The following is a 55326-nucleotide window of genomic DNA, read 5'->3' on the forward strand; positions in this document are numbered from 1 at the left end:
CCGAGAACAGCACCATCTGGTCGATATGCTCGGCGAGCTCCATGGCGTCGACGGCAAGCTCGATGTCCATGTTGCCCTTGACCTTGCGGCGGCCGGAGGCGTCGATGAATTCCTTGGTCGCCTTGGTGACGACGGTGTAGCCGTTGTAGTCCAGCCAGTCGATCAGCGGGCGGATCGAGGAGTATTCCTGATCCTCGATGATGGCGGTGTAGTAGAACGCCCGAAGCAGCGTTCCGCGGCTCTGAAACTCCTTCAGCAGGCGCTTGTAATCGATGTCGAAGCCCAGAGTTTTCGCCGTCGCGTAGAGATTGGCCCCGTCGATGAAGAGCGCGATCTTGTTGGTAGGAGAAAGTGACATTCAGTTTGCTCGCGTAGTGCTCGTGATTGATCGTTTATTGTTGGCGCGGCGGCAGCGAGCCGCGCAGGTCTTAAGGCGCCGTCGAAACCCGTCGAAACCGCAAATCCGGAGAAGTCGGGGCAATCAAGGTATAGTTATGGCGGTCCACACGCCCGGCGCTAACTTCGATGGCAGCCCGGCAAATCACCCATCCCAGCCCTAATGTGGGGGTATCAGAGCCGTTTGGCGAGGCCAAATCACAAATTGGCCTTGCGAAATCGGCCCGGTCCCTATAACTAGCCCCGATCATCCACATATTTCGTCCCACCCACAACGGAGCGACAGGCCATGGCTCGCGTCACCGTAGAAGATTGTATCGACAAGGTCGACAACCGCTTTGACCTGGTCCTGCTGGCCGCCCACCGTGCCCGCATGATTTCGTCCGGTTCACAACTAACGGTTGACCGCGATAACGACAAGAACCCCGTTGTGTCTTTGCGCGAAATTGCCGAGACCACCATTTCGCCGGAGGACCTCCGCGAGGAGCTGGTGCACTCGCTCCAGAAGTTCGTCGAGGTCGACGAGCCCGAGCCCGATACGGTGCCGCTGATCGGTTCCGCGGGGGCGAGCGTCGATGCGGACGACACCGAGGTCGCCGTCGAACGCATGACCGAAGAGGAGCTCCTGAAGGGTCTCGAAGGCCTCGCGCCGCCCGAGGAACAGCCGGAGGAGGACGAGTAGATCGTCCCGTCGTAATCATCGACCTCTTGTGATCTTATCAAGGCCCGAACCGTTGTTCGGGCCTTTGCTTTTGTTGGTGTTTTCGTGGTTACCATAGCGTTGTCGGTTCGCGCCGCGCCCTGTCACCGAATTGATCGGACGCGCCCGGGATCAGCGTTAAGATGTATACAACGGGCCGCCTCCGGGTCCGTTTGAAGGCAGGACGGCATGGTGTATCGGCGCTGGAAACCAATGCAGATGCAGGCCGCAACCGAATCGGTTGCCGTGGCCCCGACTGCGCCGGTGCCGCGCCCGGCGAAGCCACGCGCACGCATGATGCGTCAATATGACCTCGTCGAGCGCGTCAGGTCCTACAACCCCAACACCAACGAAGACCTGCTCAACCGCGCCTATGTCTATGCGATGAAGGCGCATGGCTCGCAGACCCGCGCCTCGGGCGACCCCTATTTCTCGCACCCGCTCGAAGTGGCAGCGATTCTCACCGACCTCAAGCTCGACGACGCCACCATCGTGGCTGCGCTGCTGCACGACACGATCGAGGACACCGAAGCGACGCGGGCCGAGATCGACCAGATCTTCGGGCCCGAGATCGGCGCGCTGGTCGAGGGCCTGACCAAGCTGAAGCGGCTGGAGCTGGTGTCGCGGGAGGCCAAGCAGGCCGAGAACCTGCGCAAATTGCTGCTGGCCATTGCCGACGATGTCCGCGTGCTTCTGGTCAAGCTCGCCGACCGCCTGCACAACATGCGCACGCTGGACTTCGTGCCGACGGAATCGCGCAGGCGCATTGCCGAGGAGACGCTCGACATCTATGCGCCGCTGGCCGGACGCATGGGCATGCAGGAAATGCGCGAGGAGCTGGAAGATTTGTCCTTCCGCACCCTCGATCCCGAGGCCTATTCGGTGGTGATGCAGCGGCTCGACGCGCTCGCCGAGCGTAACCGCAATCTGATCGGCGAGATCGAGGACCAGCTCTCCAACAATCTGCGCCACCGCGGGCTGGGCGCGCGGGTCTATGGCCGGCGCAAGAAGCCGTTCTCGATCTGGACCAAGATGGAGCGTAAGTCGGTCGGCTTCGAGCAATTGTCCGACATCTTCGGCTTTCGCCTCGTCGTGAGTGACATCGAAGCCTGCTATCGCGCGCTCGGCATCGTCCACACCACCTGGCCGGTCGTGCCGGGGCGTTTCAAGGACTACATCTCGACGCCGAAGCAGAACGACTACCGCTCGATCCACACCACCGTGATCGGCCCCGGGAACCAGCGCGTCGAGCTCCAGATCCGTACCGAGGCGATGGACCAGATCGCCGAGCGCGGCATCGCCGCGCACGTCTTCTACAAGGAAGGCGTCGGCTCGCCGACTGAGTTCCTCAAGCGCGAGTCCAACGCGTTCGCCTGGCTGCGCCACACCATCGGCATCCTCTCCGAGAGCGCCAATCCCGAGGAATTCCTCGAGCACACCAAGCTCGAGCTGTTCCACGACCAGGTGTTCTGCTTCACCCCGAAGGGCAAGCTGATCGCGCTGCCGCGCCATGCCAACGTGATCGACTTCGCTTATGCGGTGCATACCGACGTCGGCAACAGCGCGGTCGGCTGCAAGATTAACGGCAAGTTTGCGCCGCTGTCTTCGGAGCTCCAGAACGGCGACGAGGTCGAGGTGCTGACCTCGGAAGCGCAGTCGGCGCCGCCATCTGCCTGGGAGACGCTCGCGGTCACCGGCAAGGCGCGCGCCGCGATCCGCCGCGCCACGCGCACCGCCGTGCGCGATCAATATGTTGGCCTTGGCCGGCGCATCGTCGAGCGCCTGTTCGAGCGGGCCAAGATCGAATACGCCGACGACAAGCTCAAGGGCGCGCTGCCGCGGCTGGCGCGGACCTCGATCGAGGACGTCATGGCGGCGGTCGGCCGCGGCGAGATCAAGGCCTCCCACGTCGCGCGCGCGATGTATCCCGACTACAAGGAGGAGCGCATCGCGCGCTATGGCGCCAAGAAGGGGCTGGCCGCCAAGCTCAAGGAGAAGTCGTCGGAGTCGCCGCGCAGCCCGGTCGCGATCCCGATCCGCGGCATCAATTCCGACCTGCCGGTGAAGTTCGCGCCGAACGGCGGCGCCGTGCCCGGCGACCGTATCGTCGGTATCGTCACGCCGGGCGAGGGCATCACGATCTATCCGATCCAGGCGCCGGCCCTGAAGGATTTCGAGGAGGAGCCGGAGCGCTGGCTCGACGTGCGCTGGGACATCGAGGACTCCGCGCCGCAGCGCTTCCCGGCCCGCATCAAGGTCGAGAACGTCAATGAGCCCGGCGCGCTGGCACAGATCGCGACGGTGATCGCCGAGCACGACGGCAATATCGACAACATCAGCATGCAGCGCCGCTCACCTGATTTCACGGAGACGACGATCGACCTCGAAGTCTACGATCTGAAGCATTTGAGCGCGATCCTCGCCCAGTTGCGCGCCAAGGCGGTCGTCGCCCGCGTCGAACGTGTTAATGGATAGACGCTTAGCGTCTGCGTCTATCGCCCTGATTTCGTGAGTCCTGCAAATGCCCACACTTCCGCTCCGCCTCGGCGTCAATGTCGACCATGTCGCAACCCTGCGTAACGCGCGCGGTGGGCGCAATCCTGATCCGGTCCGCGCCGCACTGCTGGCGATCGAGGCCGGCGCCGACGGCATCACGGCGCATTTGCGCGAGGACCGTCGGCACATCCGCGACGAGGACATGGCGCGGCTGAAGGCCGAGATCTCCAAGCCGCTCAATTTCGAGATGGCGGCGACCGACGACATGATGCGCATCTCGCTCGCCACCAAGCCGCATGCGGTGTGCCTCGTGCCGGAGCGGCGGCAGGAGGTGACGACCGAGGGCGGGTTGGATGTCGTCGGCCAGCACAATGCGCTCGCGCCCTATATCGCGCGGCTCAACGATGCCGGCATCCGGGTGTCGCTGTTCATCGCCGCCGACCCCGCGCAGATCGAGATGGCGGCACAGCTGCGCGCGCCTGTCATCGAGATCCACACCGGCGCCTGGTGCGACGCCGTCGTCGATGGCCACACCGACAAGGCCGAAGCCGAATGGCAGCGGATCGTGGCGGGGGCGAAGCTGGCCAAGGCTGCCGGGCTGGAGGTTCATGCCGGCCACGGGCTCGACTATGCGACGGCGGAGACCATCGCGGCCCTGCCGGAGATCATGGAGCTCAATATCGGCTATTACATGATCGGCGAGGCGCTGTTCGTGGGGCTGGCCGAGACCGTGCGCAGCATGCGCGCGGCGATGGACCGCGGCCGGAGCCGGGCATGATCATCGGCGTCGGCTCGGATCTGATCGACATCACCCGCGTGGCCAAGGTGATCGAGCGCCACGGCGAGCGCTTCCTCGACCGCATCTTCACCGTCGCCGAGCGGGCCAAGGCGGAGCGGCGGGCCAAGAACGAGAAGATGGTGGTGGCGACCTATGCCAAGCGCTTTGCCGCCAAGGAAGCCTGCTCCAAGGCGCTCGGTACCGGCATCAGGCGCGGCGTCTGGTGGCGCGACATGGGGGTGGTCAACCTGCCGGGGGGACGGCCGACCATGCAACTGACCGGCGGCGCCTTGGCCCGGCTTCAGGCCCTGACGCCGGAGGGGTTCGAGGCGCGGATCGATGTGTCGATCACCGACGACTGGCCGCTCGCGCAGGCCTTCGTCATCATTTCCGCCGTTCCGCCGGCCAAGCCCTGACAGGATCCGGTAAATCTCATAATTCGTTTGAAATACCAACGTCTTATGCAATTTTGATGCGATCCTTGATTGCGTGGTCTCCGACAACGGTCTAAAAGTCCGCCGACGCAAATCAGGCTGGGTGAATTCGGCTTTACGTCGGAATTGGCCCTCACTATCAGAATCAGGACAATCTCCTTGGGCCGCGAACCGATGGGCTGTTCGCGGGAGGAGGGCGCTCTGTGATCGCCGGCCGGAATTGAGAGAGCAATGAGCGTGACTTCGGGAACGAAAACTGAGAGCGGCGTCGGCGAAACGATCCGGGTCGTGATCCACGCTCTGCTGATCGCGCTGGTGATCCGTACGTTCCTGTTCCAGCCGTTCAACATCCCGTCCGGCTCGATGAAGGCGACGCTGCTGGTCGGCGACTATCTGTTCGTCTCGAAATATTCCTACGGCTATAGCCACTATTCGATCCCGTTCTCACCGCCGCTGTTCTCCGGGCGGATCTGGAGCTCGGACCCGAACCGCGGCGACATCGTCGTGTTTCGCCTGCCCAAGGACGATTCCACCGACTACATCAAGCGCGTGATCGGTCTTCCCGGCGACCGCATCCAGATGCGGGACGGTCTGCTCTACATCAACGACACCCCGGTCGAGCGGCAGCGCATGAGCGAGTTCGTTGGCGAGGATCCCTGCGGCTCCGAAGGTGGCGGCATCTCCCGGGTGAAGCGCTGGAAGGAGACGCTGCCGAACGGCGTGTCCTACGAGACGCTGGACTGCGCCGATAACGGCTACATGGACAACACCAACGTCTACACGGTGCCGCAGGGCCACTTCTTCATGATGGGCGACAACCGCGACAACTCGACCGACAGCCGCTTCCTCGGCCAAGTCGGTTATGTGCCGCAGGAGAATTTGATCGGCCGCGCCCAGATGATCTTCTTCTCCATCGCCGAAGGCGAGCATGCCTGGATGTTCTGGCGCTGGCCGTGGGCGGTGCGCTGGAATCGTTTCTTCAAAATCGTTCGATGAAAGACGAAGCCAAGGACATCGCGACCCCACCGACGGAGGCGCAAGGCGCCCCCGATGGCGAAGCTGCGATCAAAACGCCCGCGAAGAAGAAGCGGACGCGAAGCAGCAAGGCCAAAGGCACTGATGCGAACGCGGCGCTCGAGGCGCGCATCGGCCACAGCTTCACTGATCCGAACCTCCTGATGCAGGCGATCACGCATGTCTCGGCGCTGAAGTCCGGGCGCAAGCGCGGCGACAGCTATCAGCGACTGGAATTCCTCGGCGACCACGTGCTCGGCCTGGTCGTCTCCGACATGCTCTACCACGCCTTCCCGAACGCCGACGAAGGCGAGCTGTCCAAGCGGCTTGCCGAGCTCGTGCGCAAGGAGAGCTGCGCCGACGTTGCAAAATCGCTCGGCCTCGTCGACGACATCAAGCTCGGCTCGGTCGGCCCCAGCGCCGACGCCCGTCTACGCAAGAGCGTGCTCGGGGACATCTGCGAGGCCGTGATCGGCGCCATCTTCCTCGACGGCGGCCATGCGGCGGCAGCCGAGTTCGTCAGGCGCAACTGGACCGAGCGCATGCACAAGCCGCGCCGTCCCTTGCGCGACCCCAAGACCGTGCTCCAGGAATGGGCGCAGGGGAAGGGGCTGCCGACCCCGGTCTACCGCGAGGTCGAGCGCACCGGCCCGCACCACGATCCGCAGTTCCGCGTCGCGGTGGACCTGCCGGGATTGGCCCCGGCCGAAGGCATCGGCGGCAGCAAGCGCGCGGCAGAGAAGGTGGCAGCTTCAGTGATGATCGAACGCGAAGGCGTCGGCGGCGGCAATGACGGCTGAAGCAAGGGGCGAGGCGCCCACCGCAACGCGCTGCGGCTTCGTTGCGCTGATCGGTGCGCCGAATGTTGGCAAGTCCACCCTGGTCAACGCGCTGGTCGGCGCCAAGGTCACGATCGTCTCGCGCAAGGTGCAGACCACGCGCGCGCTGATCCGCGGCATCGTGATCGAGAACAACGCGCAAATCATCCTGGTCGACACGCCCGGCATCTTTCTGCCCAAGCGTCGGCTCGACCGCGCCATGGTCTCGACCGCCTGGAGCGGGGCGCATGATGCCGATCTCGTCTGCGTGCTGCTCGATGCCAAGACAGGTATCGACGAGGAGGCCGAGGCGATCCTCGCCAAGGCGGCCAGCGTCAACCACGAGAAGATTTTGGTGATCAACAAGGTCGATCTGGTCCAGCGCGAGAAGCTGCTAGCGCTGGCGCAGGCCGCCAACGAGCGCATGAAGTTCGCGAAGACCTTCATGATTGCGGCAATCTCGGGCGACGGCGTCGACGACATCCGCACGACGCTGGCCGAGATGGTGCCGCCAGGCCCATTCCTCTATCCCGAGGACCAGATGTCGGACGCGCCGATGCGGCAGCTGGCGGCCGAAATCACGCGCGAGAAAATCTATCAGAAGCTGCACCAGGAATTGCCCTACCAGTCCACGGTCGAGACCGACAAGTGGGAGGAGCGCAAGGACAAGTCGGTGCGCATCGAGCAGACGATCTTCGTCGAGCGCGAAAGCCAGCGCAAGATCGTGCTCGGCAAGGGCGGCGCCACCATCAAGTCGATCGGTGCGGACTCGCGCAAGGAGCTGATGCAGATCCTGGATGTGCCGGTGCATCTGTTCCTGTTCGTCAAGGTGCGCGAGAACTGGGGCGATGATCCCGATCGCTATCGCGAGATGGGGCTGGATTTCCCCAAGGAATAGCCAAGAAAAGATCGGTATCCGATGAGCGTGCCCAGCAACGTCCGGCGCTTCGAAGCGCTGCTCTATGCATCGTTGATGCTGGATGCACTGTCGGTCGCGGTGCAGGATCGCACGCCCAATGCCGAGATGACCGAGCAGATGATCACGACGGCGACGCTGCTCGCCGGCGGCATGATCCTGCTGCTGGTCTATTTCGTTTGGCTCGCTGCGCATTGGCGCAAGAACTGGCCGCGCTGGGTGCTCGCGGCAGCCCTCGTGCTGTCGGTGATCTCGCTCGGCCAGATCATCGGCGAGAAGGGCATGCAGCTCGACAGCGCCATCGAGGTCGTCTCCTGCGTGCTGACCACGATGGGACTGTATTTCTCCTTCACCGGGGATGCGCAGGGCTGGTTCAACGCGTGAAGTTTCACGCGGTGCCGCAGGGTGGGCAAAGGCGCACCCTTGCGCGCCGTGCCCACCAAGTTTGGCCATGGATCAAAATCGGTGGGCACGCTTCGCTTTGCCCACCCTACGGCCCCTCGAATGGGCTACACTTCCTTCCCATGGAATGGACCGACGAAGGCATCGTGCTGGGCGTGCGGCGGCATGGCGAGTCGAGCGCCATCGTCGAGCTGCTGACGCGCGCGCATGGCCGCCATCTCGGTCTCGTCCGCGGCGGCGCCGGCTCGCGGATGCGGCCGCTTTTGCAGCCGGGGAACAGCGTCAGTGCGGTGTGGCGGGCGCGGCTCGACGAGCATCTCGGCACCTATGCGATCGAGGGATTGAAGCTGCGCGCAGCGACGCTGCTGGCATCGTCGCACGGGGTCTACGGCGTCACCCATCTGGCCTCGATTGCGCGGCTGCTGCCCGAGCGCGATCCGCATGAGGCGATCTTTGCGCTGCTCGAACATTCGCTCGACGATTTCGACGATATCGGCGGCGCCGGCGTGCATGTCATTCATTTCGAGCTGGCGATGCTCGCCGAGCTCGGCTTTGGGCTCGCGCTGGAAAACTGTGCGGTGACTGGGGAGACCACGGACCTGATCTATGTCTCGCCCAAATCCGGCGGCGCGGTGTCGCGCGGCGCGGGCGAGCCGTGGCGCGACCGGTTGCTGCGCCTGCCGCCATTCCTGCGCCAGGGCGAGGTGCAGACCGATCTCACGGAGCAGGATCTCCTGGACGGTTTTCGGCTCACCGGTCTGTTCCTGCTGCGCCACGTGCTCGAGCCGCGCGGCCAGGGCCATTCCGACGCGCGCGCCGGCTTCATCAACGCCTTGATGCGGCAACAGGCGAGGGCGGCAATCCCGGCGCCATGATGAAATCGCCTTTCTGCCTTGCCAACCAGCATAGATTTTCCGGGAACCAAATCAGGCCGGCCGGAATTGGCTCGCGGGTTCCACAATGGGGACAGCCTAAATGTTGATCAGGGGATTCGCCTTATCCGCGGCGCTGCTCGCGTTTGCGCCTGATGCAATGGCCGGCGAGCCGCAACCTGGCGTATTTCGCCGGGCGTCCTGCACGGTCGTCCGGTACTATGTGGCCAAATATTCTGCTGCGGCCGCAGAGGCATGGGCGCGGTCTCACGGAGCGACCGAGGCCGAAATCGACGCCGCCCGCCGCTGTGTGACCAACGCGCCGCCGGCCCAAGCCCCTGGCCAAGCCAAGACACAGCCTGTCACAGCCGGCTGGGCCGGCCAGTAGGCCGCCCACAGGGAACCAATCGATCCTTGCCCGATTCGCTTCCACGGTTTAACCGGGCGGCATGGGAAAACGAATCGTTCCGCCGGAAGAACCGGCCGAAATTCACGAGGTGCCGCTGCGTGACGCGCTGGAAGAGCGCTATCTCGCCTATGCGCTCTCCACCATCATGCACCGTGCGCTGCCGGACGCACGCGACGGCCTGAAGCCGGTGCACCGGCGCATCCTCTACGGCATGCGCCTGCTTCGGCTCGACCCCGGCACGGCCTTCAAGAAATCCGCAAAAATCGTCGGCGACGTGATGGGCTCGTTCCATCCGCATGGCGACCAGGCGATCTACGACGCCATGGTCCGCCTCGCGCAGGATTTCTCCTCGCGTTACCCGCTGGTCGACGGCCAGGGCAATTTTGGCAATATCGACGGCGATAACCCGGCCGCCTATCGCTACACCGAAGCGCGCATGACCGACGTCGCGCGGCTTCTGCTCGAGGGCATCGACGAGGACGGCGTCGAATTCCGCGCCAATTACGACGGCCAGTCGAAAGAGCCGATCGTGCTGCCGGGCGGCTTCCCGAATCTGCTCGCCAACGGCGCGCAAGGAATCGCGGTCGGCATGGCGACCTCGATCCCGCCGCACAACGCCGCCGAGCTTTGCGATGCCGCGCTGCACCTGATCGAGAAGCCCGACGCGAAATCCAAGGCGCTGCTGAAATGGGTCAAGGGCCCGGACTTCCCGACCGGCGGCATCTGCGTCGATTCCAAGCAGGCGATTGCGGAGGCTTACACTACGGGCCGCGGCTCGTTCCGTGTCCGTGCCAAGTGGCAACAGGAAGAGGGTGCGCGCGGCACCTGGGTCGTCGTCGTCACCGAGATTCCGTATCTGGTGCAGAAGTCGCGGATGGTCGAGAAGATCGCCGAGCTGCTCGACCAGAAGAAGCTGCCGCTGGTCGGCGACATCAGGGACGAGTCCGCTGAAGACGTTCGCCTCGTCATCGAGCCGAAGTCGAAGAACGTCGATCCCGCCTTGATGATGGAATCGCTGTTCCGGCTGACCGAGCTCGAAAGCAAGATTCCGCTGAACCTCAACGTGCTGATCAAGGGCCGCATTCCCAAGGTCGTGGGGCTCGCGGAGTGCTTGCGCGAATGGCTCGATCATCTGCGCGACGTGCTGATCCGCCGTAGCAACTACCGCAAGGCGCAGATCGAGCACCGGCTGGAAGTCCTTGGCGGTCATCTCGTCGCCTATCTGAACCTCGACAAGGTGATCAAGATCATCCGCACCGAGGACGAGCCGAAGCCGGCCCTGATCAAGGCGTTCAAGCTCACCGAGATCCAGGCGGAGGCCATCCTCAATATGCGTTTGCGCAATCTGCGCAGGCTCGAGGAAATGGAGATCCGCAACGAGGACAGGGATCTCCGCAAGGAGCTAAAGGGCATCGAAGGCGTGCTCGCCTCCGAAGCCGAGCAGTGGAAGAAGGTCGGCGAGCAGGTCGGCAAGGTCCGTGACATGTTCGGACCGAAGACGCCGCTCGGCAAGCGCCGTACCACCTTCGCCGACGCGCCCGAGCACGATCTCGCCGCGATCGAGGAGGCCTTCGTCGAGCGCGAGCCGGTCACCGTCGTCGTCTCCGACAAGGGCTGGATCCGCACCATGAAGGGCCATGTCGAGGATCTCTCCGGGCTTGCCTTCAAGCAGGACGACAAGCTCGGCTTCGCCTTCTTCGCCGAGACGACGTCGAAGCTGCTGCTGTTCGCTACCAACGGCAAGTTCTACTCGCTCGATGTTGCCAAGCTGCCGGGCGGCCGCGGTCATGGCGAGCCGATCCGCCTGTTCATCGACCTCGAGCAGGAGGCGGCGCCCGTTGCGCTGTTCGTCAACAAGGGCGGACGCAAATTCCTGGTCGCGAGCCACGAGGGCCAGGGTTTTGTCGTCAACGAGGACGATTGCGTCGGCACCACCAAGAAGGGCAAGCAGGTGCTCAACGTCGACATGCCGAACGAGGCGCGTGCGATCACCGAGGTGCTTGGCGACACCGTCGCGGTCATCGGCGACAACCGCAAGATGCTGATCTTCCCGCTCGACCAGGTCCCGGAGATGGCCCGCGGCCGCGGCGTGCGCCTGCAGAAATACAAGGACGGCGGCCTCTCCGACGTTGCGGTCTTCGACGCCAAGGCCGGCCTGACCTGGAAGGACTCCGCGGGTCGCGAATTCTCCGCGACCATGAAGGAGCTCGCCGAATGGCAAGGCACCCGCGCCGATGCCGGCCGCCTGCCGCCGAAGGGTTTTCCGAAGTCGAACAAGTTCGGCCGGGTGATCGGGTAGGGCGGTCCCGTGTCCCGGACGCGCTGCAGCGTGCAACGCTGCTGCGCAGAGCCGGGACCCACGCTGCACGGATTGCTCGGAGACATGGGCCCCGGCTCTGCAGCGCACCGCACCGCACGATGCTTCGCATCGCCGGGGGCGCTGCACTGCGTCCGGGGCAAGAGAGAGTATTGTGCGCACCTTTCTCCACACCGTCATTGCGAGCGTAGCGAAGCAATCCAGGATCTTTCCGCGGAGGGACTCTGGATTGCTTCGTCGCAAGGGCTCCTCGCAATGACGGAGCAAGCGGTGAGGCCATCGCTCTGCAATTCACATTTCAAATAGCGCGCGAGCGTTCGCGTTCTCGCGGCGCGTCTCGCCCGAGTTTTGCTGCATGTGACGCCCTCGAAAAAGACAAGGGCGCAGGGAAGGCCGGGCGCCGGCTGGCACCCGCAGGTCCGTGCGCTCTAGAAATGCACACGGGGTGGACCACAGGTGTAGCCGGTCGCCCGGCCTTCCCTGCGCGAATGGTTTTAACGGTGTCCTTCGTGCTCTCCCCGGGGAGCGATGCACTATTGCCCCCGTCGCACTGCAGATGGCTGATGTGCCGACCCGGTTGGGCCGCGGGCATCACCGCAGGGCTTGACGCACAGACCCCGGGCGTCAGGACCACACGACTTCTCCGTCCGCGCACGTCTTCGCTGGGAATCCGAGGGGTGGCGTGTGCTCGCCCCCGAAACCATGCGAAGACGCTGTCAGCGTCGTGTCGTCGGCGCGAAGCGATTGCTCACAGCCGAAGCCGCCCTGCAGTGCCTGTTACGCCCGACGCCGTCGCGTCCATCGCTGCCCGGCCTGCGGTTCGCGACGATCGCGATCCGCCCCTTGTCTCAAGCCAGGGTGTTTCGCTTGTACGTCAAATCCGAATTTCGGTAAAGTGGAATATTTTGCAAGGTGAGGCTTGACAGGCGGATGGTGGGTGTGTCGCGGCTGTTTTGCCGGACGGGCAACGGCCAACGGGGGCGTGGTGACGAGCTTTGCCTTGAGGACGGGTACTCCACGCCGCACTTAGTTCGTCAATATTTCTTACAGTAGTTCCCCGGAGTTGCTGTTTCGTCAAACACGGTCTGGGATGCGGCATTGCATGCTCTGTGGAGCAACAGCCGCGCTGCATCCGAATCGTACATTGAGTTGGAGACGATCATGCGCAACATCGTACTGGTGATGGTATTCGTGATCTCGCTGGTGGCTCCGGCTTTGGCTCAGAAGCCCGAGATTGAAGCGATCAACAACAAATTTATCGAATTTTTCAACAAAGGCGATTTCCCCGGCATTGCGTCGCTTTATAGCGCTGATGCGATCGCTTTGCCGCCCGGTTCTTCGATGGTGCAGGGCCGAGTAGCCATCGAAGTCATGTGGAAAAACATGGCGGAACAAGTCGGCGACCCGAAGCTCACAACTGTTGATGTGAAGGCGCTCGGTCCTTTGGCGGCACGCGAGATCGGCACGTTTGCTCTAAAGACCAAAGGGGCGACACCGCAGGAAGTGACTGGGAAGTACGTCGTTGTTTGGGAAAAGGTCGGAAATGACTGGAAGCTCGCCACCGACATATGGAACGAGGGCAAGTAGGCCGGCGGCGTACATGTCTGTTGTTGACTCATCAGCGCAGTGGCGACGGTTCTCATTGAGCTCCGTTTGGTGGGGCATAGCGGACGAGATTTGCTCACGCTGACATAACGGATCAATGGGCGTCACCTGTGACATCTGGCTCCGAAGGCAGGCCGAGGAGAGCTTTGAACCTCCCGTTCGCTACATCGACCTATATCTTGAAGAACCATGCGCATATGAGGCTCGTCGTCGTTTCGCCGGGAGGAGACGATGACGATTCAGCGCGACTTCCGCGGTCGGCCGAACTCTAGGGGGAGAACGGATGAGCAAAATCCTAATTTGCGGCGGAGGCGTGATTGGATTGTGCACAGCGATGATGCTTGGTCGCGATGGCCACCGAGTCACAGTCCTAGAGGCTGACCCGGCGGATCAACCTACAGCGCCCGCCGAGGGATGGAATTCGTGGGAACGTCCGGGAGTTGCCCAATTCAGGCAACCTCATAACCTCAGTTCGCGATTTCGGATGATCAGCGATCAGGAATTGCCGGGGTTGACAGATGGTCTGCTTCGAGCCGGTTGCGTTTGGGTGGACTATCTGGACAGTCGATCTCTTCCCCCAACCATAACGGATCGGACGCCGCGTCCGGGTGACGAGGCCATACGCTTCGTCACCGGTCGGAGGCCCATTATTGAATGCGCCGTAGCTGCAATGGCGCAAGTGGCACCTAACGTGACCATTCGTCGGGGCACCAAGGTTCGCGAACTGATCACGGGCGCTTCGGCGGTCCGTGGTGTGCCGCACGTTGCGGGGTACGCACGACATCTGGCGAAGAGATTCGCGCTGATCTGGTAATCGACGCCATGGGACGACGAAGTGCGGCCTGCGATTGGATCACCAGCGCGGGTGCCCCTAGCCCGATCGAAGAATCCGAAGATAGCAACTTCGCTTATTTTACGCGGTATTTCTCGGGGCAACAGCGGCCTCGCAGGACGGGGCGTGCACTCACGCCGATGGGCTTGTTTTCGATCCTTACCCTGGACGGGGACAATGACACCTGGTCGATCACCTTGTATACCTCGTCGAAGAACAAGGCGATGCGAGCCTTGCGCGATACGGCGACATTCCATCGCGTCGTCTCCGCATGTCCGCGGCAAGCCCATTGGCTCGACGGCGAGCCGGTAACGCCCGTCCTTCTGATGACGGGAGTTGTCGACCGATACCGACGGTTTGTCGTCGATGGTCGGCCGGTCGTCACGGGATTCGCCGCTGTAGGTGATGCATGGGCGTGCACCAATCCGTCCGCCGGACGCGGCTTGAGCGTCGGCCTTCTGCACGCGCAGGTGCTCCGTAATGTTGCGCGCCGACACATCGACGATCCCGGAGCTTTCTCCCGGGAATACGACGCTGACACCGAAAGCCAGGTCGGTCCTTTTTATCGAAATCAGATCGCCGCGGACCGCGTTCGGATCGCCGAAATGACGGCTCTGGAAGAGGGCATGCCAATGCCCCCGCCCAACCCAGTCATGGCCAAGCTTCTGGTTGCATCATCCCAAGACGCAGACGTGCTCCGTGGCCTGATCGAAATCGCAATGTGCCTTGCGCTGCCTCAGGACGTCATCGCTAGACCGCACGTAGCCGCAAAACTGGCCGAGTTGGACGGCTGTCAATTGCCGCAAGACCCCAACATCGTCGATCGACAACGGATGGCAGCGCTACTGGATGGCTGATCCTAGCGAAGCCAGCCACACTTCCGCGCGTGGTCATGGGGAGCATCGCTCGTCGCGAAACAATTCGTTTCTCTTGCTAACCGCGCCCTAGATCACCCCCGCCAGCCGCAGCGCCACGCCGGCGGCGCTGCTGCCCGCAAGCACCGTGAGCATGCCGAGCTTGAAGCGGAAGATCGCAGTGGCGGCCGCGATCGACAGCACCAGCGCCGGAACATCGACGCTCGTCAGCACCGGCCTGTCGAAGTCGAATGGAAACGCGTGCACCGGCACGGTCTCGCGGAACAGCGTGTGTAGCGCGAACCAGATCGAGAGGTTGAGGATCACGCCGACGACCGCGGCGGTGATCGCGCTGAGTGCGCCGGCCAATCCCGTATTGCCGCGCAGGCGCTCGATATAGGGCGCGCCGACGAAGATCCAGAGAAAGCAGGGCGTGAAGGTGACCCAGGTCGCGAGCAGTCCGCCGAACGTTGCCGCCAGCATCGGCGACAGGCCGCTGGCGTCGCGATAGGCCGCCATGAAGCCGACGAACTGGAGCACCATGATCAGCGGGCCGGGCGTGGTCTCGGCCATGCCGAGGCCGTCCAGCATCTCGTGCGGCTTCAGCCAGTGATAATGCTCGACCGCCTGCTGCGCGACATAGGCCAGCACGGCATATGCGCCGCCGAAGGTGACCAGCGACATTTTTGAGAAGAACAGCGCGATCTGGCTGAAGACGTTGTCCTGACCGAAGGCCGCGAGCAGCGCCACGACTGGCACGAGCCAGAGCGCAAGCCACAACGCACCGACACGGATCGCGCGCCCGGTGTTGGCACGCACATGCTCGGGCACGGCTTCGCCGAGCATGCTGTCGATCGCAGCGTTGTTGCCGCCATGGCCGTGACCGGCCGGCGCGAATTCCGGACGGCCACTTCTGGCGCCGGCATAGCCGATGATGCCGGCAGCGATGATGATGATCGGGAAAGGCACCGCGAGGAAGAAGATCGCGATGAAGGCCGCGGCCGCGAGCGCGATCATGATGCGGTTCTTCAGCGCGCGCTTGCCGACGCGCACCACGGCCTCGACGACGATGGCGAGCACGGCGGCTTTCAGCCCGAAGAACAGCGCCTCGACGAAGCTGACATTGCCGTAGGCGGCGTAGACGTAGCTGAGGCCCATGATGGCGATGATGCCGGGCAGGATGAACAGCCCGCCCGCCATCAGCCCGCCGGCGGTGCGATGCATCAGCCAGCCCACATAGGTCGCCAGCTGCTGCGCCTCCGGTCCCGGCAGCAGCATGCAGTAGTTCAGCGCATGCAGGAAACGGCCTTCGGAGATCCACTTCTTCTCCTCGACCAGGATACGATGCATCACCGCGATCTGGCCCGCGGGCCCACCGAAGCTCAAGGACGCGACACGGAGCCAGACGCGAAAGGCCTCATTGAAGCTGACGCCGTGACCGGCGTCAGCTCCTGCTTGAAGGTTACGGGTATCCATTACGCCTTCACCTTGTTGGTCGGCCAATTGTGGGTCTCGGCCGTTGCGTCGCGGCACCAGCGGTAGAAGGCGTCGTAGAGCACCATGCCGGCCTCGAGCTGTTCGAGGTCATCGTCATACATGCGCGACAGTCCGAGCGAGGCCGCGAGCAGGCCCGGCGCCTCTGGCGCGAGATCGGGCCGCGCGGTGTCGGCGCCGCGCACCAGCGTCGCGAGCCGGAGTAGGGCCGGCAAGGCGATCCCGAATTCCTCGATCATGACGTCGAAGGTGCAGAGCTCGCCGCGGTGGCTCCAGAACACGTTCTCGATGTCGAAGGGAGCTGCGTTGAACCGCTCGCCGACGCCGACCACCTCGGACGGTGTCACATACAGGAACACCGCGTTGGGATCGACAAAGCGGCGGATCAGCCAGGGGCAGGCGATGCGGTCGATCTTCGGCCGCGCCCGCGTGACCCAGACGGTGCGGCCCCTGGCATCGCGCGGCGGCAGCTTGCGCGTATCCAGCAGCGGCAGCTTGGCTGCCTTCCAGCCCTCGAAGCCGCCGTCCAGCGTCTCGGCCTGGACGCCGAGCTGGCGCAGCCAGGCCGCCGTGCCCTGTGCGAGCTTTTCACCGCGCAGGCAGGTGACGATCGCCCGGCGGCCGGCGAAGTCGCGGCCCCAGTCCTGGACCTTGTCGTGGTTGAGCTTGATCGAGCCGGGGATCAGCCGCTGATCAGCGGCAAAATCCTCCTCGGTCCTGACGTCGATGAGCGCAGGGGCATTGGCCGTGCCAATCAGGCGCGCCAATTTGTCGGATGATATGGTCGTGAAAGTAGACATGATGCGTCCTCGCAAAAACCGAACGGGACGCGATACTTGGGCATGTCGCCTCGTGGGGAGATCGCTCAAATCCCCATGGCGCGGATTACAGCGAAACTAAGCGGGACTGTCAATCCACTGGACGATTGGGCCTTAGAAAATCGGACCCCGGCGGTCTATACTGCGCGCCGACAGACCTGAATTTTCTGGAGAATTCGATGCACTCGCACTCCATCGAGCAATGGACCCACGATCACGCCTTCCTCGGCGACAAGCACGAGGAGAACGAGCGGCGCACCTGGCTCGTGGTCGTCCTGACGCTGGTCATGATGGTCGGCGAGATCGTCGCCGGCTCGCTGTTCGGTTCCATGGCGCTGCTCGCCGACGGCTGGCACATGGGAACGCATGCCGCCGCGCTTGGCATTGCGGCGTTCGCGTATCGCTTCGCGCGCCGGCACCTGGGAAATGCGCATTTCACCTTCGGCACCGGCAAGTTCGGCGATCTCGCCGCCTTCTCCAGCGCGATCATCCTGGGCCTGATCGCAGTCGAGATCGCCTATGAGAGCGTGCTGCGGCTGATCACGCCGGTGCCGATCGTCTTTGGCGAGGCGATCGCGGTTGCCGCGCTCGGCCTGTGCGTCAACCTCGCCAGCGCGTGGCTTTTGCGCGGCAGCCACGATCACCACCATCACGGCCACGATCACGGCCATAGCCACGCGCATGATCATCACGATGATCATGACAACGACCATGATCATCATGGCCATCACCACCATCATCATCACGACAACAATCTTCGTGCTGCCTATGTGCACGTCATGGCAGATGCGGCGACCTCGGTGCTGGCGATCGCAGCGCTCGTCGTCGCGATGTATTCAGGCTGGGTCTGGGCCGATCCGGCCGTCGGCCTGATCGGCAGCGTCGTGATCGCGAGCTGGGCGTTCGGCCTGATCAAGACATCAGGCGCGGTGCTGCTCGACGTGCGCGCCGACGAGAAGCTGGAGCGGGTGATCCGGGCGCGCATGGAGATCGGCGACGACCGCGTCACCGATCTGCACCTGTGGCAGGTCGGCCCCGGCCATTGTGCCGTGCTGCTCTCGGTGGTGTCGGACCAGCCGAAGCAGCCGGCCGTCTACAAACGGCGACTGGCCGGGCTGAAGGGCCTCAGCCACGTCACGGTCGAGGTCGAGACCTGCCCGCATTGACGGGCTTTACGGGAATTCCGCGAACGGGCCGGGGTTGATCCTCGGTCGTGGCCTGCATGGCTGTACGGGAGGAACAACAATGATGCCCAGGATGAAGTTCGCGCTCGCCATTGCTGCACTCGCTCTGTCCAGCCCTTCAGCGCTGGCACAATCGGAAAAGACCGGCGTCGAAAAGCTCTACGTCCTCAATTGCGGCGAGGGCACCGCGGGCGACGTCTCGCGTTGGACGCCCGGCCTGAACGAAGGCAAGACGATGGACTTCGTCGACACCTGCTATCTCATTAAGCATAGCAGGGGCTGGTTCCTGTGGGACACCGGCATTGCCGATTCCGTCGCCGCGATGCCGAATGGTCTCGTGCCCGCCGATCCCAAAGCCGTCACCTGGCGCCGGCCGAAGACGCTTGCCGCGCAGCTCGAACAGCTCGGCGTCAAGCCCGCCGACAGCAAGGCGATGGCGGTTTCGCACACGCATCCCGATCACACCGGCAATGTCGAACTGTTCCCGCAGGCGACGCTCTACGTGCAGAAGGTCGAATATGATTGGCCCGCCGCCAACAACGAGCCGCGCTTCAAGCCGTCGCACCCGGTCGAGCTGCTGGCGGGCGACAAGGACGTGTTCGGCGACGGCAGCGTGACGATCCTGTCGACGCCCGGCCACACGCCGGGACACCAGTCGCTGCTGGTGAAACTGCCAAAGACCGGCGCGGTGATCCTGTCGGGCGATGCCGTGCACTTCAAGGACAATTGGGACAACCGCCGCGTGCCCAGCATGAACGTGAGCAAGGACCAGACCGCGGCCTCGATGCAGAAGATCGCCGACACGCTCGCCAAGGAAAAAGCCCAGCTCTGGATCAACCACGACAAAGCCCAGCGCGACAGCCAGAAGATGGCGCCGGAGTTTTACGACTGAGATCCGGATCTGGTGTCTTCGGTCATCGCCGCTTGCGCGAGAAGCTGTGGCGCGGTCAATCCGGGCGTCGCTCCGGGCGGATCAGGAACAGGGCCGCCAACGCCGAGAGGCTGAGCGCGGAGGAGACGATCAGCACCTTGGCGCCCATGATTTCGATCAGCAGGCCGAAGGCGAGCGGCGCCACCGCCTGCGCCATTCGCGCCGGCGCGCCGATGATGCCGAGACGGTAGCCAAAGTCCTTCGGCCCGAAGATCGCGAGCGGCAGCGTGCCGCGCGCGATCGTCAGGATGCCATTGCCCGAGCCGTGGAACAGCGCAAACGCGCTCGCCGCAGCGCCGCCGAAGATCGCCACGACCACCGCGCCGATCGGATGGGTGAGGCAGGCGAGCCGCGTCGACCACAGCGGATGGAATCGGCTGAGAACGCCCGCTTCGAGGATACGTGCGCCGACCTGGGCCGGGCCGATCAGCGCGCCGGCTGCGATCGCCTCGACCGGCGTTGCGCCCGTCGTCTCCAGGATGCGCGGGAAATGCGCGGCCATCGCGCCGGTGACGGTCCAGACCGCGGCGAAGATGAAGGCGAGCAGGATCATGGTGCGGTCGAGCGGCAGGTGCGGCTTCTCGGCGGTCGCCGCCGCCTGCCTGGCGCCCTTGATCGCCGGGAGCATGAAGAAGTTGAGAGGCAGGCCGATCAGGATATTGGCAGCGGCCCAGGCAAAGCAGGTCTCGCGCCAGCCGATATGGGACAAGCCCCAGGCGGTGAGCGGCCAGCCGACCGTGGAGGCGAAGCCCGCCATCAGCGCGATGCCGGTGATGGGCCTGCGCGCCTCGGTGCCGTAGATGCGGCCGAGCGCGGCGAAGGCGGCGTCATAGAGGCCCATCGCCATGCCGATGCCGAGCACGAGCCAGGCGATCGCCATCACCGCCACCGACTGCGAGAGGCCGAGCAGGACGAGGCCGGCGGCGATGGTCAGGTTCGAGGCCGACAGCACCTGCCGTCCGCCGACGAGATCGATCTGCCGCCCGATGCGCGGGCCGAGCATCGCCGCGATCACGAGCGAAGCCGAGAACGCGCCGAAGATCCAGTTGGAGGAGACACTGAGGTCGTGCGCCATGGGATCGGCAAGCAGCGCCGGCAGATAATAGCTGGAAGCCCAGGCCAGGGTCTGCGTGGTGCCGAGCGCCAGGATGATCGGAAGCTGGCGCTGGGTCATTTGCGCGTGGGTCCGATTCTGGCCGACAAAGTCATCATCGCCGGCATTTGCAGCCCGCGCGGCGGACGCGTCAACCGCGGCGGCGGCATATTCGACCTGCAAGGGACGGGAGCCTGGCGTCACGTCGGCCCTCGCGCCTTTCGCTCGTCACGAATGCGCGTCATAATGGCATATGCAAGTAAGTTCGCGCCTTTCACTGATGAACTGGGTCGCCGGCCAGGGGCTTACGGGCCTCCCTGAACCCGAACTGCTCCGCGGCTTCTGCGAGCGCTGCTGCGCCGAAGGGCTCGACCTGTCGCGCGGGCTCGTGGTCATCGACACGCTGCATCCGATCTACGAGGGCCGCGCGTTTCGCTGGAGCGATACGCCAACCAACGAGAGCGACGTCATCGAATACGGTTCGACCGCGGAGGGCGACGCCGCCAAGAACTGGCGCCGGTCGGTGTTCTATCATCTGCTCGAGCACGGGCACGACGAGATGGTGATCGATCTTGCCGATGCCCCGTCGCTCGATTTCTCGCAGATCGGCGACCTCGCCGAAAAGGGCCATCGGCATTTTCTTGCTTTCGTGCATCGATTCGGCGAGACCGGCGCGCTCGGACAGATGGACTGTCTCTACTCCTACTGGACGACGCGGCGCGAGCACGGCTTTACGGAATCCGAGCTGGTCGCGCTGCGCGACCTCGTCCCCGTTCTTGGTCTCGCGATCAAGTCGGCGCAGCAGGTCGACATCGTGCGCACGCTCGGCCGCGTCTATCTCGGCCGCGACGCTTCCGAGCAAGTGCTCCGCGGGCGCATCTCGCGCGGCGTTACCGAGCGCATCAACGCCGTGCTCTGGTATTCGGACCTGCGCGGCTCGACCGGGATTAGCGAAAGCATCGGTCCCGACGAGATCATTCCGTTCCTCAACGACTATGCGCAGGCCGTGATCGACGCCATCCACGATGCCGGCGGTGACGTCCTCAAGCTGATCGGCGACGGTGTGCTCGCGATGTTCTGGGGCGAGGATATGGCGGATGCGCGTCGGGCCGCGCTGCGCGCCGAGCATCTGTTTCGCAAGAACATCACTGCCTTGAACAAGCGCCGCGCGGCCGACGGCCGTCCCACCACGTCGGCCTATATCGGCCTGCATGTCGGCGAGGTCTTGTACGGCAATATCGGCAGCGAGGACCGGCTCGATTTCACCGTGGTCGGCCCGACCGTCAACGAAGTCAGCCGCATCGCCTCGATGAGCCGCTCGGTCGATCGCGAACTGCTGGCGTCATCGGAGTTTTACAAGGGTCTCGACGCCACTGGGCGCCGCTATCTCGTCTCCACCGGCCGCTACGCGCTGCGTGGCATCGGCCGCGCGCAGGATCTCTACACGCTCGATCCCGACGTCGAAGCCAGCGAGCCGGTGACGGGGAGCTACGAGCGGTATCTGGCGGGTTAGGCAAGGTGCTTCCCCAACGTCGTCCTGGCGAAAGCCAGGACCCATAACCACCGTCCGTAGTTTTGCGAAGATTGGTCATGGCCACCGCGCAACACGTCTACTCCCTGGGGTAATGGGTCCTGGCTTTCGCCAGGACGACGCCAGGAAATGGTTCAACACCGCGCCGGCGCCTCATCGCCCACCATGTCCGGCTGCCGGTCCAGCGCCACCGCCGGTGACAGCAGGATCACCAGCGCCTGCACGCCGAACACGGCGGCGGCGAGATAGAGGCAGGCTTCCGCGCTCCAGATGCCGCCGACGACTGCACCCAGCGCCGAGCCGAGCGGGCGGGCGCCATAGCTCATGATGTTGATGGCGGAGACGCGCCCCAAGAGGCGCGGCGGTGTCACCGACTGGCGCAGTGTCGTGGTCGAGATCACCCACAGGATCGGCCCGACGCCGAGCAGGAAGAAGCTCAAGGCCGCAAGCCAGGGCGAGGGGACCAGCACCGTCAGTGCCATCACGAGCGCGGCGACGAAGCCGGTGACGGGCCCGAGCCCGACCACGGTGCCGAACGCGACGCGCTGCATCACGCGCGTGGCGACCAGCGCGCCGATCACCATGCCGACGCCGTACATCGTCAGCACGGTGCCGACGCCTGCGGCGGTCAGGCCGAGATGGCGCACGGCGTAGGGCACGAACACCGCGATCTGCACGAACCATCCGGTGTTGAAGATGAACTGGGTGATGAACACCGGCCGCAGCAGCGGGTGGTGAAACACGAAGGCTGCGCCTTCGCGGATGTCCTGGAACGGGTGGCGCTGCGGCGCCGGCGCGCGCGCAGGCTCGTAGATGCCGGCGAGCAGCACCACCGCGACGGCCGAGAGCGCCGCGGCAAAGCCGAAGGCCGGGCTCGCGCCCCACCATCCCACCAGCGCGCCGCCGAGCGCAGGGCCGCTCGCAAAGGCGATGGTGCGCGCGAGCTCGATCCGCGCATTCGCCGCCGGCAACAGGTCCGAGCTCACCAGCGACGGCACCAGCGCCGGTGCGGCCACGCTGTAGACGACGGTGCCGCACACCGCAGCGAAGCCGAGCAACGCCAGCAGCGGCAGATTGAGCGCGCCCAGCGCCAGCAACAGCACGATGGCCGCGAGTGCGGCGGCCCGCAACGCCTCGGCTCCCGCCATCAGCCAGCGGCGGGAGATGCGGTCGGCAAGCACGCCGGCGGGAATGGCGAACAGGACGAAGGGCAGGGTGAGGGCGGTCTGCAGCAGGCCGGTCCGCCCCTCGGCGACCCCCAGCGTCAGCACGGCGACGATGGGCGCTGCGGCCAGCGCGATCTGCTCGGCCGATTGCGCCGCAAGGTTCGACCAGGCGAGGCGGTTGAAGGTGTCAGGGAGGCGAGGAGGCGTTGACATGGCTCATATCCTGCAGCGGCGAATTTGCGCCAATGTTCGCCCGTGAGGACCACCGAACCCACCCGCTTCCCGACAAGAGGCGAGATTGCCACGGCCACGCCAGGAACCGGTGTGGCTAGATGCAGTTGCAAATGAGTTGCAATAAGAACCAAGTCGGATATTCTGCCAGCATGGATGCCCGATCACCCCACCTGACCCCCGACGCAGCCGGCTGGCGTGCCGACGCGCCGATCACCAAGAGCCTCGCCGAGGTCAATTCCACCGTCGCCATTCCGGCCGCCGGCCGCTGGTGGCGGCGGCTGCTGGCCTTCGTCGGTCCGGGCTACCTCGTCTCGGTCGGCTACATGGATCCCGGCAATTGGGCGACCGACCTCGCCGGTGGATCGAAGTTCGGTTACACGCTGCTCTCGGTCATCCTGCTCTCCAACCTGATGGCGATCCTGCTGCAGTCGCTGGCGGCGCGGCTCGGCATCGTCACCGACCGCGACCTCGCGCAGGCCTGCCGCGCCACCTATTCGCCGGCGGTGAACTTCCTGCTCTGGCTCGCCTGCGAGGCGGCGATCATCGCCTGCGATCTCGCCGAGGTCATCGGCACCGCGATCGCGCTCAAGCTCCTGTTTGGCATTCCCCTGATCGGCGGCGCGCTGCTCGCAGCGCTCGACGCCTTCCTGCTGCTGCTCCTGATGAACCGCGGCTTCCGCTTCCTCGAAGCCTTCGTCATCGCGCTGCTGGTGGTGATCGCGGTCTGCTTCGTGGTCCAGATCGCGGCTGCGGCTCCGCCGGTCGCGGAGGTGCTGCACGGCTTCGTGCCGAAGACCGAGATCTTCACCAATTCCGACATGCTCTACATCGCGATCGGCATCATCGGTGCGACCGTGATGCCGCATAATCTCTACCTGCACTCCTCGATCGTGCAGACGCGCGCTTACGAGCGCAACGACACTGGCCGGCGCGAAGCGATCAAATGGGCGACGACGGACTCGACCATTGCCCTGATGCTGGCGCTGTTCATCAACGCTGCGATCCTCGTGGTGGCAGCTGCGACATTCCACAAGAGCGGCCATTCCGACGTCGCCGAGATTGGCCAGGCCTTCGAGCTCTTGTCGCCGCTGCTCGGCCTCGGCATCGCCTCGACGCTGTTCGCAGTGGCGCTGCTTGCCTCGGGCCTCAACTCGACGGTGACGGCGACGCTCGCCGGCCAGATCGTGATGGAGGGCTTTCTCAACCTACGTCTGCCGAGCTGGGCGCGCCGCCTGCTCACGCGCGGCATCGCCATCATTCCGGTGATCATCGTCACCGCGATCTATGGCGAGCGCGGCACGGCGGATTTGCTGGTGTTCAGCCAGGTCGTGCTGTCGATGCAGCTCCCCTTCGCCGTCATCCCGCTGGTCCGCTTCGTCTCCGACCGCCGCAAGATGGGCCAGTTCGCGATTCCGGTCTCGGTCGCCGCGATCGCGTGGATCGTCGCAGGCGTGATCGTGACTTTGAACGTGAAGCTGCTGGCGGATACGCTGTTCGGGTGATGTAGCCGCAATGTTTTCTGTCATCGCCCGGTTTAACCGGGCGATCCAGTATTCCAGAGACCGTTGTGATTGAGTCGAGAAGCCGCGGCGTACTGGATGCCCCGGTCAAGCCTGGTCAAGCCGGGGCATGACAGCGAGCTAATCCTGCGGCTCCGACGTCGTATCCCCGTGCGCGTCGATGCGCAGCCAGCCTGAGGGCGCGAGGCGCTGCTGCGGCAGGAAGCGGGCCTTGTAGTCCATCTTCTTCGAGCCCTCGATCCAGTAGCCGAGATAGACGTAAGGCAGGCCCTGACGCCGCGCGCGGGCGATGTGGTCGAGGATCATGAAGGTGCCCATCGAGCGGCTGTCCTGGCTCGGCTCGAAGAAGGAATAGACCATCGACAGACCGTCGCTGAGCACGTCGGTCAGCGCCACTGCGATCAGCTCCTCGCCGCGGCCAGTGAGGCCGCTGTCCGGGCCGCGCTTGCGGTACTCGATGATACGGGTCTCGACATGGCTGTCCTCGACCATCATGGCGTAGTCGAGCACGGTCATGTCGGCCATGCCGCCGTGGCGGTGGCGGGCATCGAGATAGGCGCGGAACACCGAATATTGCTCGGAGGTGGGCACCGCACTGCGCTGCTCGCCGATGATGTCGGCGTTGCGCGCCAGCACTTTTCGGAAGTTGCGAGAGGGCCGGAACTCGTTGGCGATGACCCGCACCGAGACGCAGGCGCGGCACTGATCGCAGGCCGGCCGGTAGGCAATCGACTGGCTGCGGCGGAAGCCGCCATGGGTCAGGAGGTCATTGAGGTCACCGGCGCGCTCACCGACGAGGTGCGTAAACACCTTGCGCTCATGCCGGCCCGGCAGATAGGGGCACGGGGAAGGCGCCGTGAGGTAAAATTGGGGGGTATCGCGCGAGTGCTGGGTCAAGGGACGTCGTAGGCCTCCGAACTATGTATCAGCATCGCGCTACGGAAGCTCCCGGTCAATTGGTCTGCTTGGCAGATCAGTCAGTCTAGAAGGTCCGGGTTGATAGGTCGTTGATCAGTACGTTCTTGCGGCCTGGGACGCGGGCACGCGAACCGAATTGTTGATCACGACCGTTCCCAGCACGAAATCGTGCAACAGGCGACGGCGGCCGTTGAACAGGCCGATCAGCACCACGAAGGGCGACAGGAACGAGATCGTCACCCAGAACAGCACGGCATGGGTGGCGCCGAGGACGAAGTAACCGGGCGCGCCGTACCAAGTGCGCAGTTCCAGATCCATCACGCGCATGCCCACTGTTGCGGAGGAAGGGCCGCCGATGCTGGCGCCGTAATAGACGATGGCCCAGACCACCGAGGCCGGCCAGGCGATCCAGAACAGCGCCCAGCCGATGCCGAGCGTCACCACGCCGAACAGGGCGATGAAGATGTAGCCGAGGATCACCGGCACCGAGATCACGACCATGTCGATCAGGAAGGCGAATACCCGCCGCGTTGCAACGCCGCGGAACAGTTCCGGATGCAGATAGGGGTCGTAGACGTGAGGCTGCATCCCGCCGTCGTTGCGCCAGGCGCCTGAATTGCCCGAGTCCGACATGTCCGTTTCTCCCAGCGAACACCCATGGCGGGACATGGGAACAGGTCGTCCGCATGCCAAGGGCGCGCTGGGATCAACAAGCGAAAATATTCCGGCGATTCCGCGACTGTTGAAAGCGGCGAGTTATCAATCCCGGTGTCGTCCTGGACCCATTACCGCAGGAAGGAGGGATTGCGGCGAAATGCCACTACGAGCCCTCGTCAAACGAAAGCTGGTGGGTATGGGTCCTGGCTTTCGCCAGGACGACCAGAGGAGGCAGGTGCGCCCGGAACGACGATGGGAGGCAGCGGTAGGGTGGGCAAAGGCGCGTTAGCGCCGTGCCCACCATCGTTCCGCGATCACAAGCCGGAATAGTGGGCACGTCGCTACGCGACCCTGCTGCACTTTATCCTTGGCTCCGCAGCTTCTCCGCGGCCTTCGGCGCGAAGTAGCTCAGCACACCGTCGGCGCCGGCGCGCTTGAAGGCGAGCAGGCTCTCCATCATGGCACGGTCGCCGTCGAGCCAGCCGTTATTGGCGGCGGCTGCGATCATCGCGTATTCGCCCGAGACCTGGTAGGCGAAGGTCGGCATCGCGAAGGTATCCTTCACGCGGCGGACCACGTCGAGATAGGGCATGCCCGGCTTCACCATCACCATGTCGGCGCCCTCGGCGATGTCGAGCTCGACCTCGCGCAGTGCTTCATCGGTGTTGGCGCTGTCCATCTGGTAGGTGCGCTTGTCGCCGGTGAGCGTCTTGGCCGAGCCGATGGCATCGCGGAACGGGCCGTAGAAGGCCGAGGCGTATTTGGCGGCATAAGCCATGATCTGCACGTCGAGCAGGCCGGAGCGATCGAGCCCCTCGCGGATCGCGGCGACGCGGCCGTCCATCATGTCGGACGGCGCGATGATGTCGCAGCCGGCCTCGGCCTGCACCAGCGCCTGACGCACCAGCACTGCGACCGTCTCGTCGTTCAAGATCTTGCCGTCGGAGATCAGGCCGTCGTGACCGTGACTGGTGAACGGATCGAGCGCGACGTCGCAGAGAATGCCGATCTCCGGAAACTCCTTCTTGATCGCGCGCACAGCCTGGCAGACCAGATTGTTCGGATTGGTCGCTTCCGATCCTTCCTCGTCGCGCAGGGACGGGTCGGTATAGGGAAACAGCGCGATGCAGGGGATGGTGAGCTTCATGGCGCGCTCGACTTCGTGCACGGCCTGGTCGACGCTGAGGCGGTCGACGCCGGGCATCGAGGCGACCTGCTCGCGCTTATTGCTGCCGTCGATCAGGAACAGCGGCCAGATCAGATCATCCGTGGTGAGGACGTTCTCGCGTACCATGCGCCGGGCCCACTCGGCCTTGCGGTTGCGGCGCGGACGGACGGTCAGATCGAGGGCAGGGGAGGCGCCGGCATCATCCCGGCGCGAAACCTCGCGCAGTTCGATCGGACGTCCGTATTTGATCGCCATTACTCTTCCTCCGGCTGGAATTATTCTTATACCAGCTCGCATGGTTCCCGTCACCGCGGCTTGACCTGCCGCAAGGGATGGCCGCCGATTGATTTTGCGGGGCGAAACAGCCAGAAGGGGGCCATGTCCGAGATCTCCACCCGCGATGCGGCCCGCGACAGCGCCAGGGACAATGTCAGAGACACGGCCAGGGATGGCGCGATGTCGGTGGCGGCGATCTCGTCGGAGCGCTCCCAGTCCGATGACAATGTGTGGACGCGCCGGCTCGTGCTGTTCCTGCGGGTGATGGCGCTGCTCTCGATCCTGAAGGGTCTCTATCACTGGGCGCAAGTGACGGGTTTCGTCGGTGGCGAGGACGAGGCCTTCGAGAACCAGTCGATGGCCTGGCAGGCCGCGACCGTCTACTTCGCCGTGATCGAGCTGGTCGCGGCGGTTGGCCTATGGCTGGCGACGCCCTGGGGCGCGGTGGTGTGGTTGACGACCGTAGTGTCGATGGCGGTGATCGAGCTGATGTTCCCCGGCATCTACGGCGGCAGCCTCGTCGTGGTCGGCGTCGAAGCCTTCATGCTCGCGGCCTATCTCGCGCTCGCCTGGATGGCCGCACGGGAACGGCCGCCATAGGCGACGTTGTCGCCCGCAAAAATAATCTTGTGCCGCGGACGCAATGCAGCGCGCCCCTAGTGATGCGAGGCATCGCCCAGTGCGGCGTGATGCGTTTCAGAGCCGGGGCCCATCTCACCGCAATCTCGTTTGTGGCTTTCTGTTGGGGGCCCGGCTCTGCGCTTCGCTTGTCCGGGACACGAGAGTGGCGTTAGCGAAGTTGTGCGCGATTGGTTGACCGTTGGTTGCCTAAAATTTGCGGTAAGTTTTCGTTGACCAGCCTGTTCCGCCACAGCTGTTACGCGCCCGTTTCGAAACGGGGCGGGGCTGTACTGGAATGCGACAATAGGGGCGGACGGAGGGTGAACAGGACCTTGCGAGGGTCAACAGAGGGTTGCGAAAAGTCCTTTTGCTACAGGCTTAATCCGCAATTCACTGTCTTAAATTCATGATCTCTTTATTCTCTTATTTAAGCCGATCTTCAAACGAGCCCCTTAAGTTGCACCTATCAGACGGGACACAAGTTTCGTCGAATAAGTGTCGATAAAAACGACAACAGGGGAAGTGTCATGATGAAAGCCGTCGCAACTGCGGCAGATACCGCAGAGCGCGTCTCCGGCCAGCAGGGTTCGGTGCAGTCGCTCTATCTGGAAGCTTTGACTCTGGTGGAGCGGCTGCATCGCCGGCTCCTCGACGTGATCAAGGATGAATTCGATCGCCGCGGCCGCGCGGACATCAACTCGGTTCAGGCGCTCCTGCTCTACAACATCGGCGACAAGGAGCTGACCGCGGGCGAGCTGCGCACGCGCGGTTACTATCTCGGCTCCAACGTCTCCTACAATCTGAAGAAGCTCGTCGAGCTCGGCTTCCTCGATCATCAGCGCTCGCGCGTTGATCGCCGCTCGGTGCGCATCCGCCTGACCCCGCAAGGCCACGAAGTCCGCCGCATCGTCGATGCGCTATATCAGAAGCACGTCAAGACGGTTGAGCAGGTCGGCGGCATCTCCGGCGAGGAGTTCTCGACCCTCAACAAGTCGCTGCACCGTCTCGAGCGGTTCTGGACCGACCAGATCCTGTACCGGCTCTGAGTTCCAAGGGATCAAGGCCAAGCCGGCCCTCAACAAGACCGGCAAGCCTCCCGAACGTGCCCTAAGACTTCCCCAAGCGCGCCGGCCCGGATTCCGTCCGGACCGGGGCGTTTTGTATTTTTTGCACCTGCGAAAAAAACCTCGCAGGTGAGGAACCAGTTCCGGGCTCGGCGCTTATCTCCGTCGGATCGGAGAATGTCGATGCTGGTCGAGCGCGGGCCTCAGGCGATGAACGTGGAACTCGTGAGCGAGGCCTACGCCATTGCCGCGAATTACCTTCGCCGCTCCGGCGCGATTCCCGATTCCCTCGTCACCGACGAGCGCCTGCTCAGGATCATCGTCAAGCTGCTCCAGCAGGGCGAATTCAACAAGATCAGGCTCGCCAACAAGGCGATCGCCCGGTTCGAGACGCAGTCCGAGGCCCGCGCGGTTGCCTGATCAAAACTCCCAACCAGAGGGTGCCATGGAAGCCGCCATCGACCGCATCATGCAGACCTATGACCTGCTCGCCAACCGCACCGCAGCGGCGAGCGAGGAGGCACGGGCCAAGGTCACCAACTATCTCAATACGTTGATGGAGGCCGGCGAGAAGGACACCCACCGGTTGACGGTCTGCGGCCTGACCTATCTCCGGCAGCTCGACGGCAGCGTGGACCCGGTGAAGGCGGGCTATACCGGGCTATGAATCGCCATCGGCTGGGGCCGGCGGCCGTTGGCGCGAGGTGAGGCCCAAAGCGGTCCTAGTCCGGACAGTCGCAGAGGAGCGGTTCTATGAAACCGCTTCAGCGCCGAAAACCTCAAATCCCCACCATATCTTGCATAAATCTCAGGTCCGACCCGCAAATACTTGGCCGTGGGCGGGCGATGTGGTAGATCGCGCGTGCTTCCGACCGCCACACCAGACCCGCCCGTAGCCCGCCAAAAGGCTGCGGCGGTGGAGATATTCGCAAGATGACCTCAGCCAAAACCGCCTCCGCGCCCGATTCGTTTTTCACCGCCTCGCTCGAGCAGGCCGACCCGGACATTGCCGCCGCCATCAAGGGCGAACTCGGCCGGCAACGCCATGAGGTCGAGCTGATCGCCTCCGAGAACATCGTCAGCCGGGCCGTGCTGGAAGCGCAGGGTTCGGTGATGACCAACAAATATGCGGAAGGTTATCCGGGCGCGCGTTACTACGGCGGTTGTGAGTGGGTCGACGTCGCCGAGAACCTTGCGATCGATCGCGCCAAGAAGCTGTTCGGCGCGAACTTCGCCAACGTGCAGCCGAACTCCGGCAGCCAGATGAATCAGGCGGTGTTTCTGGCGCTGCTCCAGCCCGGCGACACCTTCATGGGTCTCGATCTTGCGGCCGGCGGCCATCTCACCCACGGCTCGCCCGTCAACATGAGCGGCAAGTGGTTCAAGGCCGCGCACTACACCGTGCGCCGCGAGGACCAGATCATCGACATGGACGCGGTCGCCAAGCTGGCCGAAGAGGTCAAGCCGAAGCTGATCGTCGCGGGCGGCTCCGCCTATTCGCGCGCCTGGGACTTCAAGCGTTTCCGCGAGATCGCGGACAGCGTCGGCGCCTATCTCTTGGTCGACATGGCGCACTTCGCCGGCCTCGTCGCCGGCGGCGTGCACGCTTCGCCGGTGCCGTATGCCCACGTCACCACCACCACGACGCACAAGTCGCTGCGCGGTCCGCGCGGCGGCCTGATGCTGTGGAATGACGAGACGCTGACCAAGAAGCTCAACGGGGCGATTTTCCCGGGCCTCCAGGGCGGCCCCCTGATGCACGTGATCGCGGCGAAGGCGGTTGCCTTCGGCGAGGCGCTGCGTCCGGACTTCAAGGTCTATGCCAAGAACGTCGTCGAGAACGCCAAGGCATTGGCCGAGGCGATGAAGAGCCACGGGTTCGATATTGTCTCGGGCGGTACCGATAACCATCTGATGCTCGTCGACCTCAGGCCGAAGGGCCTGAAGGGCAACGTCTCGGAGAAAGCGCTGGTCCGCGCCGCTATCACCTGCAACAAGAACGGCATTCCGTTCGACCCCGAAAAGCCCTTCGTCACCTCGGGTCTCCGTCTCGGCACTCCGGCCGCGACCACCCGCGGCTTCGGTGTTGCCGAATTCCAGCAGGTCGGCGGCATGATTGCCGAGGTCCTCAACGCGATCGCGCAATCCGACGACGGCAAGGCGCCGCTCGTGGAGTCTGCGATCAAGGAACGGGTCAAGGCGCTCACCGACCGGTTCCCGATCTACCAATAAGGCTTGGGTAAACGGATGCGCTGCCCGAACTGCAACAGTCTCGATACGCAGGTAAAGGACTCGCGTCCGACCGAGGACTCTTCTGTCATCCGCAGGCGGCGCGTATGCGTCGCCTGCAATTTCCGCTTCACCACCTTCGAGCGCGTGCAGCTGCGCGAGCTCACGGTGATCAAGCGCAACGGCCGCCGCGTGCCGTTCGACCGCGACAAGCTGATGCGCTCGGTGCAGATCTCACTCCGCAAGCGGCAGGTTGAGCCGGAGCGGGTGGAGAAGATGGTCTCCACCATCGTGCGCGAGCTCGAGACCGGCGGCGAGGCCGAGATTTCGTCCGAGGTGATCGGCGAGACCGTGATGGAGCATCTGCGCACGCTCGACGACGTCGCCTATGTGCGCTTCGCCTCCGTTTACCGCAATTTCCGCGAGGCCAAGGATTTCGCCGACGTGCTCGGCGAGCTCTCCGGTGAGGAGGAAGCGCGGCTCGCCGCGATCCGCAAATGATCTTCCGCATATTGGAGGATCAGTTCGCGCAGAAGGCCCGTGAGGCCAAGGATGCCGATCTCCGCTTCATGCAGCTGGCGCTGGCGCTTGGGCGCCGCGGGCAGGGTCGCACCTGGCCGAACCCGGCCGTCGGTGCGGTCATCGTCAAGGATGGGGTGATCGTCGGCCGCGGCTGGACGCAGCCCGGAGGGCGGCCGCATGGCGAGCCCGAGGCCTTGCTGCGGGCCGGCGAGGCGGCGCGCGGCGCCACGCTCTACGTCACGCTGGAGCCATGCTCGCATTTCGGCAAGTCGCCGCCTTGCGCCGATGCGGTGATCGCCGCCGGCATCAAGCGGGTGGTCGCCGCGATCGAGGATCCCAACCCGGAAGTTGCCGGCCAGGGCCATGCGCGTTTGCGGGCAGCCGGCATCGTCGTGGATGTGGGTCTATGCGCTGCGGAAGCCGCGTTCGATCACGCCGGCCATTTCCGCCGCACCCGGGACAAGCGTCCGCACGTGATCCTGAAGCTCGCGGTCTCGCCCGACGGCAAGATCGGCGCGGCCGGCGGCAAGCCGGTTGCGATCACCGGCGAGGCGGTGCGCAATCGCGTGCATCTCTTGCGTGCGCAGAGCGATGCCATCCTGGTCGGCATCGGCACGGTGTTGGCAGATGATCCGCTTCTCACCTGCCGCCTGCCGGGCATGGCGACGCGCTCGCCGGTGCGGGTCGTGCTCGATCAGAGCCTGCGGATTCCCGGCGCAGGCAAGCTCGTCCGCACCGCGCGCGAGACGCCGCTGTGGGTGGTGAGCTCTGAACTCGCCGAAGCCGCGGCCGCAACGCGGCTCGGCGCGGCCGGTGCGCAAATGTTGCGCGTGCCGGCGGTCGGTGCATCAGGGCTCAATCTTACGGCCGTGTTGCATGCGCTGGCCGAGAAAGGCATCACACGGCTGATGGTCGAGGGCGGCAGCCGCGTTGCGGCGTCCTTCGTCGCGGCCGACCTCGTCGACGAAATCTGGCTGTTTCGCGGCGCGGAAGAGGTGGGCGCCGGCGGCGTCGATGCGCTCGATGCATTGCCCCTGTCGAAAATCACGCAGTCGCAGGCCTACAAGGTTCATGCTAGCGAGACATTCGACAGGGATACTCTCACCGTTTACGAGCGCTCGTAATGTTCACTGGCATTGTCACCGATATCGGCGAGGTCGTCAGCTTCACGCCGACGGCACAGGGGCAGCTGCACCGCCTGCGCATCGCCTGTCGTTATGATCAGACCACCATCGCCGATGGCGCCTCGATCGCCTGCAACGGCGTCTGCCTCACCGTGGTCGCCTCCGGCATTGAGGGGAATAAGACCTGGTTCGACGTCGATGCCGCCGCCGAGACGCTGGCGCTGACGACCGCAAAACACTGGAAGGTCGGAACAAAGCTCAACCTCGAGCGGGCGCTCAAGATCGGTGACGAGCTCGGCGGCCACATCGTCGCCGGCCATGCCGACGGCATCGCAACGCTTCTCAGCCGCGAGGACCTGCCCGACATGGCGCGGTTCGAGCTCTCGACGACGCGCGAGCTGGCACGCTTCATCGCCACCAAGGGCTCGATCACGCTCGACGGCGTCTCGCTGACCGTCAATACGGTGAAAGACGTGACTTTCTCGGTGCTGATCATCCCGCACACGCTGACGGTGACGACGATCGGCGGCTGGAAGGCGGGGCACGAGGTCAATATCGAGGTCGATCTGATGGCCCGCTACGCGGCGCGGCTGACGGAAATGAAGTGACCGGCGCAGCCGGAACGACGGTTTAAAACTTGGCTTACCCGCCTGCGGCGACTACATAACGCGCCGACCACTGTAGAACGGATTGAACGATGGCAGACGCGCGGCGCGCACCCCTGAAGGACCAGACCGACATCTCCGGCGCACGCGCGCTGATTGTCGAGGCGCGGTTCTATGACGATCTCCAGGACGCGCTTCTGGACGGCGCAGTCGCCGAGCTGAAGGCGGCCGGTCTGACCCATGACGTCATCACGGTTCCCGGCGCGCTGGAGATTCCGGCAGCAGTTGCCATCGCGATCGACGCGGCTGCGGCGAACGGCAGGCCCTATGATGCGGTGATTGCGCTCGGCTGCGTGATCCGCGGCGACACCATCCATTTCGAGATCGTCTCGCAGGAATCCTCGCGCGCGCTGATGGACCTTGCGGTGGCGCGAAAGCTGCCGCTTGGCAACGGCATCCTCACTGTCAACACCGAGGCGCAGGCCTGGGCGCGGGCACGCGCCAGCGAGCTTAACAAGGGCGGCGATGCCGCACGTGCAGCGCTTGCGATGCTGCGCATCAAACGCCGCCTGGCACGGGCCTGAGTCATGGCCGACAACAACAAAAAGCCGGCGGGCGCTCCGGAGAAGAAGGCGAACCGCCGCGGCGCGGCGCGGCTTGCCGCCGTGCAGGCGCTCTACCAGATGGACATCGCGGGAGCCGGCATCAACGACATTTTTGCCGAGTTCGAGAGCCATTGGCTCGGCAACGAGGTCGAGGGCGACACATACCTGCCGGCAGAGGCCGCCTTCTTCCGCGATGTCGTCTCCGGCGTCGTTCGCGACCAGAAGAAGCTCGATCCGCTGATCGATGAGGCGCTGTCGAAGGGCTGGCCCTTGAAGCGGATCGAGGCGATCCTGCGCGCGGTGCTGCGCGCAGGAGCCTACGAATTGGAGCACCGCAAGGATGTGCCGGGGCGCGTGGTGATCTCCGAATATGTCGACGTCGCCAATGCCTTCGTCGATCGCGAGGAGACTGGTATGGTCAACGCGGTGCTCGACCAGATTGGCCGCCAGTTTCGCGGTGACGAGTTCGGGCGGGGATAGAACGACGCCAGGGCGGTGAAGTGATGCAATGCGGCTGCCCCATTCTCCGCTGTCATGCCCCGCGAAGGCGGGGCATCCAGTACGCCGCGGCCCGTCGATTTTTCACGACCGTCTCTGGAATACTGGATCGCCCGGTCAAGCCGGGCGATGACACTTGTGTTCGAGGCTAACGCCGATGGCAGATACGCAAAATCCCTCCGGCGAAGACACCCTCATCGCGCGCTATTTCAAGCCGCTGGCGACCGATGCCGGCGCGTTCGGACTGGTCGATGATGCCGCTATCCTGAGATCGGTGGGCGAGGACATCGTCGTCACCACCGACGCGGTGGTGGAGGGCGTGCACTATCTTGTCACCGATCCGCCTGACGCCATCGCGCGCAAGGCGCTGCGGGTGAACCTGTCCGACCTCGCGGCCAAAGGAGCGGTCCCGGCTGGCTTCGTGCTGACGCTGGCATTGCGCAGCAAGGAGGATGCCTGGCTCAGGCCGTTTGCGGATGCGCTCGGCGAGGACGCCAAGAGTTTCGCGTGCCCGCTGCTCGGCGGCGACACGGTGTCGACCCCAGGACCGCAGATGGTCTCCATCACTGCCTTCGGCCGCGTGCCGCAGGGACGGATGGTCGGCCGTACCGGCGCACGGCCGGGTGATCGCATCCTGGTGACGGGCACGATCGGCGATGCTGCGCTCGGCCTCGACGTGCTCACGGGCGGCGCTGCGGCGGGCGCGCTGACATCCGATCCCGCTGCACGGGATTTTCTGGTCTCGCGCTATCGCGTGCCGCAGCCGCGCAACGCGCTGGCGCAGGCCGTGCGTGATCATGCGACCGCTGCGATGGACGTCTCCGACGGGCTCGCCGGCGATCTGACAAAGCTCTGTGCGGCATCGGGCGTCTCGGCCACGGTCGAGGTGGCGAACGTGCCGCTGTCGGCTGCGGCCGCAAGCCTGATCGCGCGCAACGCTGTTTGCGTCGAGACGCTGCTGGCGGGCGGCGACGATTACGAGGTGCTGTGCACCGTCCCGCCAGCACAAAGCGATGCGTTGATCGCAGCCGGACGGACGGCAGGCCTTGCCGTCACCGCCATTGGCACGATCATCGAGGGCGGGGCGCCACCGCGCTTCCTGGACGGGCAGGGCCAGGAACTGACCTTGAAGCGGCTGTCGTACAGCCACTTCTAGGAATTGCTCCAAACCGGCATCTTAGTTCTCCGGACTGGTTAGTTCTCCGGACTGGCCCAAATACCTGCCGAGATCGGCCGTTTCGGGCTTATCCGGCGTTGCACCCTTAATTTGATTTTGGCAAGCTCGCGACCGACTGGGGCCGCCCCTTCGGGCAAGGGGCGGCTTTGTTCAAAATCAAGGCGCCGCACCGCACGACGGACAACAAAAGGCGCCGGGGGTACATCAAGGATCTGAGGCAAAAAATCACATGACAGCATTATGGTTGATAGTGCTCTGCGGAGTGCTTTCCGTCGTCTACGCGATTTGGGCGACGTCTTCGGTGTTGGGCGCGGATGCGGGGACGCCGCGCATGCAGGAGATCGCAGGAGCGGTGCGCGAAGGCGCACAGGCGTATCTGCGGCGCCAGTACACCACGATCGGTCTCGTCGGCATCGTCATCTTCTTGCTGCTTGCCTATTTCCTCGGGGTCTATGTCGCGATCGGTTTTGCCATCGGCGCCGTCCTATCGGGGGCGGCCGGCTTCATCGGCATGAACGTCTCGGTCCGCGCCAATGTGCGCACCGCCCAGGCCGCGACGACCTCGCTCGCCGGCGGCCTCGAGCTCGCTTTCAAGGCGGGCGCCATCACCGGCCTTCTGGTCGCCGGTCTCGCGCTGCTCGGCGTCACCCTCTATTTCGGCTTCCTGGTCCATTCGCTGAAGCTCGCGCCTGACAGCCGCACCGTGGTCGACGCCATGGTGGCGCTCGGCTTCGGCGCCTCGCTGATCTCGATCTTCGCCCGTCTTGGCGGCGGTATCTTCACCAAGGGTGCGGACGTCGGCGGCGACCTCGTCGGCAAGGTCGAGGCCGGCATCCCCGAGGACGATCCGCGCAACCCCGCCACCATCGCCGACAACGTCGGCGACAATGTCGGCGACTGCGCCGGCATGGCCGCGGACCTGTTCGAGACCTATGCGGTGACCGCGGTGGCCACCATGGTGCTCGCGGCGATCTTCTTCGCCAAGACGCCGATCCTCGCCAACATGATGACGCTGCCGCTCGCGATCGGCGGCATCTGCATCATCACCTCGATCGTCGGCACCTTCTTCGTCAAGCTCGGGCCGAGCCAGTCGATCATGGGCGCGCTCTACAAGGGCCTGATCGCGACCGGCATCCTGTCGCTAATCGGCATCGCGCTGGTGATCTACTACCTGATCGGCTTCGGCAAGCTCGAGGGCGTCGACTTCACCGGCATGGCGCTGTTCGAATGCGGCGTGGTCGGTCTCGTCGTCACGGCGCTGATCATCTGGATCACCGAATACTACACCGGCACCGACTATCGCCCGGTGAAGTCGATTGCGCAGGCCTCAGTCACCGGCCACGGCACCAACGTGATCCAGGGCCTCGCCGTCTCGATGGAAGCGACCGCGCTGCCCGCGCTCGTCATCATCGCCGGCATCCTGGTCACTTACAGCCTCGCCGGGCTGTTCGGCATCGCGATCGCGACCGCGACCATGCTGGCGCTGGCCGGCATGATCGTCGCGCTCGACGCCTTCGGCCCGGTCACCGACAATGCCGGCGGCATTGCCGAGATGGCGGGACTGCCCAAGGAGGTGCGCAAGTCGACCGACGCGCTCGACGCGGTCGGCAACACTACCAAGGCGGTGACCAAGGGCTACGCGATCGGCTCGGCCGGTCTCGGTGCCCTGGTGCTGTTCGCGGCCTACAACCAGGACCTCAAGTTCTTCGTTGCGGACTCCGCGAAACACGCCTACTTCGCCGGCGTCAATCCGGACTTCTCGCTCAACAACCCCTATGTGGTGGTGGGCCTGCTGTTCGGCGGCCTCTTGCCGTATCTGTTCGGCGCGCTGGGCATGACCGCCGTCGGCCGTGCAGCCGGCGCGATCGTCGAGGAGGTCCGCCGTCAGTTCCGCGAGAAGCCGGGCATCATGCAGGGCACCGACAAGCCTGATTACGGCAAGGCGGTCGACCTGCTGACCCGCGCGGCGATCAAGGAGATGATCATCCCCTCGCTGCTGCCGGTGCTGTCGCCGATCGTCGTCTACTTCCTGATCTACGCGATCGCGGGCGGCGGGGTGGCCGGCAAGTCGGCGGCATTCTCGGCGGTCGGCGCGATGCTGCTCGGCGTGATCGTGACCGGCCTGTTCGTCGCGATCTCCATGACCTCGGGCGGCGGCGCCTGGGACAACGCCAAGAAGTACATCGAGGACGGCCATTTCGGCGGCAAGGGCAGTGATGCCCACAAATCCGCCGTGACCGGCGACACCGTCGGCGATCCCTACAAGGACACGGCCGGCCCCGCAGTGAACCCGATGATCAAGATTACCAACATCGTGGCCTTGCTGCTGCTGGCGATCTTGGCGCATTGAGCGGCGGCGGCGACACAAGACAAAACCCCGCGGCGCGAGCCGCGGGGTTTTTGTTTTTCACCTCAATCTCGCTGTCATCGCCCGCGCAGGCGGGCGATCTAGTATTCCAGAGGCCATCGTGGGATACGGATAGGCGGCGGCGTACTGGATTCCCCGCCTTCGCGGGGAATGACAGCGGTGTTCGCGAACGCCTACTGCACGTCCATCTGCAGCCCTTCCTTCTGGATGATGCCGGCGAACTTCTTCGTCTCGGCGTCCACGAAGGCGGCGAATTGCTGCGGCGTGCCGTAGTCGGCGCGGGCGCCCATGGCGGCGATCTGCTTCTTGATGTCGTCGCGCTCCAGCATCGCCTTGACCTGAAGATTGAGCGCGTTGAGCACCTCGGGTGAGACCCCCTTCGGCAGGAACACGGAGAACCACGAGGATACGTCGAAGTTCGCCAATTCCGGCGCGCTCTCGCGCATGGTCGGCAGGTTCGGTGCGAGCTCGCTGCGCTCGGTCGTGGTGACGCAGAGGCCGTTGAGCGTGCCGTTCTGCACCTGCGGCAGGCTCGGATAGAGATTGTCGAACAGGATCTGGATGTCGCCGGCGAGCGCGGCCTGGAGCGCGGGGCCGGCGCCGCGGAACGGGATGTGGGTCATCTTCAGCCCGGTGAGCTGGAGAAACCAGGCGCCGGTGAGATGCGGGCTCTGGCCGACGCCGGAGGAGGCGTAGCTGAGCTTGTCCGGATTGGCCTTCAAGTACGCGATCAGCTCGGCGATCGATTTGATGCCGGTCTTCGGATGCGCCGACACGATGTTCGGGATCCGGATCATGTTGGAGACCGGCTGAAGCTGGTCCGGCTTGTAGGTGAGGTTCTTGAAGATGCTGTAGGCGATCGCGTTCGGCCCGGGATTGCCGACCAGGATGGTGTGACCATCAGGCTTGGCGCGGACCACCTCGGCCGTGCCGATCGTGCCTCCGCCGCCGGAGCGGTTTTCCACGACTGCCGTTTGGCCCCAGGCGGTTTGCAGCTGCGCGGCGAGCAGCCGGCCCATGACGTCGGTGGAGCCGCCGGCCGCCGCCGGCACGATGAGGCGGACGTTCTCGGTCGGCTTCCAGTCGGCCAGGCTCGATCGCGGCAGGATGGCTGCGGCCGAGAGACCGGCAACGCCGGTGAGCACGCGACGGCGGGACAACGAAATGTTCTGAAGTTTCTTGGGCACGAATCCACTCCCTGCTTCTTATTTTGCAGGGAGCGTATGGAACCCGGCGCGCTACGGCAAGCCGCACGAGGCGGCACGACGCCGCAGGGTGACGGCTCAGTTAAAGCTGAGCAGCTTGAACAGCGGCGCGAGGTAGCTCATCTCCTGGCCCGACGTCGCCGTGGTGCGGCTGATGAAGTCGAAGATCTTGCCGTCCTGGAGGCCGTAATTCGCCAGCCGGCGCACGCGGCGGTTCTTGTCGAAATAGATCGCGATCACGCGCTGGTCGACCACCTTCTGGTTCATGAAGGCGACCATGCGCTCGGAGCGCTGCGAGATGTAGTAGAACACTTCACCATCGAGGGTCGCGACCGTGGAGGGCGTGCCCATCACGATCAGCACCTGATCCTGGCTCGCGCCGATCGGAATCTGCTCCAGCGCGCCGGGCGGCAGGATGTAGCCCTTCTGGAACTGCTCACCGGTGCACCCGGCGAGGGCGGCGCCGACCAGAGCCACGGCCGCGAACATGCGCAGGCCGCGCCAGCGTGCATGAAGGCCGCGCTTGTCGGCGCGCAGGCCGGTCTGGTTCGTCATCGTCATAGCGGAACTGATTCCGTCCCCTTGCGTCGCGCGAGGCGCTGAAGTACCGGGCGGAGGCTCTGAATGCAACACGCGCGCGCCCGCTTGCGGAAACCACAATGCTTTGGCCGTTCAATCACTTCAGGAAACCCCGGCTAACCCCGCCGGGCACCATTGAAGCCATCTATGGCATGATCGTGACGCAGGCGCGAGAACCCATATTTTACCGTGACTTGGGCGTACCGGATACGGTTAACGGGCGTTTCGACCTGTTGCTGCTGCATCTCTGGCTGCTGCTGCGCCGCCTGCGCACCGTCCAGGGCGCCACCGAGCTGTCGCAGGCGCTGTTCGACCGCTTCTGCGAGGACATGGACGACAATCTGCGCGAGATGGGGGTGGGCGACCAGACCGTACCGAAGCGGATGCGGGCTTTTGGCGAGGCCTTCTATGGCCGCGTCCAGGCCTATGACCAGGCCATCGAGAGCGCCGGCGAGGCGCTGGCATCAGCGATCTGCAAGAATATCTTGAATGGGACCGGCATGGATCAGGCGCAGAGGCTCGCGGCCTATGCCCGGGCCACGGAAGCCGATCTCGGCCGGACCGACGAGGCCGCGCTCTTGCGCGCGTCCTTCAAGTTTCCCCCGGCGCTCCCAAAGGATGTCACGCCATGAGCCGACCGACGACCGGATCTCAGCCCGATCCCTGGCGGGCGCCCGTGATCGTGGCGCAGGTCCCCGACACCGGCCTGCATCGCGAACTCGAGGCCTCGGCGGCCGAGCGGCAGGCCATGGCCGCGATCGCGGGCGTGCGGGAGATCCTGTCCGCCCATGCCAGCTTCGATGTCGTGCCGAAAAGCGGCGGGCGGGTCGAGGTCACCGGGCTGGTCCGCGGCCGGATCGGCCAGACCTGCGTCGTCACGCTCGATCCGATCGAGAGCGAGATCGAGGAGGAGGTGGACCTGATGTTCGCTCCCGAGGCTGAGGCGCGCCGTCTGGCCGACCTCATCGAGGAGGGGCAGGACGATCAGGAGCCGCCTGATGTCGCCGACCCTCCGGAGGCGATCGTCAATGGCATCGTCGATCTCGGCCGTCTCGCCACTGACGCGCTGTTTCTGGCGATCGATCCCTATCCGCGCAAGGAGGGGGCCGTGTTCGAGGCGGAGGTCACCGGCCCCGATCCGGAGGACCATCCATTCGCAGCCCTGAAGGCACTTCAGGACAGGAAAAAGGGCAAATAGCTCGGCATTTGCGGCGGGACCGCTTGGGGGGGGGACACGAGCCGTTTGCTGCGATGGTTTGAAGAACGGATATATCCGGTTGATTTCAATGCATTTCCTGCCGATCCATCGGTTCGCTCGCGGATCGTCCTGAATGCAAAAGGCTGGGGGCAAGAGGTTGTTTCGGGGTAACAAAACGCTATTGTCGCGCCCCGGTTCGGGTGCGGCGTGGCGCTTGGCCAGTCGCCATGTCCGTGGCGAACCCATTTTGCGGCCCCGCTAGCTCAAGACCGCACGAGACCAGGTTTCCAGGACTTTCATGCCAAGCAAGGTTCGCATCGCGCTGGACGCCATGGGAGGCGATGTCGGCCCCGCCGTGGTGATTCCCGGTGCTGCCATCTCGCTGGGCAGGCACCGCGACAGCGAATTCCTGCTGGTCGGCGACCGCGCCAAGATCGAGCCTGAGCTCGAAAAGCACCCCGCGCTGAAGGCCGCTTCGAAGATCATCCATACCGACGTTGCCGTCAGCGGTTCGGACAAGCCGAGCCAGGCGCTGCGGCGCGGCCGCAAGACCTCCTCGATGTGGCTCGCGATCGATGCCGTGAAGAAGGGTGAGGCGGATGTCGCGATCTCCGCCGGCAATACCGGCGCGCTGATGGCGATGGCGCGTTTCCACCTGCGCACGCTGCCGGGCATCGACCGCCCCGCCATCTCCGCGATATGGCCGACCAGGCGCGGGGAGTCCGTCGTGCTCGATCTCGGCGCCACCCTTGGCGGCGATGCGCACCACCTGGTGTCGATGGCGGTCATGGGCGCGGCCAAGGCGAGCGTGCTGTTCAACAAAACGCGGCCCACGGTCGGGTTGCTCAATATCGGCGCCGAGGAGATCAAGGGGCACGAGGAGATCCGCGAGGCTAGCGAGATCCTGCGTGCGAGGAACCTGCCCGAGCTCGACTATATCGGCTTCGTCGAGGGCGACGGCATCGGCAAGGGGCTGGCCGACGTCATCGTGACCGAAGGTTTTAGCGGCAACATCGCGCTGAAGGCCGCCGAGGGAACCGCGCGCCAGATGGCGGAATTACTCCGCAACGAGATGCAGCGGAGCTGGCTGTCCAAGCTCGGCTATCTCTTCGCACGCAGCGCTTTTCAGGCCCTGCGCGACAAGATGGACCCCAACAAGTCCAATGGCGGCGTGCTGCTGGGGCTGAACGGGGTGGTGGTCAAGAGCCACGGCGGAACCAACGCCGAAGGCTTTGCCTATGCGATCGATGTTGGCTATGAGATGGCTCACTACGATCTTCTGAACAAGATCAATCAGATGCTCAACCGCGAGGGCGGTGCACTCAGTTCCGTGCAGGCCGCGCAGGAGGCTGTTTCGTGACGAAAATCCGTTCGGTCGTGCTCGGCTGCGGCTCTTATCTGCCGGAGCAGGTGGTGACCAACGCCCAATTGGCGGCGCGCATCGACACCTCCGACGAGTGGATCGTACAGCGGACCGGCATCCGTGAACGGCACATCGCGGCCGAGGGCGAGTTCACCTCGCACCTGGCGCTGAGGGCAGCGCAGGCTGCGCTCACCGATGCGGGCGTTGACGCGCAATCGATCGAGCTGATCGTGCTGGCGACCTCGACGCCGGACAATACGTTCCCAGCAACCGCGGTCGCCGTGCAGCACGGGCTCGGCATCAACCACGGCGCGGCGTTCGACCTCCAGGCGGTCTGCTCCGGCTTCGTGTTCGCGCTCGCCACCGCCGACAATTTCCTGCGCACCGGCGCCTATAAGCGCGCGCTGGTGATCGGCGCGGAGACCTTCTCGCGCATCCTCGACTGGAACGACCGCGGCACCTGCGTGCTGTTCGGCGACGGCGCCGGCGCGGTCGTGCTGGAGGCGCAGGAGCAGCCGGGCAATGCCGCGACCGACCGCGGTCTCGTGACCACGCACTTGCGCTCCGACGGCCGCCACAAGGCAAAACTGTTCGTCGACGGCGGGCCGTCCTCGACCCAGACCGTCGGCCATCTGCGCATGGAGGGGCGGGAGGTCTTCAAGCACGCGGTCGGCATGATCACCGACGTGATCGTCGACGCCTTCGAGGCGACCGGGCTCAACGCCGACAGCATCGACTGGTTCGTGCCGCACCAGGCCAACAAGCGAATCATCGACGCCTCCGCCCACAAGCTGCATATCGCCCCAGAGAAGGTGGTGCTGACGGTGGACCGGCACGGCAACACCTCGGCGGCCTCGATTCCTCTGGCGCTCGCGGTGGCGCGCAAGGACGGCCGCATCAAGAAGGGCGACCTGGTCCTGCTGGAAGCCATGGGCGGCGGCTTCACCTGGGGCTCTGCCCTCGTGCGCTGGTAGCAACAGTCTATAAAATTTTGTCGGAATCAGCGCGATTATCGATGCGGCTGCATTGATGAGCGCTGTTGACCGCCGTATCGTAAGCTCCTAATTTCAGACAACAATTGTTCGCCGTGATGTGGGGCAGGGCGATGACCGAGACCAGCAAAACCGTAACGCGTGTTGATCTGTGCGAAGCCGTCTACCAGAAGGTAGGGCTATCGCGCACGGAGTCGTCCGCCTTCGTGGAACTCGTGCTGAAGGAGATCACCGACTGCCTCGAGAAGGGCGAAACGGTGAAATTGTCCTCGTTCGGCTCGTTCATGGTGCGCAAGAAGGGTCAGCGTATCGGCCGTAACCCGAAGACCGGCACCGAGGTGCCGATCTCGCCGCGCCGGGTGATGGTGTTCAAGCCGTCGGCGATCCTGAAGCAGCGGATCAATGCCCAGCACCGCACCAACGGCGATGGCAGCAAGGTTCAACCCGAGGCGTAACCGCCTATCGGAAAGGATTGGCATTTGGACAAGGCGCCGGATGCGTTCCGAACCATCAGCGAAGTAGCGCAGGAACTCGACATTCCGCAGCACGTGCTGCGGTTCTGGGAGACCCGTTTCTCCCAGATCAAGCCGATGAAGCGCAGCGGCGGCCGCCGCTATTACCGGCCCGACGACGTCGACCTGCTCAAGGGCATCCGCCGCCTGCTCTACGGGGAGGGCTACACCATCCGCGGGGTGCAGCGGATCCTGAAGGAGCACGGCGTCAAATCGGTGCAGGGCCTCGCCGACAGCGCCGCCGCGGTCTCGTTCGGCGCCATCGAGGACGCCATCGGCGCGAGCCTGATGGAGCCCGAGGATGAGGCGCCGATCAAGGGCGTCACCGACACCGACGATGACGACTATCAGGGCAGCGAGGAGGAAGGCATCGACTTCCGCTTCGCCGAGATCGACGACGAGGACATCCTCACCACCTTCCGTAAGGGCGGCGCCGCCGCCGCGCCGGCCGGCCCGAGTGCCCTGGATAGGGAGCGGCTCGGCCGGGCGCTCGCCGACCTCGTCGCGGCCAGGGAAATGCTGGATCAGGCGCTGAAGGACGGGTGAGGGGCCGCTTTGCGCCGGCTTTGCGGGAGTTCCGGGGGGCTGTGGGTGGATACGCCAAAATGCTGCGGCCTCGTCTTGCGCAAAGCGGCGATCCTAGCTAATGGAACGGCATTCGGAGCGTGGCGCAGCCCGGTTAGCGCACTAGTCTGGGAGACTAGGGGTCGGAGGTTCAAATCCTCTCGCTCCGACCATTTTTTTCAAATCATCTATCGGGTGAATTGACCGTTGGCGTGGGGCCGCTCCCAGCCCGACGGATGCGTGTGACCAGAAGCGCTGGCCGCTTCGGCGGCCGGTGCATCAAAAAGTCGAAAAACAACCCCATGCACAGTAGCGATGTCACTGGAGAATAACGTTTTTCCGAATCGATTTGACGCGTCGGGCAAAACAGGGGCATAATGTTATCATGCCAGCGGTGCCGTGATGGAAAGTATCTCCGACAGCCGGCTTCCGTATCCCACGTTGGTGATGCGCTGAATTCGGAGTGCGCCATTTGCGAAGCGTCGGCACGCTCGCCAAGTTCGGGTGGCGCGAAATCCAAGTCAGCGTCAACTAACTCCGCAACGCAAAGGTGATTATGTTCTTGTCGCATCACTTGGCTTTTCTCTCTGAAAAGCGAGTGATCGTTGTGCCAACCTCCGATTTGGTGAGGACGGTCGCTCAAGTTCAGGCGCCTCTCTAAAGGCGCGGCGTGATCCGCGCCCTTGAGTATTGAGAGCCAGAATTACGGTGACAGTGCTGGACTGCACCCCTGAAGTGAGACACGATAATTACAGTGACAGTGGGGTTGTCACGATGCGTTACCGCGCTTTGTTTTGCGCGAAGGCGGCTTCGAACTCAAGGGGCGACTGGTATCCGAGCGCCGAGTGCAGGCGCTCTTTGTTGTAGACCTCCGCGATGAAGCTGTTGATGTGGCGGCGGGCGTCGCTGAGGTCAGCAAATGCTTTGCCGTTGATCTGTTCAGCCTTCAGCGTTTTCATGAAGCTTTCAGCCTTGGCGTTGTCGAAGGGATTGCCTGGCCTGCTCATGCTGATGGTGATGTCGCGATCGGCAAGCCGCTGGCGATAGGCGATCGACGCGTATTGCACGCCGCGGTCGGAGTGATGGATCAGGCTGCCGGGGGCCGGCCCCCGAGCCGCGATGGCTTTCTCCAGCGCGGCGATGGCAAGCGAGGCATCGAGCGTGTCCTCAAAAGCCCAGCCAACAGCCTTGCGCGAGAACGCGTCGAGAATGACGGCGAGGTAGGCGAAGGTTTTGGCGAGATGCACGTAGGTGATGTCGGCGACCCAGATCTGGTCGGGTGCGGACGGCACCAGGCCACGGACCAGATTGGGGACCACAAGAAAGCCCGATGGCCGTTCTGTAGGCGGCTTCAGGAACGGCGTCTTGCGCTGCGCCAGCAGGTTATCTTCGCGCATAAGCCGCTGAACCTTCTTGGCGTTTACGACCACGCCTTGGCGCCTGAGGGCGACTGTTACCCGCCGATAGCCGTAGAAAACGTGCTTTAGGCAAATGCGCTGGATCACGTCGCGCAGCTCGCACTCGGCCGCCTCGCGGCTGCGTTTGGCCTGGTGACGATAATACGTCGCCCGCGGCAGGCCCGCGAGGCGACACAGGTGTTGCACATCGGCATGAGAATCGGTCGCCTGCGACGTCATCGCTTGGATGACTTCGATGATGCGGATGCGGGTTTGCCTTGCGCTGCCGGCCGCTCCAATGCGCGCAAGGCTTGCCGAAAAAAATCGAGGTCCATCTGCTGGCGGCCCACCAGCCGTTCGAGCTCGGCAATGCGGGCCTTGGCGAGCGCAAGGGCGGAGCGCTTGTCGTCGTACGTCGGTAGCGGCTTGAGCTGGCGCGGGCCGGGCTTAGGTCCGGGCTTCCGGTTCAAGCCATCCGGCCCATCGGCGTTCCAGGCTTTGATCCAGTCATGGAGAATCTTGCGGGAGATCCCAAGCTCGCGGGCCACAGGGAGGACGCCTTCACCCCGCTCAACCCGCTTGATCGCCTTCAATTTGTAAGTCGTCGGAAACTGACGCTTCTTTCCTCGTCCTGCCACAGGTCATCCTCGAAATGCCTGTCACTGTAATTATCGTGTCTCAATTCAGGGGTGCAGTCCAGTGCACTTAACTGACTAAACGCGCCCATCCAATAAGCGCACAGTCACCGTAATTCCTGGTCGGCGCCGTGCTGGCGGCGGCCTTCGCCGTGCACGCGGCGATGCCCGCCAGCGGCTGCGAGCGGTGCTTCTCCGAGCCTACTGGGGGCGGCGTTACTCTGCTGCCCCTTTTTATGGCGATTGCGGATGGCGATCAGAAAATTGACATTATATTTTTATTTAATATTATTTAATATGGAGGCCTTAATTGTAACAGTGCCCGTGCTTGAGCTTGGAGCCTAGAACCGCTGGGCATCTCCCTCAGCCACGCATCTTGGGATAATCTGCAAGGACCCGGGTGGCATGGATCGAGATCACCTTGACGCAATGTCCATTGATGAGTTGTGGGCGCTGCACACCGACGTGGGGCAGGTCCTAACTGTCAAGCTGATCGCAGCAAAGCGCGAACTTGAAGAGCGGCTTAATCAGCTCGGCCGGAGAGCAGACTGGAAGGAACCGGAGAAAAGGCACTAGGCACGATAAAGCCTCCGGCGCGAGTGTTATAATTCGTGATTAATTTTAATTAACTTAATTTATGTTTTTTGGTTGCCGCGTGATTTAATTGTTGCCTCACTATACAAAAGCGCGGCGCGGCCCTTCCTACTCCATTTCCCTTGCGCCCGCTCGGAAGGTCCGGCCATGACTGGTCTCCATCATTTCCAGAATTCCCCAACGCCAATGCGATCGGCCACTCCCGTCGAATGGGCCAACTTGCCCGAGGCGGGCAATCGCGGCGGTCGAGCGGATACCGCTGCCGCTGTTCTTCGGCACCGCTTCGAAGCGCTCGCTGCTCAGATTGCCGAATTGGAAGCACTGCGCGAACGCGTCCTTGAGGCTGAGCAGAAGATCGCCTTTTGAGTTGAACAACGCAGCTACCTCCGCTCACGTCGGCCGTCCGCGCCAGATGAAGCGCCTGCCACAGCGCAGCAGCACCAATTGCTCGTGCCATGAACGACGATCAGCGCACATAAGCAGATGGGCACCTTCACTTCTGCGCTAGCTTAATCGTTGCCACGGGCCACTTTCCGGGATGGCCAGCAATGGAAAGACGCAAGCCGTGCGCTTCGTCCAAGTACAATTCCTCGACAGTCCCTGCTGTGCCGTCCGTGAGCACCACCGCCTTGCCGATCAATTCTGTCTCGGCTTCGTGATATTCGCGTAGAATAGCAGAGGCGTGAGCTTTAGCCCGGGGCATCTGCCGCATCTCGTCCTGGCTATGCGAGCAAAACCGCTGAGACTGAGCTGCGTTCCTTTCTGAATGGGCGCACGAGGGATGGATGGCTGGATGGCCTATGTCGGCCGGGCGTGCCTAATGATGGCGCAGGAGCGTCGGAGTTCTTTTAATTGCAGGCAAGTTCGCTTCGGCGCCGGTTGTGTGTTCACAACACCTCGGCACGAATCTGAGCCACGCCACGATCCGTAATCCCCAAGCTGCGCGCTGCAGCCAGCGAAAGGTCGAGGACACGGCTGCGGACGAACGGACCGCGGTCATTGACTGTGACGATGACGCTTCGGCTGCCGTGAGTGACGCGCAACTTGGTGCCGAAAGGCAGGCGGCGGTGCGCCGCTGTTAGCCGATTACGGTCAAACGATGAACCGCTCGCTGTCTTGCCTTTGAAATAAGAATAGTAGGAGGCTTTGCCGGAAAAGACTCGATTAGAAGATTGGGCTCCTAAACGATCTTTCGAGGGCTCTTCCGGGATCAGAGGTTGCGCTTGCTGTGGGGTCGAAGGTGGCGTTTGCGTTTCGTCCTTCTTTGTCTGGTCGAGCCCTTCAGGAGCTGGCTCCGCCTGAGCTTTTGGAATGATGAACCACCTCTCATCGAAGGTTTGCGCGGCAGCAGGAGTCGAGTAGATCGCCATCCAAGCTGGGATTGTTGCAATCGCGATCATTCTACAAAGAATTTGCATGATCGGCCTCACGCATGAAAACTGATGGACAATGCAAACTCATCGGCCTGTGTTCCTGCACACGCATTCTCGTGCAGACAAAGGTGAGTGCATACCGATGGTTATATGCGTAGTTCCGAGAGGCCTTAGGCGCAGCGCAGCAAGCAGTTGTCTCGCTGCGGCGCATCACGTCGTAGATCTGCAAGCCGAAAGGCACGAGATTGCCGCGTCCAGCAGCCGCTGCTTGGCTTTTACTCCAACAGTGTAGTCCTTCGATCTCTGCTCGAGCTTCGCATTTTGCGTTAGCTGCCAGAACGCCCAGTCGGGCAAGGTAGAGATCGATAATCTTCTGGGCCTTGTCGACGCTCCAGCAATGAGCGCTGGCAATATCGACTGCTAAGCGGTTGGTCGCAAATACCCCACCACCATCCTTGTCGTCTCGTCCACCAGCGTTCGCACCATTTTCTCCGACAGCATCTCGGCCTGGTTCAGCACGGTGTTGTGCGCGACCGCCTCGATCGCGCTGACGCAGATGAACGTCGCCAGGGCCGGGTCGATCTTGCGCATCTCCTTGCGGCGGCTTTCGAGATAGGCGCGCACGAGTGTGTGGACCTCGCGGTTGAAGGCTTCGACGTCTTTGAGCTGGCCGGTGCGCGGGATCTGCTTGGCGAGAACGCGGTGCAGTTTCGGGTCGATGCGGTGGGCTTCGATTGCGACGGTGACGAGTTTTCGCACGGCATTCTCGATCGGCAGGTCGGCAACTTCGGCAAGCGCGGCGCGGACGAGGCCCATGATCTCCTCGTTGTGACGCTCGATCACGGCCGCGACGAGGGCCTCCTTGCTCGGAAAATACTGGTAGAGCGAGCCGACGCTGACGCCGGCGATTTCGGCGATGCGATTGGTGCTCGCTTTCTCAAAGCCTTCACGGACCAGAATGCGAGCGGTTGCCTCGACCAGTGCGTCGACGGTGGCGCGTGATCGCGCCTGAGAAGCATTTTTCCGGGGTTTTGTCGGCGGTTTGCGCGCCATGGTGTCGAATCCGAATGCGAGTAGGAAAAGCGAGCGAATGCTCGCATTATAGCCGCAAGTGGCGGCGGGTCGGCAAGCGTCTTTGTCGCCCTGAGAGATCAAGCCAGGCGGAGAGGTGGCCATGAGCGTCGCAAAGATGTTGTCGTCCCTGCAGTTTTGCCCTGACTTCGGCGCGCTACGCCGCGGCGATCCCGCGCCGAGCTTGCAGAGCCGTTGCTTCAATGGGCTGCTGCGGCAGCTTCCGTTCAAGCAGCAGCTTGCCTCAGCCGAGGCCGTGCAGGCGCGTGTTCGGAAGCTCGCATTACAGCCGGCCTCGTATGAGCCGACGGGACTGGGCCGCGGCGTCGAGGTGACGTTGACCAAGATGGGCGGCTGGCCCGTGTATTACACCGCGCCGTCGTCGGGCCATGAGGGCTGCAATCACGTCATGTTCCTGCATGGCGGCGGCTTCATCAACGAGATCGTGCCTACGCATTGGCGCTTCGTCGGCCAGATGACGCGCAAGGCGCGCGTCGTTTGCGTCGTGCCGATCTATCCGCTGGCGCCGCGCGCGACCGCGAAGGAGATCGTGCCGGCGACGGCGGAGCTGTTGCGCATGCTGCTGGAAGACGCGGGGTCCGCAAAGGTCACGGTGGTCGGCAATTCCGCCGGCGCGGGTCTTGCGTTCGCTGCCTGCCAGTGGCTGCGCGATCGCGGGCACCGGCAGCCGGCCCGCCTGGTGCTGATCTCGCCAGCGGCCGATGCCACGGTCAGCCGTCCGGAGCAGGTGGCGCTTGCGGCTCGCGATCCCATTCAGGACATTCCGGGCATCGTCGAGGCGGGACGGCTCTATGCCGGCGAGCTCGATGTCGGTCATCCCTTCGTCAGCCCGCTCAATGGCGCTTTCCGCGCGCTCGCGCCGATGACGATCTTCTCGGGCACGCGCGACCTTCTGTATCCCGACAGCGTCGATCTTGCGGAGCGGGCGAGGGCGGTGGGTGTGCCGGTCGAGCTGCACCTGCTCCGTGACCAACCGCACAATTACGCGCTGATGCCGACGCCGGAGGGGCGACATGCGCGTGCGCTCATTTTGCGCGCGGTAGCTTAAAGGAAGGGCGTGATCATTGTCACAGAGCGCGGCGGCCCAATGAGGGGGGCACTATCGAGCCCATGCGGAGGGAGAATGGGCGCGCCTCCGGGGCGTTTCCTCGACGTCGTAGTTCTACGGGCCTACGCGTGGCCCTTGATCTCGTAGTGGCCCGGCACGCATTTGTAGCGCTCGAGGCGCCAATTGGCGTGATAGATCGGATGCTCGCCCATCCATTTCGCCAAGGGGGCCTGTGCGCCGATCGCGCATTGCATCATCGACATCTCGGGCGTCATGTTGCTGTCGGTCACGATTTCCTCGACGCAACTGCCTGAGCTGATTGCGCTTAGCCGGCAGAGCACGGCAACGACGGTCACGAACATTCCTGTCACCTCATCGGTTGTTTCTGACCACGAAGAGGATGCAAGCGGAGTGCCAGAGCCTGTGACACGCAAACAACACGCTGGCCTGGCCGAATCGCCCCAGCGTCCGGAATCCATTTGACGATTCGGATTGTAAAAAAATTCCCCCTAACCCGAAGCCGGACAAATACGGGACCGGGGCAGTCATCCCCCGATTGTGGGACCAGCGCCACGCGGCGGCCTTTCGCGAGGCGCGCCCGACACGCTGAGCCAGCCGCGCGTCGACGCGGCGGAATAGTCCGTCCGCCGAAATAACTGATGGCGAACATGGCTGGGCGCCGCTTTTACCTGCGGATGCGGCGCTGCTACAGTTTCGCGCGCGTTGCGGTGAGCGACGCTGTGACGAAGAAACATACCGACAAGGGGAGGGACCGAAGTCCCATGAAGGATTTTGCAGGAAAGATCGCGGTCATCACCGGCGGCGGCACGGGAATGGGGCGCGAGCTGGCGCGGCAGCTCGTGGCCGAAGGCTGCAACGTCGCGATGTGCGACGTCTCGGAAGCGGCGATGGCCGAGACCAAGCGGCTCTGCGAGGTCGAGAAGCTGCCGCAGGGCCTGCGCGTCACGACGCATGTCGCCGACGTCGCGATCGAGGATCATCTGAGGCGCTTTCGCGACGAGCTCGCCGAGCAGCAGAAGACGGACAAGATCCATCTGTTGTTCAACAATGCCGGCATCGGCGGCGGCGGCAGCCTGTTCACCAACACGCGCGAGCAGTGGGAGCGCACCTTCAACGTCTGCTGGGGCGGCGTCTATCTCGGCGTGCGCACCTTCCTGCCGATGCTGGTCGCGGCAGACGAGGCCCACATCGTCAACACCGCGAGCGTCAACGGCTTCTGGGCCTCGATCGGCATGAACCAGGCGCACACCGCCTACAGCTCGGCGAAGTTCGCGGTGAAGGGATTTACCGAAGCACTGATCAACGACCTCCGCCTGCACGCGCCGCACGTCAAATGCTCGGTGGTGATGCCCGGTCACATCGGCACCTCGATCGTCTCCAATTCGCGCAAGGTGCAGAGCAGTGACGGCTCGGACCGCCTCAACGCCGACGAGGTCGCGCTGACCCGCAAGCGCATGGTCGCGGCCGGCGTGCCGGATGCCGACAAGATGTCGGACAATGACATCCAGGCGGCGTTTGCCGAGCGCGCCCGCAGCTTCCTGGAGGATGCGCCGACGACGGCGGCAGAGGCTGCGAAGATCATTCTCGATGGGGTCAAGGCGGAGCGTTGGCGCATTCTCGTCGGCGAGGACGCCAAGCGCCTCGATGAGCGCGTGCGCGCCACGCCGGAGCAGGCCTACGACCGCGCCTTCTACGAAAGTTTTACGCAGGAGGTCGGCTGGCGGCTTGGCTGACCGCCCAAGAGGCGCGCGAATGTAGGTATGATAATCGTCATGGCAAGAGGTGCGCCGGTGATAATGCGTGCCACCTCTTGCCAGTTTTTTGCCGATGTTCAGCGCCTTATGCCGAATTCGAATGTCACGCATGCGACACGTCCGTGCGTTCAAGCGATGGTGATCTTGAACGGGTCTCATTTGACGCACGCCAGCTTGGTTGGCCAGCCAAAATAGTCTAGTCAATCAGGGGTAACGCGACGATAGAGCGTAGCTCCCGATGATACCCGCATGCCTCTCCGACGACTGGACCCTTTGCCCGGAGAGAGAGGACATCTCCGCTGAATTCACGCGGCTGCTCACCGCGGCCCAGGAGGGCGGCGCCACGATCGCCGAATGCCTGATGATCGCGCGGCAGCTGAAGCGGGGCAACGATCAGTCCTGGCATCGCGAGTGGAAGAAGCTGGCGCAGGCCAACCGCCAGCGCGCCGAGGCCGCCTTCGTGGAAGGCCATATGGCGACGGCACAGCGCAACTGGCTGCGTGCGATGAACTACTACGGTGCAGCGGCAATGCCGCTCGACTTGGCCGACGAACGCCGCTGGGTCGCAGTGCTCGCGATGCAGGAGTGCGCCCGCCGCTATTTGTCGGCGCGCGGCCCGGCCGGCGATGTCGTGACCATCCCCTGGATCGACGGACATGCGCTGCAGGGCTACTTCCTGCCTGCGTCGTCGGGAAGGGGGCGGGCGCCGACCGTGATCTGCATCGGCGAGCCCGGCCACCGCAAGGAGGAGTTTCTGTTTAAGCTCGCGCCGCATGCGCGCGAGCGCGGATTCTCGATGCTGGCGCTGGACCTCTTCGGCGACCAGCGCGACGATTTTCTCGACGAGCTGCTGCGACGCCGGGATCTCGAGAGCTCGATTCCCTGCGTCATGGACTATCTGGAGATGCGCAGCGACGTCGATTTCGGGCGCGTCGCGATCGTCGCGGACGGCTGGGGCTCTTCCTTCGTCGCGCGCGCGGTGTTGCAGGAGCCGCGGCTTGCCGCCGCCGTCTGCGACGGCGGGCTGTGGGATCTGCACGAGCGAGCTTTCTTTGCCAGCCGATTCGCGATGAGCGACGTCAGCATCGTGCCGGTGCCGCATGCCCCGCTGATGGCTTCCAGCGCCGACTGCCCCGTGCTGATCACGCTCGGCGAGGACGGCTGGCTCAAGGCCGATCGGGCCCGTCAGCTCGTCCAAAAATCCCGGCTCGGAAGCTCGGACGTGATGCTGAAGGTGTTCACTGCGGCGGAGACCGGCGCGGCGCAGGCGCATGCGGACAATCCCAGCCTTGCCAACGAATATATCTTCGACTGGCTCGAATCGCGGCTCGGCGCGGCCGGGCGGATCTGATCTAAAGCGCGCGCGTCAGAAGTCGAGGGTGAGGCGGACGCAGGCCTTCTCGAGGCGGGACTTCAGCATTGCGAGCTTGGCGGTGAATTCGGTGAGCTCGTGCTCGTCGAACTCCTGGAAGACGAATTCCTTGATGGTCTTGTACTGCTCGTTGAGGCTCGCCAGGTGCTTCTGCGTCTTCTCGGTCAGGGACAGCCGCACCACCCTGGCGTCGGTCGGCGAGGGACGACGGCGCAACAGGCCCTTCTTCTCGAGCAGCTTGGACTGGGTTGTGACGAACGAGGGATCGACGTGGAGGAGCTTGGAGACGACGTTGACCGGGATGCCGTCGTCCTTGTCGAGGTCGGAGATGGCCATCAGGATCAGCCATTGCGGGCCGCTGATGCCGAGCGTCCTCGCCCAGAACTGACGCAGCTCCTCCAGGTACATGTTGATCGACGATATCTCCCAGGTGAAGCGCCTGATGATATCCAGATTTCCGATGGAGCGCAGGCGCGCACCCTCTTTCCTCGTTGCGGACACAGCGTCACTCCCGTGAACTGATTCTTCAGGCCGGTGTTCGTGGAAGGCCATAGTCCACGCAAGCCTGCCCTGACGCAAGTGCAGAGCAGGGTAATTTCGTCACTAAAACTACAAAGATGATCAGCTCAGCAGATTTGGCTCACCCCTGGTGTTGCGCGCGGGGCACAGGTTTAGCGAAACAATAAAGCTGACTAAATAAACTATTTTGATTAGCGGAACAGCGTAGGCATATTGGCTGGCGACGGTGGGGGGTACTCGATCGTCCCGTTGCAGGTGGTTCGCTCACGTCCCTCGCGTTGCAAGCGGGTGCGTCCGAAAGCGCGAAGCGGCCGAGCGGATTGAAGAGGCGGGGACCTGGGGGGCCTCACGGTCCAGTCTCCGTAAAATGAGCAACTTGGAGGTTTTAAATGAAAGTAGTGAAGAGCCTTTTGCTCGGCACTGCGGCGGGTCTGATCGCCGTAGGTGGAGCCCATGCGGCCG

Annotated in this window: 60 protein-coding genes and 1 tRNA gene (1 of these 61 only partly in view); 44 read left to right on the forward strand and 17 right to left on the reverse strand. The window is 64.0% G+C overall.

Going from position 1 to position 55326, the window contains the following annotated elements; genetic code table 11:
• Positions 1–358: LabA-like NYN domain-containing protein (locus BLV07_RS30105; RefSeq protein WP_143035527.1), on the reverse strand; the 358-nt coding region annotated here is incomplete at its 3' end.
• Positions 359–685: 327 nt separating this feature from the next.
• Here BLV07_RS30105 and rpoZ point away from each other — a divergent pair.
• The 14 genes from rpoZ (at position 686) to BLV07_RS30180 (ending at position 14846) form a co-directional block, all read left to right on the forward strand.
• The gene (gene rpoZ / locus BLV07_RS30110) at positions 686–1078 is read left to right on the forward strand and encodes a DNA-directed RNA polymerase subunit omega (protein ID WP_007603391.1); all 393 of its coding nucleotides are present in this window, start codon (positions 686–688) and stop codon (positions 1076–1078) included.
• Between the two features lie 207 nt (positions 1079–1285).
• Positions 1286–3571, forward strand: coding sequence for a RelA/SpoT family protein (locus BLV07_RS30115; protein ID WP_091893214.1), 2286 nt, complete (start codon positions 1286–1288; stop codon positions 3569–3571).
• Between the two features lie 46 nt (positions 3572–3617).
• Entirely contained in the window at positions 3618–4370 is a 753-nt protein-coding gene (locus BLV07_RS30120) for a pyridoxine 5'-phosphate synthase (protein WP_091893215.1), read from the forward strand.
• Positions 4367–4786 (forward strand): holo-ACP synthase, encoded by a 420-nt coding sequence (acpS, locus tag BLV07_RS30125; RefSeq protein ID WP_091893216.1) that lies wholly within the window; start codon positions 4367–4369, stop codon positions 4784–4786. The genes BLV07_RS30120 and acpS overlap by 4 nt, the downstream gene beginning before the upstream one ends.
• 249 nt (positions 4787–5035) lie before the next feature.
• Positions 5036–5800: a signal peptidase I gene (gene lepB / locus BLV07_RS30130; RefSeq protein WP_091893218.1), complete on the forward strand. Its 765-nt coding sequence runs from the start codon at positions 5036–5038 to the stop codon at positions 5798–5800.
• Positions 5797–6618, forward strand: a complete 822-nt coding sequence (gene rnc, locus BLV07_RS30135; RefSeq protein WP_091893220.1) for a ribonuclease III — start codon at positions 5797–5799, stop codon at positions 6616–6618. The genes lepB and rnc overlap by 4 nt, the downstream gene beginning before the upstream one ends.
• Positions 6608–7534, forward strand: a complete 927-nt coding sequence (gene era / locus BLV07_RS30140) for a GTPase Era (protein WP_091893222.1) — start codon at positions 6608–6610, stop codon at positions 7532–7534. Before rnc ends, era begins: the two co-directional genes overlap by 11 nt.
• Before the next feature lie 21 nt (positions 7535–7555).
• Entirely contained in the window at positions 7556–7936 is a 381-nt protein-coding gene (locus tag BLV07_RS30145) for a hypothetical protein (protein WP_091893224.1), read from the forward strand.
• Between the two features lie 140 nt (positions 7937–8076).
• On the forward strand, positions 8077–8829 hold the full coding sequence (gene recO / locus BLV07_RS30150) for a DNA repair protein RecO (protein WP_091893226.1): 753 nt from the start codon (positions 8077–8079) through the stop codon (positions 8827–8829).
• A gap of 100 nt (positions 8830–8929) precedes the next feature.
• On the forward strand, positions 8930–9214 hold the full coding sequence (locus BLV07_RS49045; RefSeq protein WP_091893228.1) for a hypothetical protein: 285 nt from the start codon (positions 8930–8932) through the stop codon (positions 9212–9214).
• A 61-nt stretch (positions 9215–9275) separates the two neighbouring features.
• Positions 9276–11534 carry a DNA topoisomerase IV subunit A gene (parC, locus tag BLV07_RS30160; RefSeq protein ID WP_091893230.1) on the forward strand — a complete coding sequence of 753 codons (2259 nt, stop codon included), beginning with the start codon at positions 9276–9278 and terminating at the stop codon, positions 11532–11534.
• 1179 nt (positions 11535–12713) lie between these two features.
• A complete protein-coding gene (locus BLV07_RS30170) occupies positions 12714–13139 on the forward strand; it encodes a YybH family protein (RefSeq protein WP_091893366.1) in 426 nt (141 codons plus the stop codon).
• Positions 13140–13440: 301 nt separating this feature from the next.
• Positions 13441–13971 (forward strand): FAD-dependent oxidoreductase, encoded by a 531-nt coding sequence (locus BLV07_RS50390; protein ID WP_091893232.1) that lies wholly within the window; start codon positions 13441–13443, stop codon positions 13969–13971.
• Between the two features lie 158 nt (positions 13972–14129).
• Positions 14130–14846, forward strand: coding sequence for an FAD-dependent monooxygenase family protein (locus BLV07_RS30180; protein WP_143035528.1), 717 nt, complete (start codon positions 14130–14132; stop codon positions 14844–14846).
• Positions 14847–14933: 87 nt separating this feature from the next.
• Here BLV07_RS30180 and chrA read toward each other — a convergent pair whose 3' ends face one another.
• Positions 14934–16319 (reverse strand): chromate efflux transporter, encoded by a 1386-nt coding sequence (gene chrA, locus BLV07_RS30185; RefSeq protein ID WP_091893236.1) that lies wholly within the window; start codon positions 16317–16319, stop codon positions 14934–14936.
• Positions 16319–17137, reverse strand: coding sequence for a chromate resistance protein ChrB domain-containing protein (locus BLV07_RS30190; RefSeq protein ID WP_143035529.1), 819 nt, complete (start codon positions 17135–17137; stop codon positions 16319–16321). The genes chrA and BLV07_RS30190 overlap by 1 nt, the downstream gene beginning before the upstream one ends.
• Positions 17138–17334: 197 nt before the next feature.
• On the opposite strand from BLV07_RS30190, the gene dmeF reads away from it, so the two are divergent.
• Positions 17335–18321 carry a CDF family Co(II)/Ni(II) efflux transporter DmeF gene (gene dmeF, locus BLV07_RS30195; RefSeq protein WP_091893240.1) on the forward strand — a complete coding sequence of 329 codons (987 nt, stop codon included), beginning with the start codon at positions 17335–17337 and terminating at the stop codon, positions 18319–18321.
• Between the two features lie 79 nt (positions 18322–18400).
• The gene (locus BLV07_RS30200; protein ID WP_091893242.1) at positions 18401–19231 is read left to right on the forward strand and encodes an N-acyl homoserine lactonase family protein; all 831 of its coding nucleotides are present in this window, start codon (positions 18401–18403) and stop codon (positions 19229–19231) included.
• A 55-nt stretch (positions 19232–19286) separates the two neighbouring features.
• Here the strand turns inward: BLV07_RS30200 and BLV07_RS30205 are convergent, their stop codons facing one another.
• On the reverse strand, positions 19287–20444 hold the full coding sequence (locus BLV07_RS30205; RefSeq protein WP_091893368.1) for an MFS transporter: 1158 nt from the start codon (positions 20442–20444) through the stop codon (positions 19287–19289).
• Between the two features lie 172 nt (positions 20445–20616).
• Between BLV07_RS30205 and BLV07_RS30210 the strand changes: the two genes are divergently transcribed.
• On the forward strand, positions 20617–21876 hold the full coding sequence (locus tag BLV07_RS30210) for an adenylate/guanylate cyclase domain-containing protein (protein ID WP_091893244.1): 1260 nt from the start codon (positions 20617–20619) through the stop codon (positions 21874–21876).
• Between the two features lie 152 nt (positions 21877–22028).
• On the opposite strand, the gene BLV07_RS30215 is transcribed toward BLV07_RS30210, so the two are convergent.
• Positions 22029–23273: an MFS transporter gene (locus tag BLV07_RS30215; RefSeq protein ID WP_091893246.1), complete on the reverse strand. Its 1245-nt coding sequence runs from the start codon at positions 23271–23273 to the stop codon at positions 22029–22031.
• A gap of 170 nt (positions 23274–23443) precedes the next feature.
• On the opposite strand from BLV07_RS30215, the gene BLV07_RS30220 reads away from it, so the two are divergent.
• On the forward strand, positions 23444–24796 hold the full coding sequence (locus BLV07_RS30220; protein ID WP_091893248.1) for an Nramp family divalent metal transporter: 1353 nt from the start codon (positions 23444–23446) through the stop codon (positions 24794–24796).
• Positions 24797–24934: 138 nt separating this feature from the next.
• On the opposite strand, the gene BLV07_RS30225 is transcribed toward BLV07_RS30220, so the two are convergent.
• The 3 genes from BLV07_RS30225 to hemB form a co-directional block, all read right to left on the reverse strand.
• Positions 24935–25711 (reverse strand): arginyltransferase, encoded by a 777-nt coding sequence (locus BLV07_RS30225; RefSeq protein ID WP_091893250.1) that lies wholly within the window; start codon positions 25709–25711, stop codon positions 24935–24937.
• A gap of 114 nt (positions 25712–25825) precedes the next feature.
• Positions 25826–26365: an RDD family protein gene (locus tag BLV07_RS30230; protein WP_176945859.1), complete on the reverse strand. Its 540-nt coding sequence runs from the start codon at positions 26363–26365 to the stop codon at positions 25826–25828.
• A gap of 385 nt (positions 26366–26750) precedes the next feature.
• Entirely contained in the window at positions 26751–27812 is a 1062-nt protein-coding gene (hemB, locus tag BLV07_RS30235; RefSeq protein WP_091893254.1) for a porphobilinogen synthase, read from the reverse strand.
• A gap of 123 nt (positions 27813–27935) precedes the next feature.
• Between hemB and BLV07_RS30240 the strand changes: the two genes are divergently transcribed.
• The 12 genes from BLV07_RS30240 to BLV07_RS30300 all read left to right on the forward strand — a co-directional run bounded on the left by BLV07_RS30240 (position 27936) and on the right by BLV07_RS30300 (position 38628).
• Entirely contained in the window at positions 27936–28433 is a 498-nt protein-coding gene (locus tag BLV07_RS30240; protein WP_091893256.1) for a DUF6163 family protein, read from the forward strand.
• A 548-nt stretch (positions 28434–28981) separates the two neighbouring features.
• Positions 28982–29500 (forward strand): transcriptional regulator LdtR, encoded by a 519-nt coding sequence (gene ldtR / locus BLV07_RS30245; RefSeq protein ID WP_091893258.1) that lies wholly within the window; start codon positions 28982–28984, stop codon positions 29498–29500.
• A 201-nt stretch (positions 29501–29701) separates the two neighbouring features.
• Positions 29702–29938 (forward strand): hypothetical protein, encoded by a 237-nt coding sequence (locus BLV07_RS30250; RefSeq protein WP_091893370.1) that lies wholly within the window; start codon positions 29702–29704, stop codon positions 29936–29938.
• Positions 29939–29963: 25 nt separating this feature from the next.
• Positions 29964–30185, forward strand: a complete 222-nt coding sequence (locus tag BLV07_RS30255; protein ID WP_091893260.1) for a hypothetical protein — start codon at positions 29964–29966, stop codon at positions 30183–30185.
• Between the two features lie 266 nt (positions 30186–30451).
• Entirely contained in the window at positions 30452–31750 is a 1299-nt protein-coding gene (gene glyA, locus BLV07_RS30260) for a serine hydroxymethyltransferase (protein WP_091893262.1), read from the forward strand.
• 15 nt (positions 31751–31765) lie between these two features.
• On the forward strand, positions 31766–32248 hold the full coding sequence (nrdR, locus tag BLV07_RS30265) for a transcriptional regulator NrdR (RefSeq protein WP_011087793.1): 483 nt from the start codon (positions 31766–31768) through the stop codon (positions 32246–32248).
• Positions 32245–33393: a bifunctional diaminohydroxyphosphoribosylaminopyrimidine deaminase/5-amino-6-(5-phosphoribosylamino)uracil reductase RibD gene (ribD, locus tag BLV07_RS30270; RefSeq protein ID WP_091893263.1), complete on the forward strand. Its 1149-nt coding sequence runs from the start codon at positions 32245–32247 to the stop codon at positions 33391–33393. The genes nrdR and ribD overlap by 4 nt, the downstream gene beginning before the upstream one ends.
• Positions 33393–34001 (forward strand): riboflavin synthase, encoded by a 609-nt coding sequence (locus tag BLV07_RS30275; RefSeq protein ID WP_091893265.1) that lies wholly within the window; start codon positions 33393–33395, stop codon positions 33999–34001. Before ribD ends, BLV07_RS30275 begins: the two co-directional genes overlap by 1 nt.
• An 89-nt stretch (positions 34002–34090) precedes the next feature.
• Positions 34091–34582: a 6,7-dimethyl-8-ribityllumazine synthase gene (ribH, locus tag BLV07_RS30280; RefSeq protein ID WP_091893268.1), complete on the forward strand. Its 492-nt coding sequence runs from the start codon at positions 34091–34093 to the stop codon at positions 34580–34582.
• A 3-nt stretch (positions 34583–34585) separates the two neighbouring features.
• Positions 34586–35083, forward strand: a complete 498-nt coding sequence (gene nusB / locus BLV07_RS30285; protein ID WP_091893270.1) for a transcription antitermination factor NusB — start codon at positions 34586–34588, stop codon at positions 35081–35083.
• 175 nt (positions 35084–35258) lie between these two features.
• Positions 35259–36257 carry a thiamine-phosphate kinase gene (gene thiL / locus BLV07_RS30295; protein WP_091893273.1) on the forward strand — a complete coding sequence of 333 codons (999 nt, stop codon included), beginning with the start codon at positions 35259–35261 and terminating at the stop codon, positions 36255–36257.
• A gap of 250 nt (positions 36258–36507) precedes the next feature.
• Positions 36508–38628 carry a sodium-translocating pyrophosphatase gene (locus BLV07_RS30300; RefSeq protein ID WP_091893275.1) on the forward strand — a complete coding sequence of 707 codons (2121 nt, stop codon included), beginning with the start codon at positions 36508–36510 and terminating at the stop codon, positions 38626–38628.
• A 191-nt stretch (positions 38629–38819) separates the two neighbouring features.
• Here the strand turns inward: BLV07_RS30300 and BLV07_RS30305 are convergent, their stop codons facing one another.
• Positions 38820–39833 (reverse strand): Bug family tripartite tricarboxylate transporter substrate binding protein, encoded by a 1014-nt coding sequence (locus tag BLV07_RS30305; protein ID WP_244551245.1) that lies wholly within the window; start codon positions 39831–39833, stop codon positions 38820–38822.
• Positions 39834–39929: 96 nt separating this feature from the next.
• Positions 39930–40412, reverse strand: a complete 483-nt coding sequence (locus BLV07_RS30310) for an outer membrane protein assembly factor BamE (protein WP_164935048.1) — start codon at positions 40410–40412, stop codon at positions 39930–39932.
• 98 nt (positions 40413–40510) lie between these two features.
• Between BLV07_RS30310 and BLV07_RS30315 the strand changes: the two genes are divergently transcribed.
• From BLV07_RS30315 to BLV07_RS30345, 7 genes are all read left to right on the forward strand, one after another.
• Complete coding sequence (locus BLV07_RS30315; protein ID WP_091893278.1) at positions 40511–41062, forward strand: ubiquinol-cytochrome C chaperone family protein; 552 nt, start codon at positions 40511–40513, stop codon at positions 41060–41062.
• Positions 41059–41628: a YceD family protein gene (locus tag BLV07_RS30320; protein WP_091893281.1), complete on the forward strand. Its 570-nt coding sequence runs from the start codon at positions 41059–41061 to the stop codon at positions 41626–41628. Before BLV07_RS30315 ends, BLV07_RS30320 begins: the two co-directional genes overlap by 4 nt.
• A gap of 298 nt (positions 41629–41926) precedes the next feature.
• Positions 41927–42988 (forward strand): phosphate acyltransferase PlsX, encoded by a 1062-nt coding sequence (gene plsX / locus BLV07_RS30325; protein WP_091893283.1) that lies wholly within the window; start codon positions 41927–41929, stop codon positions 42986–42988.
• Positions 42985–43965, forward strand: a complete 981-nt coding sequence (locus BLV07_RS30330) for a beta-ketoacyl-ACP synthase III (protein ID WP_091893285.1) — start codon at positions 42985–42987, stop codon at positions 43963–43965. The genes plsX and BLV07_RS30330 overlap by 4 nt, the downstream gene beginning before the upstream one ends.
• 131 nt (positions 43966–44096) lie before the next feature.
• Positions 44097–44438: an integration host factor subunit alpha gene (locus BLV07_RS30335; RefSeq protein WP_176945860.1), complete on the forward strand. Its 342-nt coding sequence runs from the start codon at positions 44097–44099 to the stop codon at positions 44436–44438.
• Positions 44439–44462: 24 nt separating this feature from the next.
• Positions 44463–45041 carry a MerR family transcriptional regulator gene (locus BLV07_RS30340; RefSeq protein ID WP_091893287.1) on the forward strand — a complete coding sequence of 193 codons (579 nt, stop codon included), beginning with the start codon at positions 44463–44465 and terminating at the stop codon, positions 45039–45041.
• Between the two features lie 113 nt (positions 45042–45154).
• A tRNA-Pro gene (locus tag BLV07_RS30345) sits at positions 45155–45232 on the forward strand.
• Between the two features lie 606 nt (positions 45233–45838).
• Here BLV07_RS30345 and BLV07_RS30350 read toward each other — a convergent pair.
• Together BLV07_RS30350 and BLV07_RS30355 are read right to left on the reverse strand one after the other, a co-directional pair.
• Positions 45839–46696: an IS3 family transposase gene (locus tag BLV07_RS30350; RefSeq protein WP_091893289.1), complete on the reverse strand. Its 858-nt coding sequence runs from the start codon at positions 46694–46696 to the stop codon at positions 45839–45841.
• Positions 46693–47094, reverse strand: coding sequence for a helix-turn-helix domain-containing protein (locus BLV07_RS30355; protein ID WP_091893291.1), 402 nt, complete (start codon positions 47092–47094; stop codon positions 46693–46695). The genes BLV07_RS30350 and BLV07_RS30355 overlap by 4 nt, the downstream gene beginning before the upstream one ends.
• Before the next feature lie 128 nt (positions 47095–47222).
• Here BLV07_RS30355 and BLV07_RS47845 point away from each other — a divergent pair, with 128 nt between their 5' ends.
• The 3 genes from BLV07_RS47845 (at position 47223) to BLV07_RS30360 (ending at position 48051) form a co-directional block, all read left to right on the forward strand.
• A complete protein-coding gene (locus BLV07_RS47845) occupies positions 47223–47387 on the forward strand; it encodes a hypothetical protein (RefSeq protein ID WP_176945861.1) in 165 nt (54 codons plus the stop codon).
• A gap of 109 nt (positions 47388–47496) precedes the next feature.
• Positions 47497–47667: a hypothetical protein gene (locus tag BLV07_RS47850; RefSeq protein ID WP_176945862.1), complete on the forward strand. Its 171-nt coding sequence runs from the start codon at positions 47497–47499 to the stop codon at positions 47665–47667.
• A 165-nt stretch (positions 47668–47832) separates the two neighbouring features.
• Entirely contained in the window at positions 47833–48051 is a 219-nt protein-coding gene (locus tag BLV07_RS30360) for a hypothetical protein (RefSeq protein ID WP_143035530.1), read from the forward strand.
• A 127-nt stretch (positions 48052–48178) separates the two neighbouring features.
• Here BLV07_RS30360 and BLV07_RS30365 read toward each other — a convergent pair whose 3' ends face one another.
• The 3 genes from BLV07_RS30365 to BLV07_RS30375 all read right to left on the reverse strand — a co-directional run bounded on the left by BLV07_RS30365 (position 48179) and on the right by BLV07_RS30375 (position 50111).
• A complete protein-coding gene (locus BLV07_RS30365; RefSeq protein ID WP_091893378.1) occupies positions 48179–48388 on the reverse strand; it encodes a PRC-barrel domain-containing protein in 210 nt (69 codons plus the stop codon).
• A 184-nt stretch (positions 48389–48572) separates the two neighbouring features.
• Complete coding sequence (locus BLV07_RS30370; protein WP_244551247.1) at positions 48573–49103, reverse strand: septal ring lytic transglycosylase RlpA family protein; 531 nt, start codon at positions 49101–49103, stop codon at positions 48573–48575.
• 375 nt (positions 49104–49478) lie between these two features.
• A complete protein-coding gene (locus BLV07_RS30375) occupies positions 49479–50111 on the reverse strand; it encodes a TetR/AcrR family transcriptional regulator (protein ID WP_143035531.1) in 633 nt (210 codons plus the stop codon).
• A gap of 121 nt (positions 50112–50232) precedes the next feature.
• On the opposite strand from BLV07_RS30375, the gene BLV07_RS30380 reads away from it, so the two are divergent.
• Positions 50233–51198: an alpha/beta hydrolase gene (locus BLV07_RS30380; protein ID WP_091893295.1), complete on the forward strand. Its 966-nt coding sequence runs from the start codon at positions 50233–50235 to the stop codon at positions 51196–51198.
• A 122-nt stretch (positions 51199–51320) separates the two neighbouring features.
• On the opposite strand, the gene BLV07_RS30385 is transcribed toward BLV07_RS30380, so the two are convergent.
• Complete coding sequence (locus tag BLV07_RS30385; protein WP_091893297.1) at positions 51321–51560, reverse strand: hypothetical protein; 240 nt, start codon at positions 51558–51560, stop codon at positions 51321–51323.
• Between the two features lie 420 nt (positions 51561–51980).
• On the opposite strand from BLV07_RS30385, the gene BLV07_RS30390 reads away from it, so the two are divergent.
• Positions 51981–52952 carry an SDR family NAD(P)-dependent oxidoreductase gene (locus BLV07_RS30390; protein ID WP_091893382.1) on the forward strand — a complete coding sequence of 324 codons (972 nt, stop codon included), beginning with the start codon at positions 51981–51983 and terminating at the stop codon, positions 52950–52952.
• Positions 52953–53211: 259 nt separating this feature from the next.
• A complete protein-coding gene (locus tag BLV07_RS30395; protein ID WP_091893299.1) occupies positions 53212–54324 on the forward strand; it encodes an alpha/beta hydrolase family protein in 1113 nt (370 codons plus the stop codon).
• 15 nt (positions 54325–54339) lie between these two features.
• On the opposite strand, the gene BLV07_RS30400 is transcribed toward BLV07_RS30395, so the two are convergent.
• Positions 54340–54846 (reverse strand): MarR family winged helix-turn-helix transcriptional regulator, encoded by a 507-nt coding sequence (locus BLV07_RS30400; RefSeq protein WP_164935046.1) that lies wholly within the window; start codon positions 54844–54846, stop codon positions 54340–54342.
• Between the two features lie 407 nt (positions 54847–55253).
• Here BLV07_RS30400 and BLV07_RS30405 point away from each other — a divergent pair, with 407 nt between their 5' ends.
• A protein-coding gene (locus BLV07_RS30405; RefSeq protein WP_091893303.1) for a porin crosses the window boundary here: on the forward strand, positions 55254–55326 show its 5' portion. Its footprint extends 1451 nt past the window's final position; the window shows 73 of its 1524 coding nt (coding positions 1–73); it begins with the start codon at positions 55254–55256; the stop codon falls past the right edge of the window.

The sequence above is a fragment of the Bradyrhizobium sp. Rc2d genome, assembly GCF_900099855.1.
GTDB lineage: Bacteria > Pseudomonadota > Alphaproteobacteria > Rhizobiales > Xanthobacteraceae > Bradyrhizobium.

Coding starts and splice junctions, on each gene's coding strand:
- BLV07_RS30120 (WP_091893215.1), top strand. CDS start 3,618: ATGCCCACACTTCCGCTCCGCCTCGGCGTCAATGTCGACCATGTCGCA.
- nusB (WP_091893270.1), top strand. CDS start 34,586: ATGGCCGACAACAACAAAAAGCCGGCGGGCGCTCCGGAGAAGAAGGCG.
- BLV07_RS30170 (WP_091893366.1), top strand. CDS start 12,714: ATGCGCAACATCGTACTGGTGATGGTATTCGTGATCTCGCTGGTGGCT.
- BLV07_RS30390 (WP_091893382.1), top strand. CDS start 51,981: ATGAAGGATTTTGCAGGAAAGATCGCGGTCATCACCGGCGGCGGCACG.
- BLV07_RS30365 (WP_091893378.1), bottom strand. CDS start 48,388: ATGCCCCGGGCTAAAGCTCACGCCTCTGCTATTCTACGCGAATATCAC.
- BLV07_RS30275 (WP_091893265.1), top strand. CDS start 33,393: ATGTTCACTGGCATTGTCACCGATATCGGCGAGGTCGTCAGCTTCACG.
- BLV07_RS30380 (WP_091893295.1), top strand. CDS start 50,233: ATGAGCGTCGCAAAGATGTTGTCGTCCCTGCAGTTTTGCCCTGACTTC.
- nrdR (WP_011087793.1), top strand. CDS start 31,766: ATGCGCTGCCCGAACTGCAACAGTCTCGATACGCAGGTAAAGGACTCG.
- BLV07_RS47850 (WP_176945862.1), top strand. CDS start 47,497: ATGGATCGAGATCACCTTGACGCAATGTCCATTGATGAGTTGTGGGCG.
- rnc (WP_091893220.1), top strand. CDS start 5,797: ATGAAAGACGAAGCCAAGGACATCGCGACCCCACCGACGGAGGCGCAA.
- BLV07_RS30210 (WP_091893244.1), top strand. CDS start 20,617: ATGCAAGTAAGTTCGCGCCTTTCACTGATGAACTGGGTCGCCGGCCAG.
- BLV07_RS30115 (WP_091893214.1), top strand. CDS start 1,286: ATGGTGTATCGGCGCTGGAAACCAATGCAGATGCAGGCCGCAACCGAA.
- dmeF (WP_091893240.1), top strand. CDS start 17,335: ATGCACTCGCACTCCATCGAGCAATGGACCCACGATCACGCCTTCCTC.
- acpS (WP_091893216.1), top strand. CDS start 4,367: ATGATCATCGGCGTCGGCTCGGATCTGATCGACATCACCCGCGTGGCC.
- BLV07_RS30370 (WP_244551247.1), bottom strand. CDS start 49,103: ATGCAAATTCTTTGTAGAATGATCGCGATTGCAACAATCCCAGCTTGG.
- BLV07_RS30395 (WP_091893299.1), top strand. CDS start 53,212: ATGATACCCGCATGCCTCTCCGACGACTGGACCCTTTGCCCGGAGAGA.
- rpoZ (WP_007603391.1), top strand. CDS start 686: ATGGCTCGCGTCACCGTAGAAGATTGTATCGACAAGGTCGACAACCGC.
- BLV07_RS30385 (WP_091893297.1), bottom strand. CDS start 51,560: ATGTTCGTGACCGTCGTTGCCGTGCTCTGCCGGCTAAGCGCAATCAGC.
- BLV07_RS30180 (WP_143035528.1), top strand. CDS start 14,130: ATGGGCTTGTTTTCGATCCTTACCCTGGACGGGGACAATGACACCTGG.
- BLV07_RS30335 (WP_176945860.1), top strand. CDS start 44,097: ATGACCGAGACCAGCAAAACCGTAACGCGTGTTGATCTGTGCGAAGCC.
- thiL (WP_091893273.1), top strand. CDS start 35,259: ATGGCAGATACGCAAAATCCCTCCGGCGAAGACACCCTCATCGCGCGC.
- BLV07_RS30300 (WP_091893275.1), top strand. CDS start 36,508: ATGACAGCATTATGGTTGATAGTGCTCTGCGGAGTGCTTTCCGTCGTC.
- chrA (WP_091893236.1), bottom strand. CDS start 16,319: ATGGATACCCGTAACCTTCAAGCAGGAGCTGACGCCGGTCACGGCGTC.
- ribH (WP_091893268.1), top strand. CDS start 34,091: ATGGCAGACGCGCGGCGCGCACCCCTGAAGGACCAGACCGACATCTCC.
- ldtR (WP_091893258.1), top strand. CDS start 28,982: ATGATGAAAGCCGTCGCAACTGCGGCAGATACCGCAGAGCGCGTCTCC.
- BLV07_RS30220 (WP_091893248.1), top strand. CDS start 23,444: ATGGATGCCCGATCACCCCACCTGACCCCCGACGCAGCCGGCTGGCGT.
- BLV07_RS30145 (WP_091893224.1), top strand. CDS start 7,556: ATGAGCGTGCCCAGCAACGTCCGGCGCTTCGAAGCGCTGCTCTATGCA.
- era (WP_091893222.1), top strand. CDS start 6,608: ATGACGGCTGAAGCAAGGGGCGAGGCGCCCACCGCAACGCGCTGCGGC.
- BLV07_RS30375 (WP_143035531.1), bottom strand. CDS start 50,111: ATGGCGCGCAAACCGCCGACAAAACCCCGGAAAAATGCTTCTCAGGCG.
- hemB (WP_091893254.1), bottom strand. CDS start 27,812: ATGGCGATCAAATACGGACGTCCGATCGAACTGCGCGAGGTTTCGCGC.
- lepB (WP_091893218.1), top strand. CDS start 5,036: ATGAGCGTGACTTCGGGAACGAAAACTGAGAGCGGCGTCGGCGAAACG.
- BLV07_RS50390 (WP_091893232.1), top strand. CDS start 13,441: ATGAGCAAAATCCTAATTTGCGGCGGAGGCGTGATTGGATTGTGCACA.
- BLV07_RS30360 (WP_143035530.1), top strand. CDS start 47,833: ATGACTGGTCTCCATCATTTCCAGAATTCCCCAACGCCAATGCGATCG.
- plsX (WP_091893283.1), top strand. CDS start 41,927: ATGCCAAGCAAGGTTCGCATCGCGCTGGACGCCATGGGAGGCGATGTC.
- BLV07_RS30310 (WP_164935048.1), bottom strand. CDS start 40,412: ATGACGATGACGAACCAGACCGGCCTGCGCGCCGACAAGCGCGGCCTT.
- BLV07_RS30315 (WP_091893278.1), top strand. CDS start 40,511: ATGCTTTGGCCGTTCAATCACTTCAGGAAACCCCGGCTAACCCCGCCG.
- BLV07_RS30255 (WP_091893260.1), top strand. CDS start 29,964: ATGGAAGCCGCCATCGACCGCATCATGCAGACCTATGACCTGCTCGCC.
- BLV07_RS30250 (WP_091893370.1), top strand. CDS start 29,702: ATGCTGGTCGAGCGCGGGCCTCAGGCGATGAACGTGGAACTCGTGAGC.
- BLV07_RS30190 (WP_143035529.1), bottom strand. CDS start 17,137: ATGTCTACTTTCACGACCATATCATCCGACAAATTGGCGCGCCTGATT.
- ribD (WP_091893263.1), top strand. CDS start 32,245: ATGATCTTCCGCATATTGGAGGATCAGTTCGCGCAGAAGGCCCGTGAG.
- BLV07_RS30200 (WP_091893242.1), top strand. CDS start 18,401: ATGATGCCCAGGATGAAGTTCGCGCTCGCCATTGCTGCACTCGCTCTG.
- BLV07_RS30230 (WP_176945859.1), bottom strand. CDS start 26,365: ATGTCGGACTCGGGCAATTCAGGCGCCTGGCGCAACGACGGCGGGATG.
- BLV07_RS30350 (WP_091893289.1), bottom strand. CDS start 46,696: ATGACGTCGCAGGCGACCGATTCTCATGCCGATGTGCAACACCTGTGT.
- parC (WP_091893230.1), top strand. CDS start 9,276: ATGGGAAAACGAATCGTTCCGCCGGAAGAACCGGCCGAAATTCACGAG.
- glyA (WP_091893262.1), top strand. CDS start 30,452: ATGACCTCAGCCAAAACCGCCTCCGCGCCCGATTCGTTTTTCACCGCC.
- recO (WP_091893226.1), top strand. CDS start 8,077: ATGGAATGGACCGACGAAGGCATCGTGCTGGGCGTGCGGCGGCATGGC.
- BLV07_RS30215 (WP_091893246.1), bottom strand. CDS start 23,273: ATGTCAACGCCTCCTCGCCTCCCTGACACCTTCAACCGCCTCGCCTGG.
- BLV07_RS30320 (WP_091893281.1), top strand. CDS start 41,059: ATGAGCCGACCGACGACCGGATCTCAGCCCGATCCCTGGCGGGCGCCC.
- BLV07_RS30240 (WP_091893256.1), top strand. CDS start 27,936: ATGTCCGAGATCTCCACCCGCGATGCGGCCCGCGACAGCGCCAGGGAC.
- BLV07_RS49045 (WP_091893228.1), top strand. CDS start 8,930: ATGTTGATCAGGGGATTCGCCTTATCCGCGGCGCTGCTCGCGTTTGCG.
- BLV07_RS30205 (WP_091893368.1), bottom strand. CDS start 20,444: ATGACCCAGCGCCAGCTTCCGATCATCCTGGCGCTCGGCACCACGCAG.